This window comes from Niveispirillum fermenti (genome assembly GCF_052474395.1).
Map to the genome: position 1 here is coordinate 1,034,144 of NZ_CP156679.1, position 57,671 is coordinate 1,091,814.

50 protein-coding genes and 1 pseudogene (2 of these 51 running past the window's edge) are annotated in these 57,671 nt (G+C 63.2%); 16 read left to right on the forward strand and 35 right to left on the reverse strand.

Features of this window, described 5'->3' with window-relative positions:
- Both ABC728_RS08750 and ABC728_RS08755 read right to left on the reverse strand, forming a co-directional pair.
- Positions 1-278 carry the start of a TonB-dependent siderophore receptor gene (locus tag ABC728_RS08750; RefSeq protein ID WP_416621301.1) on the reverse strand. Its footprint begins 1,861 nt before the window's first position, so the window shows 278 of its 2,139 coding nt (coding positions 1-278); its start codon is at positions 276-278; the stop codon falls past the left edge of the window.
- Between the two features lie 127 nt (positions 279-405).
- Positions 406-1,209: an AraC family transcriptional regulator gene (locus ABC728_RS08755; RefSeq protein ID WP_416621300.1), complete on the reverse strand. Its 804-nt coding sequence runs from the start codon at positions 1,207-1,209 to the stop codon at positions 406-408.
- A 258-nt stretch (positions 1,210-1,467) separates the two neighbouring features.
- Here ABC728_RS08755 and ABC728_RS08760 point away from each other — a divergent pair, with 258 nt between their 5' ends.
- Entirely contained in the window at positions 1,468-1,923 is a 456-nt protein-coding gene (locus tag ABC728_RS08760; protein ID WP_416621299.1) for a hypothetical protein, read from the forward strand.
- A gap of 38 nt (positions 1,924-1,961) precedes the next feature.
- Positions 1,962-3,407 carry a PepSY-associated TM helix domain-containing protein gene (locus ABC728_RS08765; protein ID WP_445376350.1) on the forward strand — a complete coding sequence of 482 codons (1,446 nt, stop codon included), beginning with the start codon at positions 1,962-1,964 and terminating at the stop codon, positions 3,405-3,407.
- A gap of 42 nt (positions 3,408-3,449) precedes the next feature.
- Here ABC728_RS08765 and ABC728_RS08770 read toward each other — a convergent pair whose 3' ends face one another.
- The 12 genes from ABC728_RS08770 to ABC728_RS08825 form a co-directional block, all read right to left on the reverse strand.
- Entirely contained in the window at positions 3,450-4,436 is a 987-nt protein-coding gene (locus tag ABC728_RS08770; protein WP_416621297.1) for a bile acid:sodium symporter family protein, read from the reverse strand.
- A 51-nt stretch (positions 4,437-4,487) separates the two neighbouring features.
- On the reverse strand, positions 4,488-5,633 hold the full coding sequence (locus tag ABC728_RS08775; protein WP_416621296.1) for an acyl-CoA dehydrogenase family protein: 1,146 nt from the start codon (positions 5,631-5,633) through the stop codon (positions 4,488-4,490).
- Between the two features lie 48 nt (positions 5,634-5,681).
- Positions 5,682-7,241: a long-chain-fatty-acid--CoA ligase gene (locus tag ABC728_RS08780; protein ID WP_416621295.1), complete on the reverse strand. Its 1,560-nt coding sequence runs from the start codon at positions 7,239-7,241 to the stop codon at positions 5,682-5,684.
- A gap of 37 nt (positions 7,242-7,278) precedes the next feature.
- Positions 7,279-8,112, reverse strand: a complete 834-nt coding sequence (locus ABC728_RS08785) for an SDR family NAD(P)-dependent oxidoreductase (protein WP_416621294.1) — start codon at positions 8,110-8,112, stop codon at positions 7,279-7,281.
- Positions 8,113-8,144: 32 nt separating this feature from the next.
- A complete protein-coding gene (locus tag ABC728_RS08790) occupies positions 8,145-8,564 on the reverse strand; it encodes a MaoC/PaaZ C-terminal domain-containing protein (RefSeq protein ID WP_416621293.1) in 420 nt (139 codons plus the stop codon).
- A 19-nt stretch (positions 8,565-8,583) separates the two neighbouring features.
- Positions 8,584-9,024, reverse strand: a complete 441-nt coding sequence (locus ABC728_RS08795) for a MaoC family dehydratase N-terminal domain-containing protein (RefSeq protein WP_416621292.1) — start codon at positions 9,022-9,024, stop codon at positions 8,584-8,586.
- Positions 9,025-9,034: 10 nt separating this feature from the next.
- Positions 9,035-10,183 (reverse strand): lipid-transfer protein, encoded by a 1,149-nt coding sequence (locus tag ABC728_RS08800; protein ID WP_445376404.1) that lies wholly within the window; start codon positions 10,181-10,183, stop codon positions 9,035-9,037.
- A 102-nt stretch (positions 10,184-10,285) separates the two neighbouring features.
- Complete coding sequence (locus ABC728_RS08805; RefSeq protein WP_445376405.1) at positions 10,286-11,428, reverse strand: CaiB/BaiF CoA transferase family protein; 1,143 nt, start codon at positions 11,426-11,428, stop codon at positions 10,286-10,288.
- A 4-nt stretch (positions 11,429-11,432) separates the two neighbouring features.
- Positions 11,433-11,831, reverse strand: coding sequence for a nuclear transport factor 2 family protein (locus ABC728_RS08810; RefSeq protein ID WP_416621289.1), 399 nt, complete (start codon positions 11,829-11,831; stop codon positions 11,433-11,435).
- A 16-nt stretch (positions 11,832-11,847) separates the two neighbouring features.
- Positions 11,848-12,276, reverse strand: coding sequence for a VOC family protein (locus ABC728_RS08815; RefSeq protein WP_416621288.1), 429 nt, complete (start codon positions 12,274-12,276; stop codon positions 11,848-11,850).
- Positions 12,277-12,337: 61 nt separating this feature from the next.
- Positions 12,338-14,482, reverse strand: coding sequence for a TonB-dependent receptor (locus tag ABC728_RS08820; RefSeq protein WP_445376351.1), 2,145 nt, complete (start codon positions 14,480-14,482; stop codon positions 12,338-12,340).
- 370 nt (positions 14,483-14,852) lie between these two features.
- Positions 14,853-16,142, reverse strand: a complete 1,290-nt coding sequence (locus tag ABC728_RS08825; protein WP_416621286.1) for an MFS transporter — start codon at positions 16,140-16,142, stop codon at positions 14,853-14,855.
- Between the two features lie 247 nt (positions 16,143-16,389).
- On the opposite strand from ABC728_RS08825, the gene ABC728_RS08830 reads away from it, so the two are divergent.
- From ABC728_RS08830 to ABC728_RS08845, 4 genes are read left to right on the forward strand one after another with little or no spacing between them, the layout of a single operon-like run.
- A complete protein-coding gene (locus ABC728_RS08830) occupies positions 16,390-17,619 on the forward strand; it encodes an FAD-dependent monooxygenase (protein WP_416621285.1) in 1,230 nt (409 codons plus the stop codon).
- A gap of 3 nt (positions 17,620-17,622) precedes the next feature.
- Positions 17,623-18,570, forward strand: coding sequence for a pyridoxal-phosphate dependent enzyme (locus ABC728_RS08835; RefSeq protein ID WP_416621284.1), 948 nt, complete (start codon positions 17,623-17,625; stop codon positions 18,568-18,570).
- A complete protein-coding gene (locus ABC728_RS08840; RefSeq protein WP_416621283.1) occupies positions 18,567-19,565 on the forward strand; it encodes an ornithine cyclodeaminase family protein in 999 nt (332 codons plus the stop codon). Before ABC728_RS08835 ends, ABC728_RS08840 begins: the two co-directional genes overlap by 4 nt.
- 19 nt (positions 19,566-19,584) lie before the next feature.
- On the forward strand, positions 19,585-20,361 hold the full coding sequence (locus ABC728_RS08845; protein WP_416621282.1) for an enoyl-CoA hydratase-related protein: 777 nt from the start codon (positions 19,585-19,587) through the stop codon (positions 20,359-20,361).
- Positions 20,362-20,429: 68 nt separating this feature from the next.
- Here ABC728_RS08845 and ABC728_RS08850 read toward each other — a convergent pair whose 3' ends face one another.
- Positions 20,430-21,203: an alpha/beta fold hydrolase gene (locus ABC728_RS08850; protein WP_416621281.1), complete on the reverse strand. Its 774-nt coding sequence runs from the start codon at positions 21,201-21,203 to the stop codon at positions 20,430-20,432.
- A 130-nt stretch (positions 21,204-21,333) separates the two neighbouring features.
- On the reverse strand, positions 21,334-22,248 hold the full coding sequence (locus tag ABC728_RS08855) for a LysR family transcriptional regulator (protein WP_416621280.1): 915 nt from the start codon (positions 22,246-22,248) through the stop codon (positions 21,334-21,336).
- Positions 22,249-22,476: 228 nt separating this feature from the next.
- Here ABC728_RS08855 and ABC728_RS08860 point away from each other — a divergent pair, with 228 nt between their 5' ends.
- Positions 22,477-24,303: a gamma-glutamyltransferase family protein gene (locus ABC728_RS08860; protein WP_445376352.1), complete on the forward strand. Its 1,827-nt coding sequence runs from the start codon at positions 22,477-22,479 to the stop codon at positions 24,301-24,303.
- Positions 24,304-24,834: 531 nt separating this feature from the next.
- Here the strand turns inward: ABC728_RS08860 and ABC728_RS08865 are convergent.
- Positions 24,835-27,159 carry a TonB-dependent receptor gene (locus tag ABC728_RS08865; RefSeq protein WP_416621278.1) on the reverse strand — a complete coding sequence of 775 codons (2,325 nt, stop codon included), beginning with the start codon at positions 27,157-27,159 and terminating at the stop codon, positions 24,835-24,837.
- Positions 27,160-27,609: 450 nt separating this feature from the next.
- On the opposite strand from ABC728_RS08865, the gene ABC728_RS08870 reads away from it, so the two are divergent.
- The 3 genes from ABC728_RS08870 to ABC728_RS08880 are packed head-to-tail and all read left to right on the forward strand — an operon-like array spanning position 27,610 to position 31,769.
- Positions 27,610-29,355 (forward strand): acetolactate synthase catalytic subunit, encoded by a 1,746-nt coding sequence (locus ABC728_RS08870; protein ID WP_416621277.1) that lies wholly within the window; start codon positions 27,610-27,612, stop codon positions 29,353-29,355.
- Positions 29,356-29,360: 5 nt separating this feature from the next.
- Positions 29,361-30,824, forward strand: a complete 1,464-nt coding sequence (locus ABC728_RS08875; protein WP_416621276.1) for an NAD-dependent succinate-semialdehyde dehydrogenase — start codon at positions 29,361-29,363, stop codon at positions 30,822-30,824.
- Positions 30,825-30,839: 15 nt separating this feature from the next.
- Positions 30,840-31,769, forward strand: a complete 930-nt coding sequence (locus ABC728_RS08880) for an alpha/beta hydrolase (protein WP_416621275.1) — start codon at positions 30,840-30,842, stop codon at positions 31,767-31,769.
- Positions 31,770-31,803: 34 nt separating this feature from the next.
- On the opposite strand, the gene ABC728_RS08885 is transcribed toward ABC728_RS08880, so the two are convergent.
- From ABC728_RS08885 to ABC728_RS08910, 6 genes are all read right to left on the reverse strand, one after another.
- A complete protein-coding gene (locus ABC728_RS08885; RefSeq protein ID WP_416621274.1) occupies positions 31,804-32,568 on the reverse strand; it encodes an IclR family transcriptional regulator in 765 nt (254 codons plus the stop codon).
- A 71-nt stretch (positions 32,569-32,639) separates the two neighbouring features.
- On the reverse strand, positions 32,640-33,419 hold the full coding sequence (locus ABC728_RS08890; protein WP_416621273.1) for a 3-ketoacyl-ACP reductase: 780 nt from the start codon (positions 33,417-33,419) through the stop codon (positions 32,640-32,642).
- Between the two features lie 22 nt (positions 33,420-33,441).
- On the reverse strand, positions 33,442-34,404 hold the full coding sequence (locus ABC728_RS08895) for a cyclase family protein (RefSeq protein ID WP_416621272.1): 963 nt from the start codon (positions 34,402-34,404) through the stop codon (positions 33,442-33,444).
- A gap of 12 nt (positions 34,405-34,416) precedes the next feature.
- Complete coding sequence (locus ABC728_RS08900; protein ID WP_416621271.1) at positions 34,417-35,847, reverse strand: aldehyde dehydrogenase family protein; 1,431 nt, start codon at positions 35,845-35,847, stop codon at positions 34,417-34,419.
- Between the two features lie 11 nt (positions 35,848-35,858).
- On the reverse strand, positions 35,859-36,683 hold the full coding sequence (locus ABC728_RS08905) for an alpha/beta fold hydrolase (protein WP_416621270.1): 825 nt from the start codon (positions 36,681-36,683) through the stop codon (positions 35,859-35,861).
- A gap of 24 nt (positions 36,684-36,707) precedes the next feature.
- Positions 36,708-39,158, reverse strand: coding sequence for a TonB-dependent receptor (locus ABC728_RS08910; RefSeq protein WP_416621269.1), 2,451 nt, complete (start codon positions 39,156-39,158; stop codon positions 36,708-36,710).
- Between the two features lie 243 nt (positions 39,159-39,401).
- Between ABC728_RS08910 and ABC728_RS08915 the strand changes: the two genes are divergently transcribed.
- The 3 genes from ABC728_RS08915 to ABC728_RS08925 are packed head-to-tail and all read left to right on the forward strand — an operon-like array spanning position 39,402 to position 42,540.
- Complete coding sequence (locus ABC728_RS08915; RefSeq protein WP_416621268.1) at positions 39,402-41,012, forward strand: AMP-binding protein; 1,611 nt, start codon at positions 39,402-39,404, stop codon at positions 41,010-41,012.
- 3 nt (positions 41,013-41,015) lie between these two features.
- Positions 41,016-41,624, forward strand: a complete 609-nt coding sequence (locus ABC728_RS08920; protein WP_416621267.1) for a 2-hydroxychromene-2-carboxylate isomerase — start codon at positions 41,016-41,018, stop codon at positions 41,622-41,624.
- Positions 41,625-41,649: 25 nt separating this feature from the next.
- Entirely contained in the window at positions 41,650-42,540 is an 891-nt protein-coding gene (locus ABC728_RS08925) for an SDR family oxidoreductase (RefSeq protein WP_416621266.1), read from the forward strand.
- 3 nt (positions 42,541-42,543) lie between these two features.
- Here ABC728_RS08925 and ABC728_RS08930 read toward each other — a convergent pair whose 3' ends face one another.
- Both ABC728_RS08930 and ABC728_RS08935 read right to left on the reverse strand, forming a co-directional pair.
- Complete coding sequence (locus tag ABC728_RS08930) at positions 42,544-42,921, reverse strand: RidA family protein (RefSeq protein WP_416621265.1); 378 nt, start codon at positions 42,919-42,921, stop codon at positions 42,544-42,546.
- Positions 42,922-42,952: 31 nt separating this feature from the next.
- Positions 42,953-43,849 (reverse strand): LysR family transcriptional regulator, encoded by an 897-nt coding sequence (locus ABC728_RS08935; RefSeq protein WP_445376353.1) that lies wholly within the window; start codon positions 43,847-43,849, stop codon positions 42,953-42,955.
- A gap of 221 nt (positions 43,850-44,070) precedes the next feature.
- Between ABC728_RS08935 and ABC728_RS08940 the strand changes: the two genes are divergently transcribed.
- Positions 44,071-44,463, forward strand: a complete 393-nt coding sequence (locus tag ABC728_RS08940) for a RidA family protein (protein WP_416621263.1) — start codon at positions 44,071-44,073, stop codon at positions 44,461-44,463.
- A gap of 499 nt (positions 44,464-44,962) precedes the next feature.
- Here ABC728_RS08940 and ABC728_RS08945 read toward each other — a convergent pair whose 3' ends face one another.
- The 5 genes and pseudogenes from ABC728_RS08945 to ABC728_RS08965 all read right to left on the reverse strand — a co-directional run bounded on the left by ABC728_RS08945 (position 44,963) and on the right by ABC728_RS08965 (position 49,292).
- On the reverse strand, positions 44,963-45,595 hold the full coding sequence (locus tag ABC728_RS08945; RefSeq protein WP_416621262.1) for a tyrosine-type recombinase/integrase: 633 nt from the start codon (positions 45,593-45,595) through the stop codon (positions 44,963-44,965).
- A gap of 86 nt (positions 45,596-45,681) precedes the next feature.
- Positions 45,682-45,918, reverse strand: a complete 237-nt coding sequence (locus ABC728_RS08950) for a hypothetical protein (RefSeq protein ID WP_416621261.1) — start codon at positions 45,916-45,918, stop codon at positions 45,682-45,684.
- 256 nt (positions 45,919-46,174) lie between these two features.
- Positions 46,175-47,383, reverse strand: a complete 1,209-nt coding sequence (locus tag ABC728_RS08955) for an IS701 family transposase (protein ID WP_416621260.1) — start codon at positions 47,381-47,383, stop codon at positions 46,175-46,177.
- Positions 47,384-47,448: 65 nt separating this feature from the next.
- Positions 47,449-47,790: pseudogene (locus ABC728_RS08960) on the reverse strand (integrase core domain-containing protein); the annotation flags it as partial.
- An 89-nt stretch (positions 47,791-47,879) separates the two neighbouring features.
- On the reverse strand, positions 47,880-49,292 hold the full coding sequence (locus tag ABC728_RS08965; RefSeq protein ID WP_416621259.1) for an amidase: 1,413 nt from the start codon (positions 49,290-49,292) through the stop codon (positions 47,880-47,882).
- A gap of 496 nt (positions 49,293-49,788) precedes the next feature.
- On the opposite strand from ABC728_RS08965, the gene ABC728_RS08970 reads away from it, so the two are divergent.
- Together ABC728_RS08970 and ABC728_RS08975 are read left to right on the forward strand one after the other, a co-directional pair.
- Positions 49,789-50,517: a GntR family transcriptional regulator gene (locus ABC728_RS08970; RefSeq protein WP_416621258.1), complete on the forward strand. Its 729-nt coding sequence runs from the start codon at positions 49,789-49,791 to the stop codon at positions 50,515-50,517.
- A gap of 46 nt (positions 50,518-50,563) precedes the next feature.
- On the forward strand, positions 50,564-51,901 hold the full coding sequence (locus ABC728_RS08975) for an alpha/beta fold hydrolase (protein ID WP_416621257.1): 1,338 nt from the start codon (positions 50,564-50,566) through the stop codon (positions 51,899-51,901).
- 22 nt (positions 51,902-51,923) lie between these two features.
- Here the strand turns inward: ABC728_RS08975 and ABC728_RS08980 are convergent, their stop codons facing one another.
- The 5 genes from ABC728_RS08980 to ABC728_RS09000 form a co-directional block, all read right to left on the reverse strand.
- Positions 51,924-52,712: an HpcH/HpaI aldolase family protein gene (locus ABC728_RS08980; protein WP_416621256.1), complete on the reverse strand. Its 789-nt coding sequence runs from the start codon at positions 52,710-52,712 to the stop codon at positions 51,924-51,926.
- A 105-nt stretch (positions 52,713-52,817) separates the two neighbouring features.
- Positions 52,818-54,437 (reverse strand): long-chain-fatty-acid--CoA ligase, encoded by a 1,620-nt coding sequence (locus ABC728_RS08985; protein WP_445376406.1) that lies wholly within the window; start codon positions 54,435-54,437, stop codon positions 52,818-52,820.
- 130 nt (positions 54,438-54,567) lie between these two features.
- On the reverse strand, positions 54,568-55,578 hold the full coding sequence (locus tag ABC728_RS08990) for an NAD(P)H-dependent flavin oxidoreductase (RefSeq protein WP_416621254.1): 1,011 nt from the start codon (positions 55,576-55,578) through the stop codon (positions 54,568-54,570).
- A 65-nt stretch (positions 55,579-55,643) separates the two neighbouring features.
- Positions 55,644-56,117, reverse strand: a complete 474-nt coding sequence (locus ABC728_RS08995) for a nuclear transport factor 2 family protein (RefSeq protein WP_416621253.1) — start codon at positions 56,115-56,117, stop codon at positions 55,644-55,646.
- 17 nt (positions 56,118-56,134) lie between these two features.
- Positions 56,135-57,671: the 3' portion of a TonB-dependent receptor gene (locus ABC728_RS09000; protein WP_416621252.1), read on the reverse strand. 890 nt of this gene lie beyond the right edge of the window; the window shows 1,537 of its 2,427 coding nt (coding positions 891-2,427); the start codon falls outside the window, past its right edge — the gene reads right to left on this strand; its stop codon occupies positions 56,135-56,137.

The following is a 57,671-nucleotide window of genomic DNA, read 5'->3' on the forward strand; positions in this document are numbered from 1 at the left end:
TCGGTCAGGGATCGCGCCTGTATGTCCTTCAGCAACGCACCGTCATAGGTGCTGATCGAGAAGGGGCTGTCGAGGATGGGACGGTCGCCGAGCGCGCCCAGCGACGGCGTCGCCGCCCGCCTCCCGATGACGACGATGTCGGCCATTTCCGCTTGATCGCGGGCCGGGCCGATAGTTGCGGCGGTCTCGCCTTTTGCAGCCGAGATCGCCTCTTGTGCCAGTGCAGGCGTGGCGATCAGCAGGGCGGCGAGTGACGCGCCGCCGTAGAACTTCAACATGGAAACCCCCAATTTCCGATAATGATAGTCATTATCAATACACAAGGGTCGTATAGTGGATAGAGACCGGCGGCGATATCATAGAGCCGCCATTTAATAGCGCTGCCGCGCCAAAGCCCTGGGCCTGTCAGAGACTTCGGCGATAGGCGGCTGGCGTGATCCCGAACGCCTTACGAAACAAGCCGATGAAGGCGCTGGTGGTTGAATAGCCAAGGTCCATCGCCACGGTCGTGACCGGCTCACCCGCCGCCAGCATCTCAAGCGCGCGCAGCAGGCGGACACGCTGTCGCCACGCGGTGAAGGTGAAACCCGTTTCCTGCACGAAACGCCGGCTCAACGTCCGTGGGCTCACGGCCGCCCACGCCGCCCAGGCGTCCAGATCGCGCCCGTCCGAAGGGTCGGTGATGAAGGCGCGCGCTATCCGCATCAGTCGGGCTTCAGCCGGAAGGGGCAGGCCCAGTGCCTCGGCCGGCGCAAACCGCACCTCGTCCAGGATGACGGCGGCAATATGCTGCTGAGCGGTGTCGAGCATGTCGCCGCTCCAAGCTGCGGCACGAAGGACGGCTTCGCGGAGCAGCGCCGATGTCCGGAATGTGCGGGGTCGAGACGGCAGGGAGAGACAGGCGCACTCCGCCACAAAGACGCTCCAGCCCTGGAAGACACCATGAGAGGCAACGGTGTGGAGATGGCCCGGCGGCACCCAGACGGTGTGGCTGGCGGGGACGACCCAATGTTCGTTCCCGACATCGACCGCCAATAATCCGCGCATTGAGGCCATCAGTTGCCCGCGACCATGGCGATGCAACGGCACCGAAAAGCGCTCCGCCTCGACCGTCCCGGCGACCGCCATTATGATCGGGCCATCGACCCGATCGGCGGCTTCCGGCTGAAGCGTGATCTCCTGAAGCTGGCGGGGTTTTGCTATCTCCATCGGGATAGCTTATCCACGCCATGCCGTTATCGCCACCGCTACCGATCAGTGTGGCATCGATCTGCTATTTATTGGCACCGATAAAGACGCAGCCCCCAGCGACCACAGCTAGACTGGATGCGATCTATTCTCAACTGAGGTGCATCCTTGTTGGATTCCATATATCCGGCCCTCGTGAGTGGTTTGCTCACGATGGGTCTCGCCTTGGCACTCCTGCGATCAGGTTGGAGGAACAGTGAACGGCGCGGGCGCGCTCGCGTGGCGTCGGGCTGGACCGCGCTGCTGGTCTCACTCTATCTGCTCACAACGGTATTGGGCCCGCTGATCGGCCTGACGATCGCGACGCTGGCCTTTGGCCTGTGTGGCTACGGCTTGGTCGCGCTCAACACCGAACGGCGTCCACCTCGCAACACACGCGGGCGCATCGTCACACAGGACGCCAGCCCCCAAGCGTTCGGGAATGGTTGGGGTCGCGGCTTTGCGGCCTTTTTCCTCGCCATGATCACGACGATAGCAATCGGGGCCGCCGCCGCCGGTCTTCCCATCGGCCTGCCCGTCAACCGGGTCACGATCGGCGCCCTTGTCCTGCCTATAATATGGGCGGGACTCGTCATCTGGGTGCTGAGCGAAGCGCGCCTGCGCCGGCCTGTTCTGGGCCTGTGCGCGACCATCGGCGCCTCAGGCCTCCTGATCGCGGTAGAGATGCTCGTATGAACGCGCCTCTCCCTGCAAAGCAAGGCCGCAGGCGGCTGTTGCCCACCTCGCTCATTGGCGCCATTCTGTCAGGCCATTCCGTATTGGGCCTTGCGATCTCGGCGCTGATCTACCTGATCTGCCTGTCGGGCACGATCGTTGTGTTCGCGCAGGAGTTGGAGCGTTGGGAACAGCCTGCCGGGCCCGTGCTGACTACCGTTTCGCCAGATGCCATTGATCGCGGGCTGTCCGAAATCCACGCCAAGGCCGGGAGCGCCGTGCGGGCGATTTCCGTCCTGCTCCCCAGAAGCGCCACCCCCCGTCTTGTCTTTGTGGGCGGTTCGGTCGAAGGCGAGGGTAATCAATGGGTGGCGGACAGGGGCGGGCGACTGATCGCACCCGTATCCCATCCGATTACTGACTTTCTTGTGGCACTTCATGCCAATCTGCATCTCCCACGCCTCGCCGGCCTTGCCGTGGTCGGCCTGATCGGCGTCGCTCTCCTGGCCTTGCTCATGTCGGGGGTGCTCGCGCATCCTCACATCTTCAGGGAAGCGTTCACACTGCGCCGCGGCGGTTCGTTGCGCGTGCAGGAAGCCGACCTGCATAACCGGTTGGGCACATGGGGCATGCCCTTCTTCATCCTTGTGACGCTGACCGGCGCCGTACTCGGAGCCTTCCTCCTCATGTTCGGCGGTATGGCGGCAACCGCCTATAAGGGCGACTTCCGCCGGGCACTCACCGAGATCGTCGGGCCGCTGGAAAGCCGGGAAGACAAGACATCGGCCGCCATGCCATCGGTAGCGCCAATCATGGCGTTCATGCGCGCGCAGGAGCCGGCGGCACAGATCCAGTCGATCGAAATCCAGCACCCCGGCACGCGGGGACAGACCATCTCCGTGATCTTCGAGGAAGCGGGCCGGCTGACACACGACCAGCGCTATATATTCGATGCGGACAGCCAAGTGATATTCTCACCGAGGACAGAACCGAGGTCGATCGGATCGCGCGCGTTGCTGTCGCTGCCGCCGCTCCACTTTGGATGGTTCGGCGGCCTTGCTACCAAAATCGCCTATGGTGTGCTTGGACTGGCACTGTGTGTCGTCACGTCGAGCGGTATGACGATCTGGTTCGCACGTCGGCGCGACCAGGGGCGCCCCGTTCCCGCGTGGGAACGGTTCTGGGCGGCGACGGCTTGGGGCCAGCCGGCCATCTTCGCGTTCACAGCCGTCATATCGTTGGCCGGCGCCGGTGACCACGCTCTGTTTGCATGGATGGTCCTGACGGGGCTAGCTTACGGGACAGCGGGCACTGCCCTGCCTGTCGCTGTCTTCGAAGCTGCCTTCCGCTGGTCTGCGGCAGCACTGATGGCGGCACTTGCGATCATGCATGTGATAAACTGGCGCGGCGACGCACAGGATCCGGTCGCGTGGGCCGTTGATGCGGCAATTCTCGTCGGTGCCGCTTTGATTGCAGCGTCGGCCATGTCAGCGAAGCGATCCTGATGCGATCCGCATAGTCTTTGCCAGTACGCTTCCGGCACGCGTTCACAGATTGGCCCCGATATCGTCGCGGCGGGTCGCATAGTGTCGAGCAAGGATGGCGCAGACAATCAGTTGTAATTGATGGAACAGCATAAGCGGCAGAACGACAATGCCGACCTGGGGTCCGGCAAACAGAATACTGGCCATCGGCAAACCGCTGGCCAGTGATTTCTTGGAACCGCAAAATTGCAGGACGATTTCGTCCTGGACAGGAAACCGCAGGATCCGGCGTGCAGCAAAACTGGTGACGATAAGTACCGAGGCCAGAAGGCCAGATAGCATGACGACAAGAACAAGCAGGTCGGCTAATTCGAACTGGCTCCACATACCCGACATGACACCCTTGGAAAAGGCGACGTAGATGATCAGCAGGATGGAGCCGCGATCCGCATAGCCCAGAAGCTTCTTCCTCGTCTCCACCCATCTTCCAATCCAGGACCGCAGCACCTGTCCAGCCAGGAACGGCACCAGAAGCTGCAATGTGATGTCTCGGAAGATACCGAACGACAGTTCCAGGCCTTGTGTCTTCAACAGCCAGCCCGCAAGCAGCGGGCTGATGAAGACGCCCAGCATGTTCGATGCCGATGCCGCGCATATGGCGGCGGGCACATTGCCGCGCGCGATCGACGTGAAGGCGATGGACGATTGAACCGTCGACGGCAGCACACAGAGGAACATCAAGCCGGTCACGATCTCCGGCGGCATGCTGGCCGGCGACAGATATTCAAGCGCTTTGCCCAGCAGGGGAAACAAGATGAAGGTGCTGGTCAGGACGCAAAGATGCAGCGGCCATTGCATGAGCCCGCCCAAGGCCGCTTGGGGGGACAGGCGCGCGCCGTACAGGAAGAACAGAAAAACGATTCCACCGTCGGCCAACATTCCCGCGATGGCGGCCCCCTGCCCCCGTGCCGGCAGGATAGCGGCTATGACCACGACCAGCAGCATGAGGGCGATATAAGGATCGAACAACTGGCGCAGACGGTGGAACATCAATTCTCTCATCGAACGGGTACAGACAGCTTTCCGGTCGGCAGAAAACCGCTAAAGGCTGCGCGCAATCAGGTCCTTCATCACCTCATTGGCACCGCCATAGATTTTCTGTACGCGCGCATCGGCGAACAGCCGGGCGATTGGATATTCGACCATGTAGCCGTAGCCGCCGAACAACTGGAGACACTCGTCAGTCACGCGGCATTGCTGCTCCGTGCACCACCATTTCGCCATATAGGCGGCTTCATTATCGAGCGTGCCGTCAACCAACCGCTGCACGCAGTCATTGACGAAGCCGCGGACGATGTGGGCCGTGGTCGCCATCTCCGCCAGCTTGAAACGGGTATTCTGCATGTCGAACAGGCTGCCCCCGAACATGCGGCGTTCTTTGGTGTAGGCAATCGTATGGTCAAGGGCCCGTTCGATCTGGGCGGCAGCCGGCACGGCAATCAGCAGACGCTCGAACGGCAACTGGCTCATGATCTGTGCGAAGCCCTGCCCCTCCGCCTCGCTCAGGAGGTTCGACGCAGGCACACGCACATTGTCGAAATACAGCTCGGCCGTGTCGGAGGCGTGCTGGCCCAGCTTTTCCAGCCGCGAGCCGACCTTGAAGCCGGGCTGGTTTTCCGTCTCCATCAGGATCAGCGAGATGCCGCGCGCGCCCTCACCATCGGTCCGGCAGGCGACGGCCAGCATGCTGGCGGTGGAACCGTTGGTGATGAAAATCTTTGAACCGTTGACGACATAGTCGTCACCATCGCGCCGGGCTGCAGAGCGCAGCGCCTTCAGGTCCGACCCATGGCCCGGTTCGGTCAGGGCGATCCCGGCCAGATGCTCTCCGCTGGCCAGCTTGGGCAGCCAATGGGCCTTCTGCGCCGCCGTGCCATAGTCGAGGATATAGTGCGCCACGATGGCATGCACGGTGAGGGTGCCCGGCATCTCGGCCTTGGCCAGTTCATCCTGCAACACCAACTGATAGGCCGGGCTGGTGCCGGCCCCACCATATTCGACCGGCAATTCGGGCAGCAGGAAGCCCAGCGCGCCCATGCCCCGCCACACCGTGCGCGGGATGTAGCCCTGCTTGCGCCATTCGGGAAGCCCGGGGGCGAGTTCGGCCCTTATATAGCGACTGACCTGTTCCCGGAACGCCTCGATATCCGCATCCATCCAGGGAAATTGATAGAGCCTCGGGGGCATGGAATCCCTCCATTGTTTTGATTTTTGACTGGGGGAGCGCCGCTGCTCTCAGGAGACCTGTTGGTCGCGGCCGTTCCAGAACCGCTTGCGCAGTTCAGTCTTGAGGATTTTGCCGGGGCCGGACAGGGGCAGCGCGTCAACGAATTCGATGCTGCGCGGGCACTTGTAACCGGCGATCATCTGTCGGCAATGGGCGATCAACTCATCCTGAGTGGCGGTTTGTCCGGGCTTCAGGATGACGAAGCCATGAACGGCTTCCCCCCATTTGTCGCTGGGAATGCCGATGATGGCGCAGGTTTGAACAGCCGCGTGCCGGGCCAACGCATTCTCCACCTCGGCGGAATAGATATTCTCGCCGCCACTGATGATCATGTCCTTCAAGCGGTCGATGATGAACAGGAACCCATCCCCGTCGATATAGCCCACATCGCCGGTATGCATCCATCCGCCGCGCAGGGCGGCGGCCGTCAGCTCGGGCTTGTTCCAGTAGCCCTTCATCACATTGGGGCCACGGACCAGCACTTCACCTTTTACGCCTGCCGGCAGAGGATTGTTTGCGAGATCGGCCACGCGGATTTCCGTGCAATAGGCGGCCCGCCCGCCGGACCGCAGCTTGTCCCCCCCTCGGCCTTCAGGCAGATGATAGGCGGCGGCCAGGATGGTGGCCACAGGCGCCAGCTCGGTCATGCCATAGGCTTGGCAGAACGAGACATTGTTCAGCGTTGCCAACGCCCGGTCCAGGACGGCCTCGGAAATCGCGGAGCCACCATAGAGGATGGTGCGCAGGCTGCTGATGTCCCTGCCCTCTGCCATGACCGGGTGATCGACCAGCATCTGGACCATGGTAGGCACCAGCAGCGTATCGGTCACAAGGTCACGCTCTATGGCCTCCACCACTGCTGGCGGGGAGAAGCAGGGGATGAAACTGTGGGCATTCCCCAGGATCCAGGCCACGCTGGAACAGCCCAGATCCGCCAGATGGAACATGGGCGCGGCATGGAGGAAGACGCCCCCCGGGACAATGATGCCCTCGGCAGCCAGGGCCAGGGCCGAGGACATGAAGTTGGCATGGCTGAGCATCACACCCTTCGGCGCCCCGGTGGTGCCGCCGGTATAGAACAAGCCGAGAAGATCCTCGTCCCTTCTCAAGGCGTCGGCCATCGGATCGGAGCCGGCGATCAGCGCCTCATACGGCACCATACCGGGGGGCGTAGTGGCGTCGCCGATATGAATGACGACCTCCAGGCTCCCGCACAGGGCCCGGAGGTCGGGGACGAGCGCCTGGAACATGTCATCGACCAGCAATATCCGGGAGCCAGAATCATTGAGCGAATAGGCAAGTTCCGCCACGCTCCACCGCGTATTGCAGGGATTGATGACACCCCCGCCCCAGGGCACGCCGATCAGATATTCGAAATACCGATCCGAATTGAAGGCCAGGATGGCTACACGGTCGCCATCCTGCATGCCCAGCCCACGAAGCCCGCCCGCCAGCCGGGCGACGCGGTCGGCCAATTGGCGGAAGCTGGTCTGTCGGGAACCGCAGATTAGGGCGGTCCGGTCCGGATGCTGCTGCAGCGCACGGTGGAGGGGTTGGGTGATATACATGCCGATCCTCATCCTGTGATGCACGGGCGATGGCGGCTCATATTCCCGTCAGGCCGCCGGTGCACATCAGCACCTGGCCGGAGACGTAGTCGCTTTCCGGAATACAGAAGAGATAGACAGCACCCGCCGCTTCCTCCGCAGTGCCGGCGCGTCCCAGGGGGATCGATCGCGCCATCATCTCCATGACGTCCGGATTGACGCCGATCCTGATGTCGCGGCCGTCGATAGTCGCGGTGCTCCTTGTGTCGGCCGTGGCTTCGGTAAGGCGGGTCCGGATCAAGCCGTAGGCGACGCAATTGACCGTCGTATCCATCCGCCCCCATTCCTTGGCGAGCGTCCGGGTCATGCCGGTGATGCCGGCTTTGGCCACAGCGTAGTTCGTCTGGCCGGCATTGCCGAACAGCCCAGCGACGGAGGAGATGTTGACGATCTTGCGGACATTGCGCCGGCCCGCCTCGGCATCAGCCTTGGCCAGCGACCGGATGACGGGCTGTGCCGCGCGCAGGATGCGGAACGGTGCCGTCAGATGAACGTCGATAATGGCGTACCATTGCTCGTCGGTCATCTTCTGGACCACGCTGTCCCAGGTGTAGCCCGCATTGTTCACGATGATGTCCAGGCCCTTGAAGCCCTCGACGGCCGTCCCGACAAAACGCTCGGCGAAGTCGGGGGCACTGACGCTGCCGGCGCAAGCGATGGCCTCGCCGCCTGCCGCACGGATCGCCTCCACCGTCTCCATTGCGGGTTCGGCGTCGAGATCGTTGACAACCAAGCGAGCGCCTTCGCCGGCCAGCTTCAGCGCGATGGACCGTCCAATGCCGCGGCCTGATCCGGTCACCAGGGCGACCTTACCCTCCAGTTTCAAAGACATGTGCTGCTCCCTCCCAGGGATGTTTGTGATGGTCAGCCGACCGCAACCAGCACTTCGCCGGCGATACGGGTCTGGCCATGTTGGTTGGTGTTGCGCAGTTCGACCCGTGCGCAGGTCTCTCCATTAAAAGTCACCAGATCCTTCACCGTTGCGGTGACCGTGATCCGGTGGCCCAGATGGGTGATGCCCAGGAACCGGGCGTCGAACTTGCGCAGCCGGTCCTGCGGGACCCAGGCGGTGATCGCCCTGGCCATCCAGGCCATGCCCAGCATGCCCTGCGCGAAGACGTCAGGCATGCCTGCCTTGCGCGCGAAATCGATATCGAGATGGATAGGGTTCAGGTCGCCCGACGCGCAGCCGAACATCGCCAGCAGGGCGCGGTTGACAGGTTCAAGGGCAAGCGGTGGCAACTCCCGCCCCGGCGTCAAGCCGGAAGGGATTTCTGTGCTCATGACCGGACTCCAACAGGTATCAGTTGCGGACGACGATGACGGTCCGCATTTCGGCGACCAGCGCGCCATGCTGGTTACGGGCCTCGGACCGTTTCTCGATGAAGTCCAGGGCACCGTTCTTCTTGTCATAGATGTCCGCGATGCGGGACGTCACCGTAACCACATCCCCGGCACAGGCCGGCCGGTGGTAGGTGAAGCCCTGCTCGCCATGCAGGATGCGGGCGATGGGGATGCCCATATCCGCCAGCATGGCGTCCAGGGCACCGCTGTCCAGATCGGCGGCGAACAGGAAGGTGGGCGGAACCGGGAGGTCGGGGTATCCAGCGGCCCGCGCGACCTCGACATCCTGATAGACCGGATCGGTCTCCCCGATGGCCCTGGCAAAGGACCGCAGCCGTCCCCGTTCGATCTCCAGGACGGATGTCTTCAGCTCACGGCCGATCCACGATTTCTCGATCATCGCGCACCCGTCAGCATTGTTCGTAAAGGGTGACGACGCAGGCACCACCCAGGCCCAGATTATGGGCCAGCGCGTGGCGGACTCCTTCGACCTGGCGCCCGCCGGCACTGCCGCGCAATTGGTGCGTCAGCTCAAAACATTGCGCCAGACCGGTGGCGCCCAGCGGATGCCCCTTGGAAAGCAGACCACCGGACGGGTTGGTGACAACACGCCCGCCATAGGTGTTGTCGCCGTCGGCGATGAACCGGGCGGCGCCGCCTTCCGGACACAGGCCCAGTCCCTCATAGGTGACAACCTCGTTATGGGCGAAGCAATCATGCAACTCCACGACGCGGATATCCTCTGGCCCGACACCCGTCTGCTCATAGACTTGGGCGGAGGCGCGCTCCGTCATGTCCCTGCCGACCAACTGAATCATGTCCTGTGACTGCAGCGTGACCGGGTGGTCGGTGGTCATCACCTGTGCCGCGATGCGGACCTTGGGATCAAGCCCGTGCTTCCTGGCGAAGTCGCGGGAGACGACCAGAGCGGCAGCGGCTCCGCAGGTCGGCGGGCAGGCCATGGGCTTGGTCATCACCCCCGGCCAGATGAGCGGAGCGTCCAGAACATCCTGCGCGGTCATCACGTTGCGGAAGACCGACAGCGGGTTCCGGGCCGCATGGCGGCTGGCCTTGGCGCGGACCTCGGCGAAATCCCGCAGGGTCGTGCCGTATCTTTCCATATGCGCCTTGCCGGCGCCGCCGAAATAGCGTAACGCCAGAGGCAGATCGACATCGACCAGCGTGTCGCACGCCGTGTCGAAATCGGCAAAGGGGCTGATGCGCTGCGGGAACGCGTCGGGGATCGGGCCAGGGTCCATCTCCTCAAACCCGACGGCCAGGGCGCATTCGACCATGCCACTGGCGACCGCCTGCCGAGCCAGGAACAGGGCCGAGGAGCCGGTGGAGCAGTTATTGTTGACATTGATGATCGGAATGCCCGACATGCCGGCCTTGTAGATCGTACGCTGGCCAGCGCAACTGCCGGCGAAGACAAAACCTGCATAGGCCTGTTCCACCGCGCCGTAATCTATGCCGGCATCGGCCAGGGCCATCCTGATCGCAGCCGCGCCCATTTCATCATAGGGTGGGCTTTTCCCCGGCTTGGCGAATGGCACCATGCCCACGCCAGCGACAAGCACTTCTCTTGTTGCAGACAAGGTCGTTCTCCCTGGTATTTTGTGGCGACACGTTCTGTAACGGCGCCACGTGGTTTCCCGTGGCTACGCCACGATGTTTTCCCGGCGCAGGCGGTCTATCTCGGGACCGCCAAGGCCGATTTCCTCAAGAAGCGCAGCAGTGGCGCACGGGCCGCTTTCCATCGGCCGGGGCATGTCCGTGTGTGTGTGCGAATAACGGGGGCTGGGTGCGGGCTGCACCATGCCATCCACGGTCAGGAAGGCGCTGCGCGCCACGTTGTGCTTGTGATGCGGCGCCTCGGCGAGCGACAGGACCGGCGTGGCGCAGGCGTCAGCACCGTCCAGAAGCGCGCACCATTCGTCGCGTGTCCGGGTCAGGAAGGCAGCAGCAAGCTTGGCCTTCTGCCGGGGCCAAAGGGCGGGGTCGTGCTGCTCCAACATGTCAGCATCATCGCCCAATCCGACCAGCTGAAGCATTTCCCGATAGAAGGCGGGTTCGACCGACCCGACGGCGATGAACCCGCCATCGGCCGTCCGGTAGCTGTCATAGAAGGGGGCGCCACCGTCGAGCAGGTTGGCACCCCGCGCGTCGTGCCAGAGATTGTCGGCGCGCAGCGAGTAGATCATCGCCATCAGCACCGCACTGCCCTCGGTCATGGCGCAATCGACGACCTGCCCCTTGCCCGTGGTACGGGCGTGGAGCAGGGCCGCCAGCATGCCGAAGGCTAGCATCATGCCGCCACCGCCAAAATCGCCGACAAGGTTCAAGGGCGGCGTCGGGTTCTCATCCGCCCGGCCGCACGCATGAAGCACACCGGACAGCGCGATATAGTTGATGTCGTGCCCGGCCATGGACGCACAAGGGCCGTCCTGGCCGAAACCGGTCATGCGGCCATAGACCAGTTTCGGATTGTCGGCAAGCAGCTTGTCCGGTCCTAGCCCCAGTCGCTCCATCACTCCCGGACGGAATCCTTCGAATATACCGTCCGCAGAACGGCACAAGACGCGGGCGAGTGCGACGCCCTCCTCCGTTTTCAGGTTGATCGCGACGGTGCGGCGCGACCGGTTCAGGACGTCTCGCTCGGACTTCTGGATCAAGCCCCCGGCCCCGATCTGGTCAATACGGATGACATCCGCGCCATGGTCGGCCAGCATCATGCCGCAAAACGGAGCCGGACCCAGTCCGGCGAATTCCACAATCCGTATGCCTGTCAGCGGACCGCGCATCATTTCACGCTTCCGGCAAAGGAGATGTGATGGCGGTGGCATGGTGCGATACGTTACGCCAGATGCCGTCGCGACGGATATAGACGCGGGTATGGCGCCCCCGCCTAACACGCCCCGGGGCCGTCCCGCTGATGAAACAGTTCTCAAACAGACCGGTCACGACGGCGGTATCACCGAACAGGCGGATTATTGTTTCGATCAATTCATACCGGTCGAAACGGCCGCCATCAGGGGCGACACCGGCCAGGAAGGCTTGCTTGTCCCGGGTCCTGCCCGACGCCTCGACATGCACGTAATCGTCATCGGTGATCCGTGCCAGCATGGCGTGGTCGGCCACGACGATAGCGTGCGCACGCGCCTTCTCCAGCCGGGCGATTTCCGCCCGGTCATCTCCGGTTGCCATGTCCTCGACCTCCTTGTCAGGCCAATATTCCACGGCCCGGCACGATATCCGGGTCGGAGGTCACCCGGTCGGCCCCCAACGGCTCCTCGAAGATGACTTCGATGCGGACGGCGCTGGGGTCGAAATGGTGAACCTGGGTATAAGGCGTCTGATCGACCGGCCGCGCCTCGAACCAGCAGCGGGCCTCACGCAGCTTGGCGATATAGGCCGGCAGGTCTTCTCCCCGGAAGGCCACATGGTTGAACATGCTGACCCCCTGGTTTCGCGGCGTTTCCAGCAGGTGCAGGATCGGATAGTCGCCGTCGGCGGCGTACAGCCAAGCTCCACCGACGCCCCAGTCGGGTCGCCATCCCGGCTTCAACCCCAGGAAATGACCGTAGAAGGCCACGCTGGCCGCCACATCGTCGGTGTTGATGGTCGCGTGGTCCAGTCGGACGCCCTTCATTTCCCACTTCCTTCCTGTATGCGCGGACTGCCGCCGAGGCTGCGACAGTCCGCAAACGGCGTCAGAGACGCAGCGTTAGGTCCACGCCGATGGTCCGCGGTTCGTTGAGGCCCTTGAACAGATAGCCCGCCGCCACCGGCGATGCACCGTCGGCATGCCGCTCGTCGGTCAGGTTGCGGACCCACAGCGCCAGTTCCAGGCCTTCGTCGCGGCGCTCCAGCGCCAGCCGCATGCCGACGCTGGTATAGCCATCCTGAAGATAGCGCCCGTCATTGAACGGCGCGACGGTGGATCCCGGCTGGGAATAGACCTTGCTGCGGTTGGTTGCCGTCAGCGAGATGCGGCCATCGAAATCCTCCGTCACCTGGTGACGGTAGTCCAGCGCCAGAGACCCCTGGAAGCGCGGCGCCTCGACCAGCGGGCTGCCGGTATAGTCAACGCCCGGCCCACCACCATCGGGGAAGGACTTGAAATAGGCATGGTTGAACCCGACACCGCCGGACAGCCGCAGGCCGGGCAGCAAGGACGCATCAAAATCAGCCTCGATGCCCTGGCTGCGTACGCGGGCGGCGTTGGTGATGACGTTGATGACGGTGGGCAGCGTACCGGCCGGCGGGTTGGGGTCGATAATGTTCTGGGCCTGCTGGAAATCCTTGAACCTCTGCCGGTAGGCAGCAAGATTCAGGCGCAGCCGGCGGCCAAACAACTCGGTCTTCACGCCGGCTTCGTAATTGACCACAAATTCAGCGTCGAAGGTGGCACCGCTCAGCGTCTTGACCACGTCCATGTTGAAACCGCCGGCCCGGTCGCCTGTGCTGTAGAGCGCATAGATGCTGATATCGGATGTCGGCTTGACGGTAACGCTGGCCATCGGGTTCAGCGTGGGGTCGGACAGGCCGAAATGCGCCTTCAACGGTGGATAGCCCAGCAGGATCGCGGTATTGTCCTGCACCTTGTCGGCCGACTTGGTGGTCCGCTGATAGCGAAGCCCAGCGTCAAGTGCCAACCATTCGGTTGGGCGCAGCGTTCCATGGGCGAACAAGGCCGCCTGGTCGGTGGCGACAACGCCGGTACCGCCGATGATGGAGCCTCGCACCGGGACCACGGGATAGTCCGGCCCGAACCGGACCGTCTGCACCTCGCTCGGGTTCTGATGATAATAGAAGGCCCCGACCACATAATCGTAGAGAGGGTTCTTGGGCGAGGCGATGCGCAGTTCCTGGCTCAGCGCCCAGTCGGCATAACGGAAGCCGACATTGATCATCGCTGCTGGCGAGCCGTCGCCATCATAGTTGAAGCTGTCGCGCGACCGGCGATAGGAACTGATCGAAGTCAGCACAAAATCCTCGGGCAGGGTCTGCTCGACATTCAGGCCAAGGCCCCAGATTGTACGGTCGCGGAACGGCTTTGTGTTGGCATTGAACGTATAATCCGCCATTCCCGCCATGGGCCCGGTAGAGAACTTGCCAACGCCCAGCAGTATCTCGTCCTTGGCGCGCACACCGTCAGCCGAGAAATCGATGGTGGTGTCGGGGGTAGGCACATAGCGAACCTGCACGCGGCCCGCATAGTTGGTGCCGCCGCCGGCCGTCGACCCGTCATAGGCGTTCTTGTAGTAGCCGTCCTGGCTTCTGCCGGCTGCGGTCAGGCGCACGGCCAGATCATCCGTCACCGCCTTGTTCACATAGCCGGAGCCGGCGAAAAGGTTGCGCTCGCCCGTCGAGACCGTCGTGCGGCTGCTGTCCTGGAAACTGGGCTTCTGCGACTGGATGGCGATGACGCCCGTCAGGGAATTATTGCCGAACAGCGTGCCCTGAGGGCCACGCAGCACTTCGACGCTTTCGATGTCGAAGATCGGATAGTTGATGGAGGAGGACCGGCCCAGCGGTGCGCCGTCCAGATACATGCCCGTTCGGTTGTCGATGCCGGGGTTGCGCGAGATGTCTCCCACGCCGCGAATGCCGATGAACGGTTGCGGGCGGGTATTGTCGGCGCGCAGCACCAAGCCCGGCACCTTGTTGTCCAGGTCCATGGTGCTGACCACATTTTGCGCCTGCAATTTGTCACCGGTCACTGCCACCATGGAAAACGGCGTGTCCTGCAGGTTTTCCGACCGCTGGCGCGCGGTGACCACGATCTCCTCTAGCATATCGCTTTCGCCAGCGGCCTGCTGTGCCCTGGCGTTGGAGGAGGCAAGGATTGCCAACACCGATGCCGATATGAACATGGGCCGCCACGATCGCCGCGATGGTGCCGATTTGAAACTTGAAACCTTCATTCCCGTGTCCCCCTGAGAGACGTCGCCGGATGCTTGGATGCTTCCTGGTCGATCATGTGCTGCCAAATAGGCGGTAAAGCGCGCCGGTATGCCAACACCGTGTGTTCATCCAATCCATTCACGTGAGGTATAGGGAATGGGAGGGCATCGGGATCATCTGTCATGTTTTGCGCGGAAGTTGTAGGTCCACTCTGTCTCTCCCATACCGGAGCGGCATTAGCCGGAATAAAAACACCACGCGCCGATGGCTCGGCGCGTGGTGTTTGGACGCGGCACTTGAAGAGTTGAATGCCACCCGTCAGGGGGTGGCGGCTGCATGGGCCGGCCGGCGCGCCTGGAGGCGCAGGAAGATCGTCAGGCAGGCCCAGGCCCAAACCATCGTCACGACCGCGCATAAGGCCAACGGCATCCCGATCTTCTCCGGCGCGCCCAGCAGCCGCGCCAGCAACGGCACCGAGGATGGGCCCAGCACCGTGCCGATGGTGCCCGGCACCAGGAAATAGAGGGCCACCGCACGGGCGCTGAACTGTCGGGGGAACAGCGCCTGGAACCCGTAGGGGCCCGCGGCGATCACCGCCCCCACCGCCAGCATTCCCGCACCGACCGCAGCCAGGGCCGCCAGTGGATAGGGAACCAAACAGGAGGCGATGGTCGCCACGCCCAGCAGCAGGATCGATGCCCTGACTATCCGGATGAGCGCATCGCGATGCCCGCGCGCGGCCAAATCACTGATCAGCTTGCCGCCGCCCAGCGCGCCGATGGCCCCGCACACCAGATAGACTGCGCCATAGGCGACCCCGGTCTGTCTTGCGCTCCATTCGTGGTCGCGGATGAACAGGGTGGGTGTCCAGGATGTGGCCGCGGTGACCAGTGCCGCGATGGCGGTGAAGGCCAGGAGATAGGCCATGATCGCGGCGCGCTCGTCCCTGATCACGGTCAGGAAGGCGGCCAGTGACGTACTTTCCTTGGGCACCGGCTGGCGCTCCGGTTCGCGAACGAACGCCATCAGGACCACGCCCAGGATACCCAGGACCGCACAGGCGACGAAAAGCCAGCGCCACGGTGCCAGTTCCGACAACCAGGACAGGCCGGGGGCTGGATCCGACGCTTGAGTCGTCAGCCAATCCAGCACGGGGCCGCCGATGGCCAGCGACGCCCCGCCACCGACATAGACGCTGAGCGTCAGGGCTCCCATGGCAAAGGCCTGCCGGTCCACGGGATAGCTCTGGCGTAAGATGGAGATAGCGGCCGGCGACAGGCCAGCCTCACCCAGCGCCACGGCCATGCGCGCGGCAAGTAGCAGCCCCAGGCCGCTGGCCAGGCCGAACAGCAGCGTGGCGATGCTCCAGACGGCGACGCTGACCATGATCACCGTCTTCCGGCTGACCCGGTCGGACAGCCAGGCGATGGGAAACGCGGCCAGACAGTAGGTCAGGGCGAAGGCGGCACCTTGCAACAGGCTGAACTGGGCATCGCTGATCTGCAGGTCAGCACGCATGGGTGCCACCAGGATGTTCAGTAGTTGCCTGTCAAGGAAGGCCAGTACCGACACGACGAACAGCGCAAAAAGCGTGAAACGTGTTCCCACGGATATTTTCCTTCCAGGATGATGCATGGTGCCGAGTTCAGCCTGATCCTGTCCATCACCCACCGCCACGGCAAAGACCATCTCTTCATCGTCCCTATTCATTCCCGACATAGGGGGGCGATGCCGCGGGGGAATAGTCCGCATGAGCAGGTAGGATTGGACGGCGCCGGCGGCCGGCGGATAGCGTCGGATAAAAGGGGGCCCGGCCTCCTTATCGAACCATCCCACCAGAACGAGGAACGGTGCTTTGAACGGGATCAGACGACGTGTTCTCATTTCCGGGGCCAGCATCGCGGGTCCGGCGCTGGGCTATTGGCTGCATCGGCATGGGTTCGACGTCACGCTGGTGGAGCGGGCGCCGACCATCCGTCTGGGCGGCTACGCCATCGATGTCCGTGGCACGGCGATCGACGTGATCGAGCGCATGGGCATCTTGCCGGCACTGAAGGCCGCGCATGTCCACACCCGCAAATTCACCTTCATCCGGCAGGATGGCCGTAAGGTTGGCTCCATTGACCCGGACTCGCTGATGGGGGCCGAGGCGCACAAGGATGTGGAACTGCCGCGTGGCAGCCTGACCTCGATCCTCCACGACCTCACGCGCGACAAGTTCGAATATATATTCTCCGACCATGTCACGGCGCTGGAGGACGGTCCCGACGAGGTCGCCGTCACCTTCCAGAGCGGGCAACAACGCAGCTTCGATCTGGTGATCGGCGCCGATGGCCTGCATTCGCGTACCCGCGCCATGGTTTTCGGACCGGAGGAGCGGTTCAGCCGTTACCTCGGCTATTGTTTCGGCGTCTTCACCATGCCGAACGAGTTCGGCATGGTGCGTGAAGGCTGCATTTTCAACGCGCACCAGAAGATGGCTGGCCTGTACGCGATCGGCGACCAAGCCTGTATCCATGGCATCATGGTGATGAAGATGCCAGAACCGTCGCGTGATGTGCTGGGCGATGCCCGCTGGCAGCGCCAGACGTTGCGGGATGGATTTGCGGCCGAAGGCTGGATGGTGCCAAGCCTGCTGAAGGGGCTGGATCGCAGCGACGATCTCTATTTCGACACGATGATGCAGATCCGCATGCCCAGTTGGTCGCGGGGTCGGGTGGCCTTGGTCGGCGATGCAGCCTTCGCGCCGTCCTTCTTTTCCGGGCAGGGCACCAGCATCGCGCTGGTCGGGGCCTATGTGCTGGCCAGTGCCCTGGCCAGCCACACCAGCCACGAGGCGGCCTTCAAGGAATATGAGCGTCTGGCACGCCCCTTCATTGAGGCTAACCAGGCGACGGCCGCAGATGGCAGTTCGATCATGGTGCCGGACAATCCGACGAAGCTGTGGCTGCGCAACAGCATGATCCGCCTATCACCGATCCTGTCCCGGCTGGGCCTGGTCAGCCGCAATTCCCGCAAGGTGCACAGCCTGCTGGACGTGGCCGCCGTGCCGCAGCCGGCGCCCATCGCCAGCGGATCGGCGTGAGACATGCGTGCGTCTATTGATCTTCGCCCGGAGATCTTCGCAACGGCCCGCGAACGCATCCGGGAGTTGGCCTTCCATACGCCGCTTCTGCGCTTGCACGTCGCGGACCGGGCCGACATTTATATCAAATGTGAGAATTTGCAGGCCATCGGGTCCTTCAAGATCCGCTGCGGTGCCAATGCCCTGCTGCAGCGGCGCGACATGGCACGGTCGGGGATATTTACCGCCAGTGCCGGCAATTTCGCGCAAGGACTGGCCTATGCCGGTAGGGCGCTGGGCTGCCCCATCACCAGCTATGTCCCCGAAACGGCGGCGTCAAGCAAGGTGGAGGCGCTGACGCGGCTGGGTGCCCGCGTCATTGCGGTACCCTATGGCGATTGGTGGGCCATGCTGGCGCAGCCCAACGACGATCCTTCCTTCATCCATCCCGTGACCGATCCCGACGTGCTGGCCGGCAACGGCACCATCGGCCTGGAGATCCTGGAGGACCTGCCCGGTGTCACCACCATCCTGGCACCCTATGGCGGTGGCGGCCTGTCCGTCGGCATCGCGGCCGCCCTGCGGGCCGCAGGTTCGGACGCCAGGGTCATCGCCTGCGAGACGGAAGCCGGGGCGCCGCTGACGGCAGCCATGAAGGCGGGCGGTCCCGTGACCATCGATTTCAATCCAAGGACCTTCATCACTGGCATGGGCGGGCCGGCCGTCCTGCCTTCCATGTGGCCGCTGGCCAAGGCGCTGGTGGCGGGCACGGCTGTGGTATCGCTTTCCGAGGTGGCAAGCGCCATCCGGCTGATGTTGGAACGCCATCATCTGGTCGCGGAAGGCGCAGGTGCCGCGACGGTAGCCGCCGCCCTGGATCGGGATTTTCCCGGCCCCGTGGTCTGCATCCTGTCCGGCGGGCATCTCGACAACGGCCATCTGGTCAGTATCCTGCAAGGGAATGTGCCATGAGAACACCGCCGGCCCCTTTTCGTATACTGGGGCGGGAGGCCATCCGGACGGCACTGCCGCTGGCCGCCTGCATCGACCTGATGCGCGACACGATGATGTCGGTCTCGAAGGGGGAGGCAAGGCTTCCCCTGCGCACGGTCATGCCACTGCCGGGGGAGACAGGTGCCTTTGCCCTGATGCCCGGTTTCATGGAACATCCGGCGGTGCTGGGCGCCAAGCTGCTGTGCCTGATGCCCGGCAACGCCGTGCGGGGCCTGTCCTCCCACACCGGCGTCGTGCTGCTGTTCAGCAGTGTGACAGGGCAGTTGGAGGCGCTGCTGGACGCGGCCGAGATCACTGCGCTGCGCACGCCGGCGGCGACAGCGGCGGCCAGCCGCGTGCTGGCCGGGCCGGATGCGGGCGACCTGGCCCTGCTGGGAACCGGTGAGCAGGCATTCGCCCATCTGGAGGCGCTGGCCCTGGTCCATGCATTGCGCCGCGTCCGGCTATGGGGCCGCGACCTGGAAAAGACACGGGCTTTCGCCGTCCGGGCGCAACCTTCAATCGCCGCGCCCATCACCGTCTGCGGGTCGGTGGAGGCAGCGGTCGAAGGGGCCGACCTGATCTGCACGGCCACCGCCTCTGCGGAGCCCATCCTGCAGGGTCGATGGATCAGCGCCGGCGCGCATGTCAATCTGGTTGGGGCAAGCGTCCAATCCGCCGCCGAAATCGATGTAGAAGGTGTTCGCAAAGCCCGCTATTTCGTGGACTACCGCCCGTCGGCTCTGGCCCAGGCTGGGGAACTGGCCCGCGCCGTGCATACCGGACAGGTCGGCTGGGACCATATCGCTGCCGAGATCGGCGAAGTCCATCTCGGCCGTCATCCGGGCAGGACCGACGGCGGCGACATCACCATCTACAAGTCGCTGGGCATCGCTGCCCAGGATCTGGCCGCCTGCACCGCCGTGCTCGCCGCCGCCGAGGCAAGGAATCTGGGCCTTAACGCCGAACTATAACGATATCCGGAGCCCATCCATGTGCCTCGACCTGAAACGGACGGACGCGATCGCCACGATCACGCTGTCCCGGCCCGACAGGGGTAATGCGATCAACATCGAACTGGCGGATGCGCTGCTGGCCGCCGTAACGGCGTGCGAAACTGATGCTGCCGTCCGCGCCGTCGTGCTGACCGGTGCCGGGGCGCTATTCTGCGCAGGCGGCGATATCGACGCCTTTGCCCAGGCCGGGTCGGAGGCATCCGGGCTGATGCAACGGCTGACCGGGCCGGTCCATGCCGCAGAGGTGCGACTGGCCCGGATGCGCAAGCCGCTGGTCACGGCGATCAATGGGGCCGCCGCCGGGGCGGGCCTGGGCCTGGCCGTCATGGGGGACGTGGCCATCGCCGCTGCGTCGGCGACCTTCGTGGGTGCCTATAGCGCCATTGGGCTGTCTCCGGACGTGGGGGTCAGTTGGTGGTTGCCCCGGCTGATCGGTCTGCGCCAAGCGCAACGCCTCCTCCTGCTGGGCGACAGGATCGATGCAGTGGAGGCCGAACGGATCGGCTTGGTGACGCGGGTCGTCCCAGACGATCTGTTGATGGCCACTGCCATGGCCGCGGCCGGGCGTCTTGCGCATTTATCCTTGCCAGCCTTTCAGCGGACGCGGGCCTTGCTGCTGGAGGCGCCGATGACTGGCCTTGAACCCCATCTGGAACTGGAAGTGCAGGCGCTGACTGCTTGCGCCGAAGGGCCGGATGCGGCCGAGGGAATCGCCGCGTTCCAGGAGAAGCGGCAGGCTTGCTTTCAGGCCTAGCCCTGCTTTCAGCCAGCTGGAAACAGGGCCGGCTTTGATGTTCCTCAAGCATGCGGGAACGGCTGTGGTCAGGCCGGAGCCAGGACGTGAGTTCGGACCAGATGGGCGATATGAACAACGCGTTCCATCGAAATGCCGTGCCGCACCCCTGGCAGGATGGATAGACGCGCGCCAGGGATCGCCTGGGCCAGAGACCGGCTGACCTCCAGCGAGATGATCGGGTCGAATTCACCCTGCAGTACCAGGGTCGGCGCGCGGATATGCGACAACCGGTCCCGCACGTCATGTCCCTTCAGCGCCGCCATGCGCCGGGTTCCCGCCTCCGGTGACCGTTCGCAGAAACTGTCGGCCACCGCCTGCATCAGCGCCCGATCATGATCGATGGCGTCGGGCGTAAAGAAATGTTCCAACACGAAGAGCCGGACCGCATCCGGGCCCCGATCCGCGACCGACGCCACGTCTGGCGCCTTGAACTGGTCGAAACAGGGTGCGGTGGCGCCAAGCGTCAGGGTCTTCACCCGGTTCGGATGCCGGATGGCCAGCGTCATGGCGACGGCGCCGCCATAGGATGTACCGAAGACATGGGCAGCACCACCACAGAGCTGTGCAATCAGGTCGGCCGCGTCGTCGGCATGGTCGACCATCGCATAGGGGGCATCGAACGGGCTGTCCGGCCCATCCCGCTGATCAGAGGCGATGGCACGGACGCCGTCGCCCAGATGCGGCCGGAAACAGTCGAACTGCCGGCGATCGGCATTGAATCCGTGCAGCAGCACCAAGGGTTCACCCTCGCCGCTTTCATCATAGCGCAGCGACACACCATTGACCTCGACCTGCGCCATCGCACCAGCCCCTTTCAATCCTTCCCGCGATGCGCGACCCTATCGCGGCGGGCGGCGGAGCGTCCAAAAGCTTTGGGCAATGCATGCCATGAGCGTCCGGCATTGCTGGCGGCGTCCGAGTCCCAGGTGCCTATAGCGGTGGCTGTGCCGTCGGCCAGCTACCCTGGGCCAATTGCGCTTTCACGCTCTCGATCAGCATGGCCTCCACCTGCTGGACGGCCCGCAACCCCCGGCGCTGCCAGTTGGTCGCAATCACCCAGGCGACCCCTAGATTTTCAACGGGCACGAAGGAGAGGCCGGCGGGGGACTGTGCCACCACGCAGCAGGGGGCAACACCGAACCCGACCCCCCTCAGGACCAGATCGACCAGGGATGTGGAACTGTTGACCTCGCTCCTGAATTTCAACCGGTCGGCCAGGTGCGGTGCCTGGCGCTCCAGGAACAGCCGCAAACTGTCGGGATAGCCGGTCAAGATCAAGGGAAGGGTCAGCAATTCCTCCACCGCGACCACAGGCCCGAAGGCGGACCGGTCCTCTACCCGGCAGATCAGGCAGATCTTCTCGCGCACCAGGGGCGTCAGGTGCATTCCCGCATCGATGCTGTGGGGCAGGACAGCCAGATCCAGAGTACCTTCAAGCACCTGCTCCTTCAGGCGCGCACCGGAATTCTCCACTAAGTCTAACTGGCAACCGGCATGCGCCCGCAGGAAATCAGCAGCGACGGGCATGACCAACTGGGCAAGGATGGAACGCGGCGCGCCCAACTTCACCATGCCGCTCAGTTCCGTCTCCTCGGCGGCGACACCGTCCATGAGGTCGCGCACGCTGGCCAGCACACGTTCCGCATGCTCATAAACCCGTCTTCCGACATCGGTCAGCGTCACGCCCGCGCTGTGACGGATGAACAGGCTGCGCTTCACCTCATCCTCCAGCTTGGCAATGGAACGGCTCAGCGCGGGCTGCGCCACCCGGAGCTGTTGCGCGCCGGCCGCGAAGCTGCCCGCATCGGCGATCACCTTGAAATAACGAAGCTGGCGGAGCTCCAACGCATCTTCTCCCGATCATCGCTTTCCAGCATCCCAGGCCGCGCGGCGGCCGGCAATCATGGCCATGATGCTCGCGGAGCGCTGTATCACGCAACAGGTCTTGGGCAATTCCTTCGCTATTACAATGCTGAATGAGGTCGATGAGGAAGAGGTCTTGGCGCTACTGAAACCTCTTGAGGATACTCGCCCCTATTCATGCAAACAAATCCAAACAGGGGTTTAGACTAGATGAAGCGGTTCACGGCCCGGCCTGAGCTCAGTGGAACTTTCGGCGCGGTCGCTTCGACCCACTGGATCGCATCGGCGGTCGGAATGCGCCTCCTGGAAGCGGGCGGCAATGCCTTCGATGCCGCAGCAGCAGCCGGCTTCACCCTGCAGGTGGTAGAACCGCACCTAAACGGCCCCGGCGGCGACGCCCCCATCATCGTGGCCCGCACGGATGACGAAGCACCCACGGTGATCTGCGGGCAAGGCGTAGCGCCTGCCGCTGCAACGATCGAGCATTTCCAATCCCTGGGCCTCGACCTCATCCCGGCAACCGGTCTGCTGGCGGCCTGCGTCCCTGGTGCCTTCGGGGCCTGGCTGACGATGCTGCGCGACTGGGGCACGGTTCCGCTCCGCCAGGTTCTGGAACCGGCCATCCATTATGCACGGCACGGGCACCCACTTCTGTCCAACACCGCCAACACCATCGCCTCAGTGCGGGATCTGTTCGTCGATGAATGGCGCAGTTCCGCAGCCATTTTCCTGCACAACGACGAGACGCCCCAGGCCGGCAGCCTGTTCGCCAATTCGGCGCTGGCCGATTTCTACCAGCGCCTGCTGCGGCAAGCGGAAAGCGCCTCCTCCTCGCGTGAGGGGCAGATCGATGCCGCGCTGCGCTACTGGTACGAAGGCGAGGTGGCAGAAATCATGGACGATTTTTGCCGCACCACGGAGGCCATGGATGTCAGCGGCCGCCGCCATGGCGGATTGCTGCGCGCCACGGATATGGCTGGCTGGCGGCCCCCGATCGAACAGGCATGCGGCGTCGATCAGGGCGATTACACCGTCTACAAATGCGGGGCCTGGAGCCAGGGGCCATCGCTTCTACAGGCGCTGCGCATCCTGGACGGGTTCGATATCGGGCAATATGCGCCAACCAGCCCAGACTTCGTCCATCTTGTCACCGAAACCCTGAAGCTGGTCATGGCGGACCGCGATGCATATTATGGCGACGACCCGGATGTGCCGCTGGAGACCCTGCTGAGCCGCGGCTATGCCGATGAACGCCGGGCCCTGATTTCCGACCAGGCCAGCATGGCATTACGACCTGGGGCGATCGCCGGCCGCCAAACTCCCTTCCCTCCCGTCGTGTCGCCGGGTGGTCGCCAACCGTCGGCCGCCGCCGGCGGCGGGGAACCGACCATGGCCCGCACCGCCAACATGGACAGGCTCCCAGCCGAGGACGGCCCCCGACTAACGGGCGATACATGCCATGTGGATGTGGTCGATCGCTGGGGTAACATGGTTTCGGCCACACCGTCGGGTGGCTGGCTTCAGTCCAGCCCCGTGGTTCCGGCGCTGGGATTTCCGCTTGGCACCCGCATGCAGATGTTCTGGTTGCAACCGGGTCTGGCCAGCAGCCTGCGCCCGGGGCGGCGCCCGCGTACCACACTTACCCCCTCAATGGCGTTTCGGCACGGACGGCCCTATCTCGCGTTCGGAACACCCGGCGGCGACCAGCAGGACCAATGGTCGCTGCTGCTATGGCTCTATCATCGGCATTGCGGCTTGCCTCTGCAGGCGGCGATCGAGACCCCGGCCTTCCACACCGACCATATGCTGGCCAGCTTCTGGCCGCGCGAAGCGGCATTGGGGACCTTGATCGTCGAAGGACGCTATCCGCAGCATACGCTTCAGGAACTACGACGCCGGGGGCATGCGGTGACGGTCGGCGGCGACTGGTCGGAAGGCCGGCTTTCCGCTTGCGCCTTTGATCGCGACGGCGACGATCAGATCATCCGCGCGGCCGCCAACCCGCGCGGCATGCAGGGCTATGCCGTCGCCCGCTGACGGTTGGCCGGTACCTTCTGAACCACCCTTTCAATGGGCCGGGACACGTTCGTCCGTTTTCGGTCACGACCTCGACGATCTGAACCGCGCCGTGTTTGCCGGAGGCTCCAACTCTTGAGTAGGATGGAGCATCATGAGCAAGACGACGAACAAGTTTTCTCTGAGGTGCGCGAACGCGCGGTGCGGCTGGTTCTGGATAACGAGGGCCAGCACGGCTCACGTTGGCAGGCCATCTGACCGAACCGGGGACAAAAGCTCCTGGCGCTAATACGTCTGGAAGTGCGGGATCGCCGTTCCCTACGCCCAAATTCACTCTCTGTTGTTACCTATATGTTACCTGCGGGGTTTTGGCGGATGTTTGGGCCAGACAGCAAAAACCCCTGAAAGACGTTGTCCTTCAGGGGTTTGGCCTTGGATGCGGGGGCTCGCCTCGACCGATGGTATGACAACTTTTCGGTGATTATCTGATTAATTATTTCATCACCGGATCGGGAAGCTTGCCTCCACTCAAATCAGTCACCGTCCGGCCAATCACAGCTTGTAGCGAACCGTCAGACCATAGGTGCGGGGCTCGTTGTAGACGGGGAAGTAGAAACCCAGGCTCGACAAGTCGTTCATGTCGGTCAGATAGCGTTTGTCCGCCACATTCCGCACGAACAGCGTGAAATCGATGCCCGAACTGTGGGCCATGCCGACATGTAGATTGACCTCGCCATGCCGGTCGCCAACCATCGGCGCCTGATTGGTCGCGCTGAAATTGACCTTGGACTGGTAGGAGAAGTCGGCCCCTAGCCGGCCTGTCCAGTCCGGGCCCAGATCAGCGCTGTAAGTGGCGCTGCCGTTCATCTGCAGGCGCGGCGCCTTATCCAGGGTGTTGCCCTTGAAGTTGCCCCGGATCGGATCGATAAAATTCGTGTAGGTGGCATGGACATAGGCGGCGCCGAACGCAAGGTCGAGCCCCTGTACCGGCCGGGCCTGGATTTCGATCTCGGCACCATAGATGTCGGCGTCGGCATTCTGTAAACGTTGCAAGGGCACGCCGCCTGCCGGGTTCGGCTCCAGGCTGAAGACCTGCAAGTTACGATAATCATAATAGAAGCCGGCCATGTTGAGGCGGACGCGGCGATCCATCAGGTCGGTCTTCAGCCCGGCCTCGTATGCATCGATGCTTTCGGAATCCACGGCGTTGAACTCGATCCCGCTAAACAGGGCGCCGGTATTATAGCCACCGGCCCGCACCCCGCGTGAATAGCTGGAGTAGAGATTGGTTTCATCGTTCAGTTCATAAGCCAGCGCCAAACGCCAGGTGGGCTTCTTCAGGTCGGTGACGGTGCGGCTGGGCAGGTCGATGGTCAGGTTGGACGGATTGGCATCGACAAAGCCGACCAGCCGATCCCGCAACCGGGCCCGTGAACTGGTATCCGGGTTTACGGGGCCGCCATAGGTGATGAAGCTCAGTTTCTTGCGGTCATCCGTGTAACGCAGGCCGGCGGTCGCCGTCAGCTTGTCCGTCAGTTCATAATCGGCCTGCGCGAAAATTGCCTTGCTGCTGGTTCGCTGCGTAAAGACGCGTTCCACCGTCAGGACCGAATTGGCGGGATTGAAATAAGGTTTGGTGCGGTCGGGGTTCAGTTCCCGCAATGCACTGAGATTGGTCAGGCTGGACAGTTCTTCCTGCAGGTAATAAAGCCCGGCGACCCATTTGAACGGACCTTCACCATTGGAGGTGAAGCGCAGTTCCTGGCTGACCTGACGCGAGCTCTCCTTCCATAGCGGCAGTTCGGCCACGGCATAGGGGGAATAATCGATGTCCTGATTCAAATCACGCTTATTATAGACATAGGCAGTGATGGAGGTGACGTTCACATCATCACCATCATGGATCACCGACAGCCGGTCGGCGAAATTGTCCAGCTTCTCGTAATTGTCCAGGACGTTGGTGTTCAGCGCATCGATATCCTGGTTGGCGATGTAGCGGGTGATGGGGTTCGCGCAAGTCGTGCGCGCCAGGATTTCCTCACCGGTGCAAGGCTTGCCTGTGCGGGCATTGACAGTGCCCATGGATTGGTGTCCCAACGCCGAGGACTTGCTTTTGCCCCCTTCGATCTTGTTATGGATTTCCAGATCGGCGGAAGGCGTCAGCATGAATTGCAGGCGGCCCGCATAGGTCTCGATACCGTTGATGTCGCGGCTGTCCTGCAGGTTCGTGGCCCAGCCATCGCGCCGCTTCACCGTCAGCGATGCCCGTGCCGCCAGCGTATCGTCAATCAGGGCGCCACCGCCGGCCGCATCGAAGAAGATCTGGTTGAACCGGCCCGCCGTGACGGACGCGGAAAAATCCGGGGCGAAGGTCGGCCGCCGAGTCGTGTAATTGATGACACCGCCCGTGGTGTTGCGTCCATAAAGCGTGCCCTGTGGTCCCTTCAGCACTTCGACCCTGTCCACATCGAACACGGCGAACAACTGGCCGACACCGGAATTCAGGAAAACATCGTCCACCGTCACGCCGACCGCGCCGGAAGAGGCGGCATTATAATCGTTCACACCGACGCCACGCAGGAAGATGGTCGGGTTGGAAGACTGGAACAGATTGTTGATCTGCAGACCAGGCACCGACCGGGTCAGGTCCAGGCCGTTGCGCACGCCCTGCATCTCCAGCGCCTCACCCCCCAGGGCCGTGATGGAGATCGGCACTTCCTGGATATTCTCGCCGCGCTTCTGCGCCGTCACGATGATTTCGTCCAACTGAAGCGCCTGCTCCTCAGCCGCCATCGCAACGCCCGACATGGCGCCGGACAGGCCCAGCACCGCCAGCAAGGCGGTGCGGCTGGCAACATTACAATGCCGCATAGACATGTTCCCTCCCGAGACATCATTTGCTTGTGATTTTTGCGGTGGGCAGAGCCGCCCGCCGTTCCGTCAGATAATTTCATTATTTGTTAGTATGTAAAATATCGAAATGCGATTTTTCCGCTTCCCAGCACCTGGACCCGCAATCAGCAGCCGACGATGAATCTTTCAATTCATTGATATTATTAAGTGATTTTGACACGACGCTCATGGTTCGCCACTGTGTCGATCCCGTTTCGTGAATGAGGAAAGAGCGGTCACCCGTCTGAAAATCTTGACCGCAGCGGCTTTACAAGCATTCGAAAACATGTCAAATAACGAAACTGTTTTGATATTTGAAATCGCAACGGCCTCGATCCCTGACCTCCCCTTTCCTGACCAGTCCGTCGTCAGGCTGCCGTGGACACTCACGACGGGGCGAAGTCACCAAATGGCCGATGAAACGGAGACATCCCAATGCCAGTTACTGTCGCGGAAGCCGTCGCTTCCGCCCTTGTGCGCCACGGCGTCGAGTTCATTTTCGGGCAGAGCAATCCGACTGCGCTGATGCTGGCAGCCGAGGATGCCGGCATCCGCCAGCTTCTGTACCGGACGGAGAATGCCGCCGGCGCCATGGCCGACGCCTATGCGCGCGTTTCAAACCGGATTGGCGTGGTCGCGGCGCAAAACGGCCCCGCCGCCGCCCTGATGGTGGCGCCGATGGCAGAGGCGCTGAAAGCATCCATCCCGATGCTGGTGCTGGTGCAGGAGGTTCCGGCCTCCCAACGCGACCGCAACGCCTTTCAGGAACTGGACCATTTCGCGCTGTTCGCCGGGGTTGCGAAATGGGTTCGCCGGCTGGACGATCCCGACCGGGCCGCCGACTATATCGATCTGGCCATGATCGCCGCCAATAGCGGGCGCCCCGGTCCCGTCGTCCTGCTGCTGGCCAAGGACATGCTTCAGCAGCCGTCACGGGCGCCGGATGTCGCACGCAGGCAGGACTTGGGCCTCTTCCCCTTGGACCGTCCGCGCCCCGATATGGAAAGCATTGAACGGGCAGCCGAACTGCTGGCCAATGCCAGGTCGCCGCTGGTGATCGTCGGTGGCGGCGTCCATACGGCACAGGCGGTGGACGCGCTGGACCGCCTGATCAGCACAGGCTGCCTGCCCGTGGCGACCACCAACATGGGCAAGGGTGCGGTGGATGAAACCGGCCCGCTGTCGCTGGGCGTCGCTGCCAACCTGCTGGGGCGCAACGGCCCGGCATCCGCGCACCGGGATCTGATCGCCAAGGCGGATGTGGTGCTGCTGATCGGCACCCGGACCAACGAGAATGGTACAGATGCCTGGAGCCTGACAGCGCCCGGCGCTTCCTATATCCATATCGATATCGACGGGACCGAGGTGGGGCGCAATTATGAGGCGCTGCGTCTGGTGGGCGACGCCCGCGCCGCCATCCTGGACCTGACAGCAGCCCTGCAGCGGCAGGACCTGACCAAGCGGCGGGACGGGGCGGGTGCGCTGATGGCGGAAATCGCGGCGGCACGGCACCGGCGCAGCGACGCCATCGCACCGCAATTGCAGGCTGATACCCAACCGATCCTGCCACAGCGCCTGATGGGGGACCTGGACAGCCTGATCGGGCCGGACGATATCGTCGTGGCCGATGCCAGCTACTCCTCCGTCTGGGTCACGGGATACCTGACGGCACGCCGCGCGGGGCAGCGTTTCCTGACGCCGCGCGGTCTGGCCGGGCTTGGCTGGGGACTGCCCTTCGCCATGGGGGCAAAACTGGCCCGGCCCGGCGCGCGGGTTGTGGGTCTGGTCGGCGATGGCGGCTTTGCCCATGTCTGGGGCGAATTGGAAATGGCGGTGCGTGAAGGCATCGCGCTGACCCTGATCGTCCTGAACAACTCGCAACTGGCCATGCAGCGGCATGGAGAGAATCTGGGCTTCGGGCGCAGCACGACGGGCATCCGTTTCGTGGAGGTCGATCACGCCGCGGTGGCGCGGTCGGTCGGCGCGCAGGGGCACCGGATCGATGATCCCAACGCCTTCGGTCCCGCCCTGGAACTGGCGCTGGCATCCGATGAGGTAACGGTGCTGGAGGTGATCAGCGATGCCGACGCCTTCGCGCCCTTGCGCATTTTCGATGGACAGGACGCATGTCTGGGCATCCCCGCCGGACCGCACGCGGCCGCCCGCCGACAGGGTGCGTGATCGCCATGCCGGGACATCGACATTCCCATGATGATCTGTCTTGTCTGCCCCTGCGCTTGCTGATTGATGGGGACTGGCGCGATGCGGCGGACAATCGCCGCATCACAGTAGAGAACCCGGCAACGGGGAAGGAGATCGCGCAGGTGGCCGATGCCCATGCGGCGGATGCGACCGCCGCCCTGGATGCCGCCTGCCGCGCACAGGCCCCATGGGCGGCACTGCCGCCCCGGCAGCGCGCGGACCTGTTGCACCGGGCCTATGAAGGGCTGTGTGCCGACCGGGACCGGTTCACACGGGTCATCAGCCTGGAAACGGGAAAGCCACAGGCAGAAGCGCAGGCGGAGGTCGATTATGCCGCCGGCTTCCTGCGCTGGTTTGCCGAGGAGGCCGTGCGCATCCATGGCCGGGAGCAGCAGGCACCGGGTGGCGGGTCGCGGCAGATCATCAGCCGCTGGCCGGTCGGCCCCTGCCTGCTGATCACGCCCTGGAATTTTCCGCTGGCGATGATCACCCGCAAGGTCGGGCCGGCGCTGGCCGCCGGCTGCACAATGGTCCTGAAACCGGCGGAACAGACACCGCTGACCGCAATCCTATTCTGCCGTTTGATGCAGGAGATCGCCCTGCCCCAAGGCGTGCTGAACCTGATCACCACGACCCGCGCGGATATCGTCGTGGGCACCCTGCTGGCCGACAAGCGGTTGCGCAAACTGTCCTTCACCGGGTCCACGCGCGTCGGCCGCCTGCTCCTGGCAGGGGCGGCGGCAAGCATCCTGCGCACCTCCATGGAACTGGGCGGCAACAATCCGTTCATCGTCTTCGACGATGCCGACCTGGACCGGGCCGTGGACAGCGCCGTGCAGGCGAAACTGCGTAATCTGGGTCAGGCCTGCACGGCGGCGAACCGCTTCCTGGTCCAGGACGGTATCGCCGCCCCCTTCACCGAGCGGCTGGTCCAGCGCTTTGCCGCGCTGTCCGCAGACAATCTCGGGCCGATGATCGGGGCGGCAGCCAGAGCCAATACGCACGGGCTGGTCCAGGATGCGGCCGCGCGGGGGGCCAGGCTTGTGCTGGGTGGAAAGATGCCGGCGGGCCACGGCTATTATTATCCCCCGACGATCCTGACGCAGGTTCCGGCCGATGCGCCCCTCCTGCATCAGGAAATCTTCGGCCCCGTGGCGCCCATTCAGATATTCACCACGGAGGCAGATGCCCTCGCCATGGCCAATGACAGCGGCTATGGCCTTGCCGCCTATGCCTGCACCCGCGACCTGGACCGGGTGATACGCCTTCAGGGCGGGGTGGAAACGGGTATGCTGGGCATCAATACCGGCATCCTCTCCGATCCGGCCGCCCCGTTCGGCGGGATCAAACAATCGGGCCTGGGCCGCGAAGGCGGGACGGAAGGCATCGATGAATATCTGACCACCCGTTACACCGCCATCGCCACGCCGGCAACGTCCGGCACCTGAACAGGAGGAAACGACATGCCGCTCAGCGAGATCATGCTGCAACGACTGGAAGACTGGAAACAGGCGGCCATGCAACTCGCCCCCCTGCTGCTGGGGGAGACGCCGGAACGGCCGCTGGTGGACATCCGCGCCGACTACAATCGTGAACTGGCCCGCAACCGGCCGCCCGCCGGGATTGTCAGCACCGCGGTGGATATGGGCGGCGTGCCGGGCATGCTGGTCACGCCGGACAAGGCGCGCGGCGGTCGCGTGCTATTCTATATCCATGGTGGCGGCTATATCAGTGGCGGGCCGTCCGGCTATCTGGGCATTGCCGGCCATTATGCGCAGCGGCTGGGCGCACGGGTTTTCCTGCCCGATTACCGGCTGGCCCCCGACCATCCCTTTCCGGCCAGCCTGGACGATGTCGTCGCGGCCTGGCGCTGGCTGGTAGCGCAGGAAGGGGGTGCTGACAATATCGTCATCTCCGGCGATTCTGCCGGCGGTGCCATGGTCGTGTCCAGCATGGTGCGGGCGCGCGGCCTGGGTCTGGCCCTGCCCGCCGGCGGCGTGGCCATCTCCCCCTGGGCGAACCTGGAAATGACGGGCGTGTCCTACACCACTCGTGACGGCATCGATCCGCTGTGCAACCGGGAGATCTTGCTGCTGATGGCCCGCTGCGCCCTGGGCACCACGCCCGCCGATGATCCGGATGCTTCCCCCGTCTTCGCCGATGTTCGGGGCCTGCCGCCCGTCATGATCCAGGTCGGCGAAAGCGAGGTGATGTTGAGCGACGCGTTCCAACTGGCCGCCCATCTGGCGGAAAACCAGGTGCGCATCGCGCTGGAGGTCTGGCCGGAAATGTTCCATGTCTGGCCGATGTTCACGGACATCCTGCCGCAAGCGGGTCAGGCGCTGGACAGTGCCACCCGGTTCCTGGACAGCCTGCTGCCATCGCCGCGATGAAAGGGCGTCCGGCCGGCGCCGTGCCGGCCGGGCGTCAGGTCTTTTCGACCAGAAGCCGGGTTGCCTCCGCCGCCGCCGACATCACGGCATCGGTGAAAGCCTCGCGCGACTTGTCCATGCGGAAGGTGGGAGTGACAATGCCCACCGCGCCCAGCACGGTACCGGCCGCATCAAAGACCGGGGCGCCCACGGCGACGATCCCATCCTCCGTCTGCCCGTCATCGGCGGACCAGCCCCGCACCCGGATCTGCGGCAGTTCCTTTTCCAGCGCCTTCACAACGCTCTTGCGTTGACGTTCCGGCAGCGGGGTCAGGGCTTCTGCCAGCATGGCTTCCCGCGCTGCGTCGTCCAGGTGCGCCAACACCGCCTTTCCCGACGCGCGACGATATTCAAACCCCTTCAGGCCCACATAAAGGCCCGATACGCGCAACTTCTGCGTGCCTTCAACCAGTACCTTCAGGACGACATTGTTGCCATCGCGCAAGGACAGGAACGAGGTCTCCAGGGTCTGCGCCGACAGGCGGCGGACGATATCAGACAGGGATTGCTCCGTGCTCTGCGACCGACGGTAACCGCGGGCCAGCATGCCGATCCCGTCACCCAGTTCCAGTCCGCCATCGTCATTGCGCTCGATATAGCCACGGGCCATCAGGGTGCGCAGAAGGTGGTAGCAGGTGGTGATGTTCAGCTTCAGCGCCTTGGACACGTCGCGGATGCTGGGCGGTTGCGGCGCGGCGGCGACGAACTCCAGAAAGGAGAGCGCGCGTTCGACAGTCTGAAGGGTGTAGCCGTTTTCCATGCGACCTACATAAATCAAAACATATTCGCTTGGAATGGCGTATCGGAAGCAGGCTGTCGAACGCAAGCCGCTTAGAGAAGACGGGGAACATTCAGGCCACCCGCCACCCAGATGGGCTGTCCCGTCATATAGGGAAGCGCGCCGGACGCCAGCGACAGGACCGTGCGTCCCACATCCTCTACCTCTCCCCAGCGGGGAATCGGCACGCGCCCGCTGGCCAGCAGCCGTTCGATGGTGTCGCTGCCGACCTTGGCTGTCATCGGCGTGCGCATCAGGCCCGGCCGCACCTCATGCACATGGATGCCGTCCGCCGCCAACCGGGCCGCGAACAGGCCGGTCATCATCGAAAGGGCCGATTTCGTCACGCAATATTGCGAGCGGTCGGTGAACACGATCTCCGACGCGATGGAGGTGATGGTGATGATGGAGCGGTAGCTGCCGGCATCGGCCGGACCGGATGCCAGCAGCCGGTTGGCGAAGGCCTGGGTCAGGAAGAAGGTGCCCCGCAGGTTCACCTCCACCGACCGGTCGAAAGCGGCGGCATCCAGGTCCAGAATGTCGGTCAGGGGCCGCGCCGCAATCCCGGCATTATTGACCAGACAGTCCAGCCGGCCGAAATCCGCCGCGACGGCATCCAGGACGGGCTGGTGCCGATCGATCTGCGCGATATCCATCGGGTAATAGCGGCAGGCCGCTGATGCCAGCGCATCGGGCAGCACCGGATTGTCCGGCAGGTCGATGATAGCGACATGGAAGCCGCCGCCGATCAGCGCCTGGGCGATCCCCAGGCCAAGCCCCTGCAACCCGCCCGTCACGATGGCGACGGGCCGCTCCATATCCTTATCGGGCATGATGCTTCCTTTTGGGAAAATTCTACTTGATGGCGACAGGATTGACGGGCGCGCCCGTGCCCTGGACGATTTTCAGCGGCGCCGCCACATAGAGGAAATCATACTGCCCATCCTCGGCGCAGTCGGCGGCCAGCTTTGACAGGTTGCACAGCTCGGTGAAGGCCACGCCCAGGTTCCGCATCAACGCGCCGTGCAGCGGCAGCATCACGCCGCTGACCGGGTCCAGGGTCACCTCGTTCGCCATGGTGTCGGTGACCAGATTAGGGATTTCCATCTCGTGAAACCAATGTACCAGTTCCGGGGAATAGGTCAGGCCCGGTTCCACAAAATCGGCAAAGAAGGCGCTGGCCCCGGCGCTGTAATAGGATTCAATGAAGCCGGTGCGGATGACGATGATATCGCGCTTGCGGATTTCCACCTTCTGCGCGGCCGCCGCCGCCAGCACATCCAGGTGGCTGAAGGTCTCGCCCTTGTCCAGATAGGGTTTGCCGCGCAGCCGCGCGATGTCCAGCAGCACGGCGCGCCCCACCACGCCCCGTTCGGCGATGGCCTGAACGCTGGCCTTCTGCAAGCCGCCGATGGTGGTTTTGGCGTCATAGCCGTTATAAAGCTGCCCGTCGTACCAGACATGGCCCAGTGCGTCATATTGCGTGGACCCTTGCAGATAGGCGGAGATGGCGTCATCGGCATAATGCTGGCCGCCGGGGAATTGCGGGCCCTTGCCGCCGATCCAATGCCCCTCGTCGATGATCTGATACCGTTCGGCCCCCCGCCGGCCGGGCCAGACGGGGTCGCCCTTGGGGTCGGCCATGGGCACCTGCAAGGTGAACAGCTTGCCCGACCGCACCGATGCCATGGCCGCCAGAACCTGGGGCGCGCCTAAGTAATTCAGGGACCCGACCTCATCCTCCGGCCCCCATTTGCCCCAGTTCTTGGGTGCGTCTTTCAAAAGCTCGCCGATTTCGGGCGTACAGATGTTGCACATCTCAATGTCTCCTCAGCCGGCAGCAGCAGCCAGCGGCCGGCTGGTGATGGTCTGGATATTGGTGAATTCCAGCAGGCCGGCCATGCCATGTTCCACGCCCACGCCCGATTGCTTATGCCCGCCGAAGGGCGCATGTGGGGAAAAGGCGAACATCTCGTTGATCCAGACGGTCCCTGTCTGCAACCGCTCGCCGATGCGGCGGGCCTGATCGATATCGTTGGACCAGACGGACCCGCCCAGGCCGCTCTCGCTGTCATTGGCGCGGCGGATCACATCCTCGATATCATCATATTTCAGCAGCGGCAGGATGGGGCCGAACGCCTCTTCCGTCACCACCCGCGCATCCTCCGGCGGATTGTCCACGATGGTGACGGGTATGAAATAGCCCGGCCCCTCCGGCACCTCGCCACCGATCAGGAAACGGTGGCCTTCCGCCTTGGTCTGTTCGATCAGGCTGCTCACCTTGTCGAACTGCATGCGGTTCTGCACGGGCCCCAGGTCGCTGCCCTGCATCGACCCGTCGCCGATGCGGATGGTCCGGGCATAGTCCACCAGCTCTCGCGCCACATCATCATAGATATCGGCATGGATATAAAGACGCTTGATGGCGACACAGACCTGGGCGCTGTTGAAAAAGGCGCCCCAGAACAGGGCGGGCGCCACGGCCTTGGGATCGACATCCGGCAGGACGATGCCGGCATCATTGCCACCCATTTCCAGGGTCACGCGCTTCAGGGTGCGAGCGGCACTTTCCATCACGCGCTTGCCCGTCGCCGTCGATCCGGTGAAGGAGACCTTGGCGATGCCCGGATGGTCGGTGATCCACTGGCCCAGATCGTTGCCGCCGGTGACGATATTGACGACACCGGGCGGCAGCACATCACGCAACAGTTCCCCCAGACGCAGCGTCGTCAGCGGTGTATAGGGTGACGGCTTCAGGACCAGCGTATTGCCCGCCAGCAGGGCCGGCGCCATTTTCCAGATGGCCATCAGGATGGGCGCATTCCAGGGCGTGATGGCGCCCACGACACCCAGCGGCGTATGGCGGATTTCCACCCGCCTTCCCGCTTCCTCCCGCACCTCCACCGGCAGGGTGAAGGTGGAAACGGCGTGGCACCAATCGGCACAGGTCGCAACTTCCCAGTCGCAGCCCGCCCGTGGACGGCCCTGCTCCGCCGTCAGCAGGGCCGAGAAAGCGTCCTTGCTGGCCAACAGACAGTCGCCGATGGCCGCCACCAATGCCTGCCGCTCCGCCATGGGGCGGGCGGACCAGGCGGGAAACGCCGCGCGCGCAGCCTCCACGGCTGCATCCAGTTGGGCCCGGCTGGCATCGGGGACATGGGCGATCACCTGCTCAGTCGCGGGATTGACCACGGGCAGGGTCTTGTCACTGACCACCGGCCTGCCGGCGATGGTCATCGTATAGTTGCCATCGAAGATCATCGAACCCACTCCTATCGGGCGGTCGCATCCGCAAAAAAGCGGAGGGCCAGGGGAATGACGGTGTCAGGGGCTTCCAGGATGGGGGTGTGGCCCACCCCCTCCAGCACGATCTGTTCACCGCCGGGAATGCCGTCAGCCACCTCCCGCCCCCAATCCGGCGGACGGGCAATATCCTCCGCGCCTGAAATGACCAAGGTCGGCAAGCGGATATCCGGCAGCAGGCTGACAGCACTGGAACGGTTCAGCACCCCCATCAGCGCCGGCCAGCGCGATGCCGGCGTCAGTTCCAGCTTGTTGCGCCAGGGTGTCAGCATCGGCTGCGCCTCCGCCCGCCCCCGCGTCGTGGCGCCGAACATGATGGACATCAGCACTTCCAGGCTCTCACCGATAAAGCCGGTCCGCCGCGCCCCTTCCAGAAAGGTGGTGAAATGTGCCAGCTGGTCCGGCGGTTCGTCGCGGACCGACGATCCCAGCATGGCCAGCGACGCGAACAGGTCCGGCCGCCGGGCGATCATGCGTACCGCCACATCACCGCCCATCGACGCGGCTGCCAGATGAACCGCCCGCAGACCCAGCATGTCGATCAGGGCGTTCATATCGTCGGCACAGCAATCCATGTCGACCACATCGCCTGTGTGCGGGGCGCTGCTGCCCTGCCCCCGGAAATCCGGGCGGACAACACGGAACCGTCCCGCCGCCGCCGTGACCAGCGCGTCGAACATCGACCCGTCCAGCCACAGCGAATGCAGGCAGAAGATCACGGGCAGGTCCGCTTCCGCCGTATCCTCGACCCACAGGATGGTGTCCCGCACCGGAATGCCACGTGCGCTCGCCATGTCGTCTTCTCCCTCGCCGGTTTTTTAGAAATTGTAGCCCAGTGTGACACCATATTCGGCCGGGCGCCCGGTGTAGCGCACGATGGTGTCGAAGGCCCGCAGGCTGTTGGTCCAGTAGAAGGTGTTGGTGACGTTGCGGCCCCAGACGGAGACTGTCCAACTGTCGTCCGCCGCCTTCAGACCGGCGCGCAGGTCCAGCGTCGCATAACCGTCAATGCGCGCGTCCGCCCGATCCTGCGCCGACAATTGCGGGGAGCCGTAGCTTTTGCTCTGTGCCCGCAGGCTGGCACCCAGAAAGGCGTCACGCTGGTCATCCAGGGGGAATTCATAATCCGCGCTGACTGCCAGGGCCAGTTCCGGGGCGAAAGGCAGGGTCGTGCCCGCGAACGACGCCCGCGTGGGGAACAGCAATCCGCCGACATTATTGGCCCCGACGATCCCGTCATAGGTCTTGATCTTGGCATCCAGCCAGGTGACGGCGGTGCGCAACGTCAGCCCCCGGGTGGGCACGGTGGTCAGTTCCAGTTCAGCACCATAGGTCCGTGACTTGGGAATGCTGACCAGTTGTTCCAGGGCGCCGAACAACGGATCGACGGTCTTGCCGCGCGTCTGCTTGTTGGCATAATCGTAATAGAAGGCGGCACCGTTCAGCATGATACGACGGTCCACCACGGTCGACTTGAAGCCCATTTCATAGGCTGTCAGCTTTTCCTGCGGCACCGGATAATATTGTTCCTGCGATGCGCCATTGGCGATGGGGAAGGCCCCGCCCTTGAACCCGCGCGAGGCGTTGGCATAAAGCAGCAGGCCATCCGTCGGCTTGAAATCCAGACCCAGGCTCCAGGGCAGATTGTCTTCCTTCAAGGTGCCGTGATAGTCGCCCGACACACAGGTATCCGGGTTGATGGAGATGGACTGGCCCGGCACCACGGGAGTGAACGTCACGCCCGGACAGAAGATCGGGACGTAGACGGCCGGCATCACGATGTTGAAGAACCGCGTCAGGCCGGGACTGTTCGGGTTGGGCTCCACATAGCCCGGCGTGTCATAGGCGCGGTTGACGGCCGTGCGCTTGCTGTCGGAATAACGGATGCCGGCCTTCAGCGTCAGGTCGTCCGCGACATCATATTCCAGATTGCCGAAGGCCGCCCATTGCTTGAAAACCTGCCGGCTGTCGAAGCTGTTGGCGGAGAAGCCGTCGCGCGTACCGGTCGATGCCTGCGGGTAGATGGCGTCGATATTCTCGTAACTGCCCGTCCGCTGGTAATTGGCGCCGACCATCCAGCGCAGGGTCGCGCCCGCATCGGTACTGGCCAGGCGCAATTCCTGGCTGACGTCATCGGCATCGGCATTATTCGACGCCTGATCAAAGGCCGGCAGATCGGTCCCGGAATAGGATGACGCCTTGCGCTGCCGCAGGTCGCTGTACCCGGTCAGGGCGGTCAGGCTGATATCTTCGGTCAGGTCGTAACTGATATTCAGCGCGGCCTGATAGAAACGATCATCGCGATAGGGGCGATAGTCGGGTGACCAGTTGGCGGCACGGGCGTCACGCGGGGCGGCCGGCAACGCCAGCAGTGGCAGCGCCGCCGTCACCGTCCCGCCGAAGCCGGAAGACCCGATGGGTGCTTGCAGATCGGACGGCAGGGTCTTGCGTGCCAGTTGCGGTGCCTGCGGGTCGGACCGGTTCAACCAGCCATTCAGGTTCAGTTCAACCCGCAGCGCATCCGACGCCTGCCAATCCAGCAGCATCCGCCCCGCCGCATCATCCAGTTCACCCATCGTATCGTCGCGGGTGTAGCTGCGCTGCCAGGCATCGCCGCGGTTCAGCTTCACCGCCACGCGGCCGTTCAGATCATCCGTGATCGGCCCGCTGACAAAACTGTCCAGGCGGACGGTGTTGAAGCGGCCATATTCGGCCTTGATGCCGCCCTGGGCCTGTCGCGTGGGCTTGGCGGCGATCAGGTTGATGGCCCCGCCGGTGGCGTTGGTGCCGAACAGCGTGCCCTGCGGTCCCTTCAGCACCTCCACCCGCTCCAGATCGAACGCGGTCAGGGCGGAAAAGGCCGGAATGGCCAGCGGCACCTGATCCAGATAGATCGCCACATCGGGGGCCGAACTCAGCGAGCTTTCGAAAAAGCCGACGCCGCGCAGCGTATAGACCGGGGAACCGCTGGGGCTGGGCGTCACGTCCAGGCCAGGCACCATCTTGGCCAGATCGGTGACCGCGTTCACCCCCTGGCTGGCCAGCAGGTCCCCATCGAAGGCGGTGACGGTCAGGCCGACATCCTGCAGCCGCTGTTCACGCTTCTGGGCGGTAACCACGATTTCCAGCAGTTCGGGTTCATTGCCGGTCTGTTCGGCCGGCTGCTGCGCCTGCGCCAACATGGGCAGCACCAGACCCAGCATCGTGCCGACAGCAACCGGGCTCACCCGCCGGCGATCGCCGGCAGCCAACTGCTTCCCCTTGTTCATTACGTCCTCCGATCGCGGGCGGTCATCGCCGCCGCTTGTTGTTGTGGCCACTATCCGGCCCCACGGCCGTCGCGTCAATATCTGTATCATGTGCAGATAATGAAATATCTGGATTCCAGAATCAGGCAACGGCCATCCATCAAAATTTCATTATTTGCACAAAATTTCATATTTGACACGTTGGCACTTTCCCCGCATAGGAGGGGCAGCGACCAGGAACCCTGAGATAAAGGGAGATCCACCATGCCTGACCGGCCCGATGGCAGCCGATTGCTGACCAGTTCCTATTGCCCCGCCGACCCCTCCGTGCCCCTGATCGAAGAACCTGTCGGACAAGCCCTGCTGCGTGCCGCCCATCTTTATGGCGATGCCCTGGCATTGATCGACGGACAGGTCGACCGGGGCGCGCGGCGGCGCTGGACCTTCAATGAACTGGCCGCCGGTGCGCAACGGGTGGCGCGCGCCCTGCTCCGGCATTTCGAACCGGGGCAGCATGTGGCGGTCTGGGCCGGCAACCGGCCGGAATGGGCCCTGATCGAATATGGCGCCGCTCTGGCGGGACTGGTGTTGGTCACTGTCAACCCAGCCTATCTGGCCCAGGAACTGGCTTATGTGCTGGAACAGTCGCAGGCCAGCGGCATCATCGTTCAGGACCATTATCGTGGCCGCGACCTGTGCGATCTGATCGACAGCGTGCGCCCCGCTCTGCCCCGCCTGCGCCATGTGATCCCGCTATCGACCTGGGATGCGTTCCTGGCGGCGGCACCCGACGGAACCCTGCCCCCCGTGTCACCGGATGCCGTGGCCCAGATCCAATACACCTCGGGCACGACCGGCTTCCCCAAGGGCGCCTGCCTGACCCATCGCGGGCTTGCCAATAACGGAAGGCTTTATGCACAGACGATCGGGGCCGGGCCGGGCGACATCTGGATCAACGCAATGCCGATGTTTCACACGGCCGGTTGCGGGCTGGCCACGCTAGGTGCGCTGCAGACGGGTGGAACCCAGGTGATGGCCCCCGGTTTCGATGCCGGCCTGATGCTGGACCTGTTCGAACAGGAGCGCGGCACCACCATGATCTGCGTGCCCACCATGCTGATCCGGATGTTGGAGGAACAGGCCCGAAACCCCCGCGACCTGTCAAGCTGGCGACTGGTCACGCTGGGTGGGGCGCCGGTGCCGCCGGAACTGGCCCGCGACGCCGAAACAATCCTGGGCGTGAAGGTCGCCATCGGTTTCGGCCAGACGGAGGCATCACCCTATCTGACACATACGGCGGTCGATGATGGCCACCCCGCCTGGGTTGAAACCGTGGGCCGGCCTCTGCCGCAGACGGAGGTGAAGATCATCGACCCAGAGACGGGCGATATTGTGCCCCTTGGCGCGACTGGCGAGATCTGCGGACGGGGTTACGGCATCATGACCGGATACCATAACGCACCGGACGCAACGGCGGCGGCCATCGACGCCGATGGCTGGCTGCATACCGGTGATATCGGCAGCATGGATGGACAGGGCTATTGCCGGGTTCTGGGCCGCCTGCGCGACATGATCATCCGGGGTGGCGAGAACATCTATCCGCGCGAGGTGGAAGATGTGCTGATGACCCATCCTGCCATCCGCGACGTGGCCGTGGTCGGCCTGCCGGACAGGGATATGGGGGAAAGCGTGGCGGCCTGCGTGCTGCTGACGGCACCCGGTGCCGCCGACCCCACGGGGCTGGAGGCGTTCTGCCGCGAACGGCTGGCCGGCTATAAGGTCCCGCGCCGCTGGCACTTCATGGATGCCTTCCCGCAGACGGCTTCCGGCAAGGTGCAGAAATATGTCCTGCGCGACCTGCTGTCGAACGGGTGATGCGTGCCTTCCCCGACGCTGGAATTCTATTTCGACTTCATCTCCCCCTATGGCTGGATCGGGGCTGAGCAGGTCGGCGCCCTGGCCCGCCGCTTTGGCCGTGAGGTCCGTTGGCATCCGATCCTGCTGAAAATGACCGTGATCGAGGCCATGGGCCTGCCGCCGCCTCTGCAAACCCCGCTCAAGGGGGCATATATGCGGCACGATATCGGGCGGTCATTGCGTTACCACGGCCTGACCCTGGCCCCGAACGCCCGCTTCAGCTTTCCGCCCCTGAACGCGGCCCGTGCCGTCCTGTGGGCCAGGGCATGGGCGCCCGACCGGGTGGAAGCACTGGTCCTGTCACTCTATCGCGCCCACTGGGCGCAAGCGCGGGACATCTCCGTCGCCGAAACGGTGCTGGATATCGTGGCCTCGACAGGCCTGCCCCGCGCTGCGGCCGTGGATGCTCTTCAAAGCGATGGGTTTCGCGATGCCCCCAAGGCCGTCACGGCCGATGCCATGGCCGCCGGCATCTTCGGTTCTCCCACCCTGGTCATCGACGGGGAGGCGTTCTGGGGATCGGACCGGTTCGCCATGGCGCAGGCCTGGCTGGAAACCGGCGGCTGGTGATCGTTTGCAACTTCAAGAGGCTTTCATGACCCGTTCCCTGAAGGACAAGACGCTTTTCATCAGCGGTGGATCGCGCGGCATCGGCCTGGCCATCGCGTTACGGGCCGCACGCGACGGCGCCAACATCGCCATCGCCGCCAAGACGGCGGACCCCCATCCCACCCTGCCCGGCACCATCCACACCGCCGCCGATGCCATCCGCGCCGCCGGCGGCCAGCCCCTGCCCCTGCTGTGCGACATCCGCGAGGAGACGCAGGTGGAACAGGCCGTGGCGCAGACCGTGGACCGGTTTGGCGGCATCGATATCTGCATCAACAATGCCAGCGCCATCAGACTGACCGGCATCCTGGACACGCCCATGAAGCGGTTTGACCTGATGCATGGCGTGAATGGCCGCGGCACCTTCCTGGTGACGCAGAAATGCCTGCCGCATCTGTTGCGGGCGCCGAACCCGCATGTCCTGTCGATCTCCCCACCCCTGCACATGGAGGAACGCTGGTTCGGTCCCCATGTTGCCTACAGCATGGCCAAATATGCCATGAGCCTGGTGGTTCTGGGCGTGGCGGGGGAATATCGGGGACGGGTCGGCGTCAACGCGCTGTGGCCGCGCACGGCCATCGACACCGCCGCCATGACCGAATTCAAACCCGCACAGGATAGCCGCCCCCTGCGTTCGCCGGAGATCATGGCCGACGCCGCGCACCTGATCCTCACCGCACCGGCGACGGAAACGACGGGGAACTTCTTCATTGATGATGAGGTCCTGCGCGCCCACGGCCGCACCGATCTGTCGGGCTACGCCCTGCCGGGCACGGACGATATCGACCTGCTGCCCGACTTCTTCGTACCCAGCCTTCGGGAATTGCGGGGCCTGTCCGACCCCGGCAATCACGATCGCCCGCAGAAAGCCGGTTGATCCTCACCGCACGGCAATGGCCTCGATCTCCACCAGATACTGGGGCGAGGCCAGGGCCTTGACGAAAACCAGCGTGCCAGCGGGTGGCGGGGATGGCAGGCAGGGGGTGAAGGCGCGCACGAAGCCCGCCATATCCTCCTCCTGCGTCAGATAGACGGTCAGCTTGGCGACATCCGCCATGCCCATGCCGCCGGCCGTCAGCACGGATTCCACATTGACCAGTGCTGCCCTGGTCTGCGCCTCGATCCCGTCGGCGGCGCCCCCGTCCCCGTCGATGCCGACCTGCCCCGCCACATAGAGCGTGCGGGTGCCAGTGGCGACCATGCCCTGACTATGGGCGGGATTGGGGCGGGCACCGGGCCGGTTGACGGCTTGCAGCATGATCGTCTCCGTAGTTTTGAAAGGATGGGTGTCAGCCGCCCAGTTCAGCGACCATCAGGTCGATGAAACGCCGGACGCGCGGTTCCAGGAAGCGTTTGGTTGGATAGAGGGTCACAATGGACACTTCATCCATCTCCAGATCGGGCAGCACCGGACACAGGCTGCCGGCGGCCAGATGGCCGGCCACCAGGAAATCCGGCAGGAAGCCGATGCCCAACCCGGCCAGGGCCGCATCGCGGATCGCCTCCCCGCTGTCCAGTCGCAGCCGGCTTCGCCCTTGCGCACGCACCCAGACACCGTCCGCGTCACGAAACCGCCAGGCCTGACGACGCGATCCGCTGCTGAAATAAAGGCAGTCATGCGCCGCCAGATCGTCCAGGCATTCAGGCCGTCCCCGGGCAGCCAGATAGGCCGGGCTGGCGCACAGGATGGCCTTGTATTTGGCGATGACGCGGGAGACCAGCCGGTTATCGGTGCTGTTGAGACCGATGCGGACGGCCAGATCGAAGCCATCCTCCAGCAGGTCGGCGACCCTGTCGCTGAAACTCACCTCCACCTGGATATCGGGCCAGGTGCGCAGGAACTTCGCCAACAAGGGCAGCACGATCAAACGGCCGAAAGCGTCCGGAACCGTCATGCGCAGCACGCCGCGCGGCGTGCCGGCGGGACTGGCAACGCTGGCTTCGGCATCGTCGATGGCGGACAGGATCTGCTGCCCCCGGTCATAGAGGACGCGGCCTTCATCGGTCAGGGCCAGGCTGCGCGTGGTCCGGTTGAGCAACCGGATGCCCAGACGCCCTTCCAACCGGCCAACGGCCTTACCGGCCGCCGACCGCGTCAGCCCCATGGAACGGCCACCGGCCACAAAGCTGCCCGCGTCAACAACCGCCATGAAGACCAGGATGTCGTTCATGTTTGCCCGTAGCATGCCGCACCCCAGCTTTCCAACTTCATGAGTTTTCATATAATGAAATTATTCAGTATGTTGCAACACAAGACATCAATGGAAGGACAGAGACGTTGTGCCCGATGTGGCGTCAATTCTAATCAGTAGGGAAATCCGTTCGCCAAATATTCCCTTACTGTCCGGGAAGCCGCCACCCATCCCTGGGCGTTGTCGCGGCCTGTCAAGCCAACGGAAACAACACAATGACCAACATCGTCCGCACCTTCGATCACGGCGTCTCCTGGGAAAAGGAATTCGGCGTTACCCAGGCCTATGCCGTGAACGGCACGATTCATATTTCCGGCCAGTTCTCCCACGACATGCAGGGAGAATTCGTCGGTCCCGACGACATCCAGGCGCAGACCCGGCAGACCTTGTCGAATCTGGATCGCGTGCTGACCGGCTATGGCGTGTCCAGATCGAACATCGCCTATATGGAAATCTATCTGACGAACCCGCAGCGGGATTTCGGTGAGTGCATTGCGCAGTTCAAGGAGTATCTGGGCACGCACCGGGTCGCCGGAACCTGTCTCGGCGTGCCCAGCCTGGTCTTCCCAAACCAACTGATCGAAATCAGCGCCGTGGCCTACACCTGACCAACGACCATGCCCCGCGGGGGCATAATCAGAGGTGACCCCGTCACGACGCTGGGAGTTCTGTGCTTAGACCTGTATTGCGCGCGGGGCTTGAACCGCGCTGGGCTTGCCGGAGGCTCCAACTCGTGACCACAGGGTGCCGGCAGTGTCAGGTTGGATGCGGGTGTCGGCACCCTCGATTTGAACCTGCGTAGCTAACTTGTTGATTTTGATAGATTCCGGGCGATAGCCAGGAACCGGATCCAAAAACAAAAGCCCCATAACCTATTGAGGTTACGGGGCTTTTGCTGTGTCATGTTGGATGCGGGGGCGCGCCTCAACCGATGGCATGACAATTTATCCGTGAATATCTAATCGGGTAACTCCCCCTCAAAATCCGATGGCTTTTTTTCGCCTTCCGGCTGGAATGGGGCCGGAAGCGGACGAGCGGGTTTTCGCACCCACACCGGGATTCCGGACATTCCCGCCCGCCCCGAAGCCCTTACCTTGAACACCCCCTCTATATCTCCGTTGTCTCCGCCAGTTGCAGGGCGTCTTCGACATCGACGCCCAGATAGCGCACCGTTGTCTCGATTTTGGTGTGGCCCAGCAGGATCTGTACAGCGCGCAGGTTGCCTGTCTGCTTATAGATGAGGGCAGCCTTGGTTCGCCGCAGGGAATGGGTTCCATAATCCTCGCGGCGCAGGCCGATCCCGATCACCCATTCTTCAACGAGGCGCGCATATTGGCGGGTGCTGATGGGTTTTGTATGGTCGACCCGGCTGGGGAAGACATAATCGGCAATCGTCCCGCCCCGACGTTCCAGCCAGGCCTGAAGGCTTTTACGGGCTGTCTCCAACAGTTCGAACTGGACCGGCCGACCTGTCTTCTTCTGAACAACCAGCGCACGTGACCGGATTTCTCCACCGCGCACGATGTCGCCGATCTTCATCTTGACGAGATCGCATCCGCGCAGCTTGCTGTCGATAGCCAGATCAAATAGAGCGCGATCACGCACCCGCTGCTGGTGGTCCAACCAGAAACGGATGGCCCAGACCTGCTGTGGCTTCAAGGCGCGCTTGGCACCGATCCGCCGACCAGCATTCCAGGGCAGGCGACCTTTGGCCCCCGGGTCGAATTGCGAGCGTCCCATGGCATCCTCCCTTTGAGCCGGAATTGGCTCAATAGGAGAATGGGCACCGGTTCCGGTCCGACACCGCCGAAACCGTGATCAAGGCATCACACAACGCCCATATCTTGGCATGATAGGCTGACGCCGGCCGAGAGCTTGCGCCCGGCTGTATCATAGACATGGATGCGAACCGTCGCCGCCCCCGCCTTCTCCGCCACCACCCGGTCCAGGATATCCAGCCCGTGGCTGGTAATGGGGAGGCCGGGACGGGTGATGCTGACCGGGCGGTTCAGCGCGTCATAGGCGGTCGCGCTGAGTGTCCCGTCGCGTTGGGTAAAGCCCATGCGGTTGTCGTTGGCGTCCCCGGATTGTCCGTCGTCGAAACAAATGGGACAGTGGATTGATTTTGTGAACGGAGGCTCTGGCTCGTTGCGGGATGATGTTAGCATTACAGTTGCGTATTTCTTCTGATATGGGCGTCCCTTGCGTGTGCTTGGTGGGCGCGTCGCCAGATTGACCATGCGATGATGGTGGCAGGCTGGATCTAGCGCTGTGCCATCCTGGTGGCGATGCGCCTGATCTCCTGCATGGACCATCGGATCAGGGGTGGGGCGGCGGTGTCCACCGCCGCGCCCATTGGAGCGTTTTTTGGGGTGTCTGGCGGTTCAGGTGATGTCGGATGGTTGCCAGCATGGCAAAGGCGAGCATGACCAACGAGACATGCCGGTGCCATCCATGCCAGGAGCGGGTTTCGTTATGGTCGAGGCCGAGTTCGTTCTTGGCGGTCTCGAAACTATCCTCGATGGCCCAGCGGTGGCCTTCGACCCGGACCAGGGTTTCGATGCCAGTGCCCGCCGGGCACCAGGTGGTAAAAAAGGCCAGTTCGCCATCGGCGATGTGCCGCCGGACCAGCAGGCCGCGGGTCCACGGGCCGGTGCGATTGTCGCTATACTCGGCGGCATCCAGGTCGGCCAGTTCCAGATAGGCCCAGTCATGCAGGCGGGGTCCCTTTGTGCCCTCCCCGCAGGAGAGGCGCTGCCAGTCGCTGGGTTCCAGCCCCCCGGCGATGCTCTGGGCCGTGCCGCCGACTGGCCTGGGCTTGCCCCAGGAATTGAACCGGTGATCGGCCTTGACGCCCAGCACATAGCCCTTGCCCCGCCGGCGCAGGAGCATCTCCAGGCTGCCGACGCCATAGACGCTGGCGGCCGCGACCCAGCCGAACGGTGTCTGCGCCGCCACCGCGCGCTCGATCATCGCCATGGCCAGCGCCGGCTTGGTGGCAAAGCCCGTGCCCTCCGGGACATGCGCGGACGCCAGCCGGAAAGCATCGTCGGTCCAGGCCTTGGGCAGGTACAGCGCCCGGTCGATGAAGGCATGGCTGTGCCGGGACACATAACAGGCGAACACACCGATCTGGCAGTTGGTGATCTTGCCCGCCGAACCCGTATATTGCCGCGCCACCCCGCACGACGCCTTGCCCTGTTTCAGGAAACCCGTCTCGTCGATCACCAGCACCGCGTCATCATCGGCCAGCGCCTCCAGCGCATAGTCACGCACGATATCCCGCAGCGCATCGGCATCCCACCGGCCACGACCCAGGATCGCCTGCTGCCGCCAGGGACCAGGGTCACCCGCAGCCTCCGCCCGCATCCATCCTGTCTTGCGCTGTTCTGCTCCCAACAGCCCGTCCAGGAACAAGCCCGCCGAGTCCGCAACCCGATCCTGCGTGAATAATGGCCGGATGCGGTCCTTCACAGACCGCAACGAAACCGACCAAAAACCAAGCGTGTCCTCAAGCGAACCTGACATTCCATGATCCTTCGAATCATGGTCGCCCATTGATTTAGAACTTCAAAAAATACGCAACTGTAATGCTAGGCGGCTTGGCTTTGGTGGCACAAGCGCCTGTGCTGGATGGTTTGCTTCTTGATTTTGGCCCGCCGTTCCAGGATGGCGGAGCCACGGCCGTAATAGACGTCGGCAGGCGTCAGGCTGCCGATGCTTTCATGATATCGGCGGTGGTTGTAATGGTCGACGAAACCCTGGATTCTGGCTTCCAGGTCACCGGGCAGGAAATAGTTTTCCAGCAGGATGCGGTTCTTCAGGGTCTGGTGCCAGCGTTCGATTTTTCCCTGGGTCTGGGGGTGGTTTGGCGCACCGCGAACATGGTCCATGCCCTTGTCTTCCAGCCATTCGGCCAGATCGCCAGCAAATATGTCGCCCCCATCATGACCTCCAGTGTGACGCCAGTCGGAAACCATAACCTGGAAACCAACCATCCCCAGGTGAAGGGGCATCCACACCATCAGTTCAGGCATCGCGGACGGGGCAAGCTAGGAGCGCTCAGCTCTGCTGCATAAGAGACCCGGAGAAGACCCGCTTCGTCGAATGGCCGAGCAACAAGTTGCAAACCGTAGGGTAGTCCTTCCGGGTCGAGCCCGTTGGGCAGAGACAGGGTCGGATGACCGCTGAAGTTGAATGGCGCGGAGAAAGCGATGGCAGCCGCAACCGCTTCTGCAGGAACCTCCGGCTCCACCGCCAACATGGCCAGAGGCGGAACACGCGATCCGATACCCGGGAGCAGCAGATAGTCAGCCTGTTCAAACGCGACGTCCAATAAGGTGTTCGTCCGACGACGCGCGGCCGCGGCACGCAGTAGGTCGTCCACGGTTGTCTGATCACCAACGGTCATGAGTTCGCGCACGTTTCTGCCAAACAGTCCGATATTTTGTCGAAACCGCTCGCGCCCATATGCCTGCAAGGCCTCGGACCCCGCCACCCCGAGCCAATGGTGACAAACCTCTGGTATCTTCAAGAGGTCGACGGGCACCACCACCATGCCCGCCTCCTCAAGCCGTGTGACGGCAGCCAGCGTCGCCTGCACGATCTCGGGCTCGGCATAAGTCTCAAGGTAACGGACATCAATGCCGAGGCGCAGGCCGCGAACGTTCCCTGAAATCGTCGCCAACGGATCGCCAATCTCGGCTGCCGCGCTGAAGGGATCACCATTGTCGTGGCCGGCGACGGCCTGATAAAGCAGGCCGACATCCGTCACCGATCGCGCGAACGGACCAACATGATCAAGGGTGGTGGCGAATGGGTGCACGCCGCGCCGACTGATCCGGCCGAAGGTCGGCTTCAGTCCAACGATACCATTCACGGCACTTGGAAATCGGATCGAGCCGCCTGTGTCGGAACCGAAGGCCCCGAAGCAGAGCGAGGCCGCTACAGCCACCGCCGATCCCCCCGATGACATGCCAGGCGTCCTGTCTGCAGCCCACGGATTAACAGGTGCGGGCGCGACCTGGGGCGGGTAGCCAATAAAGGCAAACTCCGCCGTCGCCTGCTTGCCCAACATGACGGCCCCGGCCGCGTTCAAGCGATCAACGACATGGGCGTCATGTTCCGGCATGCGCCCGCGTAACTGGGCGGAGCCGCACGCGGTCACCATCGTCGCCGTGTCGAAAATGTCTTTGATGCCAAGCGGAATGCCATGAAGCGGACCGAGATAATCGCCGGCAAGAATCCGGGCTTGGGCCAGTTCGGCCGCCCGCAAGGCCCCAGCGGCATCAACATGCACATAGGCATGAAGATCAGGATTGATCCGCTCGATACGCTCAAGCATTGCGGCGGTCAGCTCGACGGGCGAGACCGACTTGTCTTCGATCAGCGGCGCGATTTGCGAAATCGATCCGCAGCAGAGATCATCAAGATCCATGGTCGTTCCTTTACTCGAATTCCGGTGGTGTTTCTGGTCTGTTGCTCCGGTCGGGAGATGGCACCATGAGGGTCGGTGAAGGCGTTCCCCGTGCCCTTCACCCGGCAATGAAAACCCGCATTTCCACCAATGTCTGATGTGACCCGCCATTGATCTGTCGAGCCGCCACGGAGTGGACAGGCGCGACATCAGGCGCGCGATCCCGGCTGCACAAATTGGCGCACCTGCGACCGAGCATTTCGATCGTCGCCTTGTGAAACGGCTTCTGCGGATCATTCGCCACAGATTATGGCATCAGAGCCTTCTATAAAATCGATGCTCCCCCATTACGCATGACAGGTGGATTGGTGCCATGCGTCATGGTTATTTATAAATTTTTTGTTGTCCAGGGAATTTTTCGGCGCATATCGACATATTCATCGCAGGTATATATAAATTCCCAAAGACGGACGACCTCCTATGACGGCATCTGAGGCAAACGTGGAAAGGGAAATCGTTGGCGGACCAAGAACAGGACACGATGATCTCATTCCTTGCGCGACCGACCGGTCGCGCGGGCGTGGATCGCGCACTTCGAGAGATCGTGCTGGGCCTGGTAAATGGCCGCTATCAGCCGGGTCAAAAGCTGAACGCCAACAAGATCGTCAAGGAGATCGATGTCGGTCTGGTGCCGGTGCGCGAGGCCCTTCACCTGCTTGCCGGCCAAGGCGTGATCGAGCTTCTTCCGCAGAAAGGTGCCCGGGTCAAAGGTATGTCGCGTGGCGAGACGGAGGAATGGCATGAGGTATTCCGCGTGCTCACGCTCATCGGGATACGTAAGGCCGCGCGGCTGCTCCGCGAACAGCCCGCGTTGCAGTCGGCGTTGGCCCATGCGCGTGCTGCGCTGGAGCCGTTGCCATCGGCGGATTCAAATGCACGAATTGTGACGGCCTTGCTGGAGTTTCATCGTCGCATCAACGCCTTCTGCGGATCCGAGTTGCTGGATGAGGCATCACGCCGGCTGCAGGTCGTCCACTGGATCAGTTTCGTTGCCCAATATGCCTCGCTCGTTCCCCACCGGATCGTCATCATGGAAAACTATTTCCGGTTGGCCGATGCGTTGAAACGCGGCGATATTGAGTCCGCTGTCGCCGCCTATAATTATGAATGCGCCTTTCTCAATGCGCTGATCCGTGGCGAACACCCTGACGCCGGGATGAACTGGCTCCAGAACATATCGTTCTAAATTTCCTGGCACGCCGCCGGTTGCTGTCGAACTCTTTGTAACAAAGATGACAGAACGCGGCCTTCTGTCCGCCTATTCAGAAGATCGAGAAGGCGCGGTGACGGTCGGGCATATGCCGGGGCAGGTTCTGCTTTGGCTGTGGATAGGCTGCATCGGCTTGCCGGCTTCTGGATTGGTCACCGACAAAGCTGCCGACATCAAGGGCAGAAGACGAGAACGGATAACCATGGCGATGCATGCGATCGGTCCCTTGTCACCAGCTGTTCTGCCCTCCGGTATAAGATCTCGGATCGTCGAGAATGTGAACGGTCTCCACATGCACCTATTGGAGGCCGGGCACGCATCGGCCCCCAGGGGCACCATCCTGCTGCTCCACGGGTTCCCTGAGTTGGCCTTTTGTTGGCGACGGGTCATGCCGCTGCTGGCGGAGCACGGCTATCATGTGATCGCACCCGATCAGCGCGGCTATGGTCGGACCACGCCGGATCCGGTCTCTTACGACGATGCCATCGAGCCCTATTCCCTTCTCAACCTTGCTGGTGACATGGTCGCGCTATTGGGGGCGCTTGGCTTGAACGGTGTGGACGCCGTCATCGGCCATGATTTCGGCTCGCTCGTCGCGGGCACCTGCGCATTGGTGCGCCCCGACCTCTTCCGGCGACTGGCGCTGCTGGGCACCCCATTTGCTGGAGCGCCCGCGCTGGGCACGCGCCTCGGACCGCCGCCGGAAGACGACATGATCCATGCAGCGCTTCTGGCACTTGCCGTTCCACGGCGGCACTATCTGCTCTATTACGCCGGTCCCCAGGCCAACCACGAGATGTGGAAATGCCCGCAGGGTGTGTCGGACATGCTGCGCGGCTATTATCATCACAAGAGCGCCGACTGGTCAGGCAATCACCCTCGCCCACTCGGTGGGTGGAGCGCAGAACAGCTTGCCCTCATGCCCGATTACTACATCATGCCGACGAACCGGACGATGGCGGAGATCGCCGCCGCGAACATGCCCGCTGATGAGGTGGTCAGAAAATGTTCATGGCTGGACGCGGCCGATCTGGCGGTTGTCGCGGATGAATTTGCACGGACCGGCTTCCAGGGTGGCATGCAGTGGTATCGAAGTGCGATGCGCGGCGACATGGCCCGCGGCCTTGGATTGTTCGCTGGTCGCCAGATCGAATGTCCAACGCTGTTTGCCGCCGGTGAGGGAGACTGGGCGGCCTATCAGGCACCCGGCGCCATCGAAGCGATGTGCGCGCGCCTGACCCCAAGGCCGCTCACGCCGCATTTCATCGCCGGCGCCGGTCATTGGCTGCAGCAGGAGCAACCCGTGCTCCTGGCCGACATGCTGGCGGGCTTCCTGGCCGGAGTGCCCACAGGCAGTTAGGCCGGGACGGTCCTTTCCCGCATCAATAGGCAGACGAGGCCGTCCCGCCCGGGGCCTCCGCAAACCGGCGGACATCACTCAGGCCATTCATCAACATATGACCGAGATCGCTGCCAACCGTGACGAAATCAAAGCCAAGCCGCACCATCCGCCGGGCATAATCCGCGCTGTGATTGTGGATACCGGCGATCTGGCCCCTCACCTTGGCGGCGGCCGCCAGCGTTTCGTATATCCCGAGCAGCTCGGGTTCCGGCCGGTCAAGCATCGCGGGAAGGCCCATCGAGAGGCCCAGATCACCGGGACCGACATAGATGCCGCCGATACCCGGTGTGTCCATGATCGCCTGGGCATTGTCCACCGCCTCGCGGGTCTCGATCTGCGGCAGAAGAATCAGGTGCCGATTGGCGTCGCGGTGCCGGTCATTGTCCGGCGGCGGGAATGGCGCACCACGCACCGGGCCGGATGACCGCTCCCCAAGAGGCGGATAGAGCGCATGGCGAACCAGGCGCCGGGCATCCTCGGCCGAGTTGATCATCGGGCAAATGATGCCGATGGCACCCGCGTCGAGCATTCGCCCGATTACACCGGGCTCATTTATCGGAACGCGGACAAAGGGAAAAACCGCAGCCCCCTGCAGAACGGCCAGTGCGGTGACAGCACCGGCATAGTCCCACCAGCCATGTTGCATGTCGATCGTAACGCTGTTCCAGCCCAGTTTGGCATAGGCTTCGATCGCGACCGGCGACGGCATCACCGACCAGCCGTTAAGACATGGCTTTTGATCAGGAAGCCTGCTTCTCACGGAATCCATTTGTCAGCTCCGATTTACCCCGGACAAGGCGGCGCATATGGCGGGGCCTTGGTCTTGGACCAGTACCAGCGTCGACGCGTCTTTGAGAAATCACGAAGAATCCGCTCATCCCAACTGCGACCATTCCCGGATCGCCTTCTTATCGATCTTGCCAACGCTGGTAAGCGGCAGATCCTCGACGATCTCGACGTGATCGAGCCTGGCGTAACGACTGATCTCGCCCCGCTCCACGGCCGCATCGACGGTCAGCAGAATGCGCGTGATGTCGGGCCGGGCGCCCGCTCGCGGGACGATGAATGCCACGGGGCGTTCCTGCCATTGCGGATGGGGAACGCCGACGACGGCGACCTGCGCGACGTCGGGTTCTGCCAGGATGAGCGTCTCCAGTGTCTGCGAACAGATCCATTCACCGCCGCTCTTGATCACATCCTTGATGCGGTCCCTTATTTGAAGCGCGCCATCTTCGTGCAACGTCGCGACGTCCTGGGTGTGCAGCCAGCCGCCATGCCATAGCTGCGCGGAGGCCGTCGCATCGCCGACATAGCCCGGCGTCAGCCATGGCGACCGCACGACCAGTTCGCCATGGCTGCGATCATCGCGGGGAACCGGCTGCATCGCATCATCGACAACGGAGACCGTTACAAGCGGGATCGGATATCCGCTGCGCGCGGCACTATGGCCGCTCTCCGGCGGCACCGACGCCCGCATCAGGCTCACAACCGGACCGGTCTCGGACATGCCATAGCCGGCAAGAACCCGCAGCCCGGCAGCCTGCGCCGCCGCCAGCAGATCGGGTGAAAGCACAGAGCCCCCGATCAGCATCTTCCAGCCGTCAAACTTGATCCCTTGGCTGTCGGCAGTGTCCATCACCATGCGCAGCACTGTCGGCACGCAGTGTGAGAGCGTAACGCCGTGTCGTTGGTGCAGATCGACGATCAAAGACGGCTCGTAGCGTCCCGGGTAAATTTGGGTCAGGCCCAGCATCGTCGCGACATAAGGAAACCCCCATGCATGAACATGGAACATGGGCGTGAGCGGCATATAGACATCGCGATAGCCGATCTGGCCATCGGCGCCGAGTGCCGCCGCCACCGACAGGCTGTGCAGAACGAGCTGGCGATGCGTGAAACACACGCCCTTCGGGAGCCCCGTCGTGCCGGTCGTGTAGAAGGTCGTCGCGACATTGTTCTCGTCGAGCGTCTCATCGAACGGAAAATCAGCCCGCGAACGCGCCAGCAGATCCTCATAAGAGCCGCCCGCCCAGCCCGGCAAGGCATCGCGGGCTCCCTCCGTGATCACAACATGGTCGCGCACATCGGGAAGGTCATGCCGGATGGCCTCGACAAGCGGCGCGAAGTCGCGATGGATAATCAGGATGCGGGCGCGGCTTTGCTGAAGCGTGTATCGGATCTGATCCGGGGACAGGCGGACATTCACCGTCTGCAGCACCGCCCCCATCATTGGAACGGCGAAATAGCTGGCGAGATAGCGATCACTGTCCCAGTCCAGCATCGCAACCGTATCGCCGGGCCCGACACCACGATCACGCAAGAGGGAAGCCAGCCGTCCGACACGCTCCCGCAGGTCGTGGTAGGAAATCGGCGGTTGATCCCGATAGACGATTTTCCGTTCGGCACTGCCCACCAGGGCGGCGTTGAGCAGTGACCCTATGGTCAGCGACGACATAGGGTCCGCCGTCGGGGCGGTTGGTCGCGAACCGATCATATCCACAGCTTCCTTCATGTCAAACTTGCTCCTGCGCACGGCCAGGGTGGCGCCTGCCGGCGATCGACGGAAGAGAAGCAGGGCCGCAGGCCGCTGCCGCTCCCTCTGTCCGACGGGCGCTCTGCCCCGCTCAAGCCACCTCTTCGAGCCGTCGTTCGCTCGGCTCGGCCCCAATGAACCCGGCGAGCCTTTGCTGAATGATCCACGAGGCTTGTTCCATGATCCGATCAAGCAAATCCTGAACGGATGGGATATCAGTGATCAGGCCAGCGACCATGCCGCAACTCCAGGCACCGGACTCGACATCCCCGTCACGCATGACGCGGGGGTAAACGCCAGCCACCTGATCATGAATATCGTCAATGGTCAGCGTGTCGCCGCGCTGGCGCTCGATTTCGAGCAGCGAGGTGACAGCAGCATTGTTGAGCACACGCTCCGTATTGCGCAGCGAGCGCATGACCAACCGGGTATCAAGCTCCGTCGCCTTGAGCAGGGCCTGCTTCACATTCTCGTGAACCGGCGCTTCGCGCGTGGCGAGGAACCGCGTTCCCATCGCCATCCCGTCGGCGCCCAGTGCCAGGGCAGCGACCAGGCTCCGCCCGTCGGCCATGCCGCCAGACGCGAGGAATGGTACCTTGAGCGCGGCGGCAGCAGCAGGAAGCAGGATCATGTTGGGGATGTCATCTTCGCCAGGATGTCCACCGCATTCAAAGCCGTCGACGCTGACTGCATCGCAGCCGATCCGTTCGGCCTTCAGCGCGTGTCGCACCGAAGTACATTTATGGATGACTTTCACCCCGGCCTTCCGAAGCGCAGGCAGGTGGGCTTCCGGACTCCGTCCGGCAGTCTCCACGACGCCCACCCCGCCCTCGATGATCGCCTGGACATATTCCGCATAGGGCGGCGTCGCGAAGGTGGGCAAGAAGGTGAGGTTGACGCCGAACGGTTGGTCCGTCATGGCCCGACAGCGGCTGATCTCCTGCGCCAGCAATTCCGGCGTGCGTTGGGTCAGCGCGGTCAGGATGCCCAGCCCGCCGGCATTCGAGACGGCGGACGCGAGTTCCGCCAGCCCGACATAATGCATGCCGCCTTGAACGATGGGCCGGCGGATGCCGAGCAGGTCCGTTATGCGAGTGCGCATTTTTCATCTCCAGGAGCGCTACAGTCGAAAGATGCGATGCCCTTGCGTCACCGCGTTCGGCCGTCTCAGCCGAAATCGCTTGCGATCAGAACCTTGCCGGGCCCCTGTTCGTAGGGCGTGAAGGATTTGACAAACAGCGTCATGTTCGCAAATTTCCAGCCGCCGGCGTCGCGGCGATACTGATCGGAATAGCCGGCCATCAGCCAATAGGCCTGGGTGGTCCGGCGGGCGACCGCCGGCTCCCACAGGTACCAAGTCCCGGTCGCGGTATCCCCGGTCACCTCGATGACGGGATTGGTCAAATAGTGGGCAGCAAAAAGCAATGCCTCCGGTGCGGCGGCGAAGAACGTGCGAATCGCCTCGCGTCCTTCATATCTGCCGAAAGGATCGCCATGCCAAATGGCATCTTCTGTAAACAGCGCCGCCAATTCATCCGCCGGGTAGCCTGCGTCGCACAGCCGGGCATAGTGATGTTTCAGCGTTCGTATCGCCTCGATGTCCAACAGCCGCTTGATGCTGTCCTCAATTGTCTCAACCATCGTCGTCCCCCAAGGCATCAAAAGTTGCTGCGGACCTGCACAACGAAACTGCGCGGCGGAAGCGGGACATGCAGATAGCTTGGCGCACCAAAAATCGCGGCTGCCAGCGGCGTATTGGAGGCGAAGGCGACAACATGCTGGTTCGTCAGGTTGCGCGCACTGAAGCTGACATCCCAGTCCTTCGTATTCGACCCAATGGCCACGCGCGCATCCACCATCGCGTAGCTTTTCTGCCGCTGAAGCGGATTCAGATCACCCTGAGTATAGTAGGGTCCGGAGAATCTGGTATCGGCATTCAATGACAAGAGCAGGTCATTGAAGATGTCCTGCTCCCAGGTCAGGCCGATATTGCCATTCCACTTGGCAACATACTGGTTATTTTTTCCCTTATAATTACAGTGCATACCGTCCGGCGCGTCGGGGATCTGGCCGACATAGCATAGACCATAGAAGGTCCCGAATTCGAAGTCGGTATAGGCGAAGGCACCGTGGGCCGTCAGGTTGGGCGTGATGCTCCAGCGCGAATCAACCTCCAGCCCCTTGATCCTGGCGCTGGCCGCATTGCCGACATTGTAACCGAGACCGCCATCATAGAGGCTGATCTGCAGGCTTTTGAAATCCTGATAATAGGCAGCCAGATTGATTTCGGCCTTCCGGCCGATCGAAATCTTGGTGCCTGCCTCGAACGCGTCGTTGGTCTCGTTCTTGAATTCAAAGGCACCGATTGCGTTCGCCGGCAAACCGGGCGCGGCGTAGGGAAGATTGTTCGACCGGGCATCGAAGCCACCCGACTTCGCTCCCCGTTTCCAGGACACATACGCCATGACATCGGCAGCCGGATTTCCCTCCAGCGTCACGGATGGCAGCAACGCCTTGTCGATCCGCTTGCCGCCGATCGTATGCCTATTGGCATTGAAGATGTTCGAGTAGGCGGCGAGCGTGCCCGGGCCGGCGGGCAAACCGTTCTGCGTGAAGCCGACATCGCGCGTCGCACGCTTTTCACCCCAGGAATAGCGCAGGCCGCCAATCAGACGGAGATTGCTGCTGAAATGATAGGTGGCCTGGGTGAAGGCACTCGCCGTATTGTTTGACTGGTGGACATGGCGGACGATGGCCGCGTTGTCGAGCAGGCTGCCCAGTCCCGGCGATACACCGTTGAAGATCGGGACGATGATGCTGCCCGTCGGAAACGGTGCCGCTTCGTCATAGGTATATTCGTTGTTTTCGAAATATACGCCACCAATATAGTCAATATCGCCACCATCATTCGATTCCAGACGAATTTCCTGACTAAATTGGTCATATTCTTCCTGGCCCTGCGCATAGAAGACGTTGGCCGCCGTGAAGTCCGCGTCGAACAGATCGCGATATTTGTAGCCTGAATATCCCGATATTGCGGTGAGTGTGAAGGGATCGAACGTCCGGGTGGCCGTCAGGACAAATTCCTTGGCGCGGTTGATCGAATGGGTTCCAATTGCGGAACCCTGCCAATTGCTGACATTGTCCAGCACACTCGTCGGCTGCCCGAACTGCGTCAGGATTTGCGCATAGGTC

Excerpts from the sequence above, each read along its gene's own strand:
- ABC728_RS08800 (WP_445376404.1), bottom strand. The coding sequence starts at position 10,183 with ATGGTGCCATTCGCCAAGCCGGGGAAAAGCCCACCCTATGATGAAATG.
- ABC728_RS08975 (WP_416621257.1), top strand. The coding sequence starts at position 50,564 with ATGACAGAACGCGGCCTTCTGTCCGCCTATTCAGAAGATCGAGAAGGC.
- ABC728_RS08905 (WP_416621270.1), bottom strand. The coding sequence starts at position 36,683 with ATGGCGAGCGCACGTGGCATTCCGGTGCGGGACACCATCCTGTGGGTC.
- ABC728_RS08900 (WP_416621271.1), bottom strand. The coding sequence starts at position 35,847 with ATGATCTTCGATGGCAACTATACGATGACCATCGCCGGCAGGCCGGTG.
- ABC728_RS08945 (WP_416621262.1), bottom strand. The coding sequence starts at position 45,595 with ATGGGACGCTCGCAATTCGACCCGGGGGCCAAAGGTCGCCTGCCCTGG.
- ABC728_RS08955 (WP_416621260.1), bottom strand. The coding sequence starts at position 47,383 with ATGTCAGGTTCGCTTGAGGACACGCTTGGTTTTTGGTCGGTTTCGTTG.
- ABC728_RS08755 (WP_416621300.1), bottom strand. The coding sequence starts at position 1,209 with ATGGAGATAGCAAAACCCCGCCAGCTTCAGGAGATCACGCTTCAGCCG.
- ABC728_RS08865 (WP_416621278.1), bottom strand. The coding sequence starts at position 27,159 with ATGTCTATGCGGCATTGTAATGTTGCCAGCCGCACCGCCTTGCTGGCG.
- ABC728_RS08965 (WP_416621259.1), bottom strand. The coding sequence starts at position 49,292 with ATGGATCTTGATGATCTCTGCTGCGGATCGATTTCGCAAATCGCGCCG.
- ABC728_RS08780 (WP_416621295.1), bottom strand. The coding sequence starts at position 7,241 with ATGTATATCACCCAACCCCTCCACCGTGCGCTGCAGCAGCATCCGGAC.
- ABC728_RS08770 (WP_416621297.1), bottom strand. The coding sequence starts at position 4,436 with ATGTTCCACCGTCTGCGCCAGTTGTTCGATCCTTATATCGCCCTCATG.
- ABC728_RS08980 (WP_416621256.1), bottom strand. The coding sequence starts at position 52,712 with ATGGATTCCGTGAGAAGCAGGCTTCCTGATCAAAAGCCATGTCTTAAC.
- ABC728_RS08775 (WP_416621296.1), bottom strand. The coding sequence starts at position 5,633 with ATGCCCCCGAGGCTCTATCAATTTCCCTGGATGGATGCGGATATCGAG.
- ABC728_RS08950 (WP_416621261.1), bottom strand. The coding sequence starts at position 45,918 with ATGGGCTTTACCCAACGCGACGGGACACTCAGCGCGACCGCCTATGAC.
- ABC728_RS08940 (WP_416621263.1), top strand. The coding sequence starts at position 44,071 with ATGACCAACATCGTCCGCACCTTCGATCACGGCGTCTCCTGGGAAAAG.
- ABC728_RS08925 (WP_416621266.1), top strand. The coding sequence starts at position 41,650 with ATGACCCGTTCCCTGAAGGACAAGACGCTTTTCATCAGCGGTGGATCG.
- ABC728_RS08885 (WP_416621274.1), bottom strand. The coding sequence starts at position 32,568 with ATGGAAAACGGCTACACCCTTCAGACTGTCGAACGCGCGCTCTCCTTT.
- ABC728_RS08785 (WP_416621294.1), bottom strand. The coding sequence starts at position 8,112 with ATGTCTTTGAAACTGGAGGGTAAGGTCGCCCTGGTGACCGGATCAGGC.
- ABC728_RS08880 (WP_416621275.1), top strand. The coding sequence starts at position 30,840 with ATGCCGCTCAGCGAGATCATGCTGCAACGACTGGAAGACTGGAAACAG.
- ABC728_RS08875 (WP_416621276.1), top strand. The coding sequence starts at position 29,361 with ATGCCGGGACATCGACATTCCCATGATGATCTGTCTTGTCTGCCCCTG.
- ABC728_RS08990 (WP_416621254.1), bottom strand. The coding sequence starts at position 55,578 with ATGCGCACTCGCATAACGGACCTGCTCGGCATCCGCCGGCCCATCGTT.
- ABC728_RS08795 (WP_416621292.1), bottom strand. The coding sequence starts at position 9,024 with ATGATCGAGAAATCGTGGATCGGCCGTGAGCTGAAGACATCCGTCCTG.
- ABC728_RS08895 (WP_416621272.1), bottom strand. The coding sequence starts at position 34,404 with ATGTGCAACATCTGTACGCCCGAAATCGGCGAGCTTTTGAAAGACGCA.
- ABC728_RS08790 (WP_416621293.1), bottom strand. The coding sequence starts at position 8,564 with ATGAGCACAGAAATCCCTTCCGGCTTGACGCCGGGGCGGGAGTTGCCA.
- ABC728_RS08930 (WP_416621265.1), bottom strand. The coding sequence starts at position 42,921 with ATGCTGCAAGCCGTCAACCGGCCCGGTGCCCGCCCCAATCCCGCCCAT.
- ABC728_RS08845 (WP_416621282.1), top strand. The coding sequence starts at position 19,585 with ATGTGCCTCGACCTGAAACGGACGGACGCGATCGCCACGATCACGCTG.
- ABC728_RS08835 (WP_416621284.1), top strand. The coding sequence starts at position 17,623 with ATGCGTGCGTCTATTGATCTTCGCCCGGAGATCTTCGCAACGGCCCGC.
- ABC728_RS08840 (WP_416621283.1), top strand. The coding sequence starts at position 18,567 with ATGAGAACACCGCCGGCCCCTTTTCGTATACTGGGGCGGGAGGCCATC.
- ABC728_RS08995 (WP_416621253.1), bottom strand. The coding sequence starts at position 56,117 with ATGGTTGAGACAATTGAGGACAGCATCAAGCGGCTGTTGGACATCGAG.
- ABC728_RS08985 (WP_445376406.1), bottom strand. The coding sequence starts at position 54,437 with ATGATCGGTTCGCGACCAACCGCCCCGACGGCGGACCCTATGTCGTCG.
- ABC728_RS08890 (WP_416621273.1), bottom strand. The coding sequence starts at position 33,419 with ATGCCCGATAAGGATATGGAGCGGCCCGTCGCCATCGTGACGGGCGGG.
- ABC728_RS08915 (WP_416621268.1), top strand. The coding sequence starts at position 39,402 with ATGCCTGACCGGCCCGATGGCAGCCGATTGCTGACCAGTTCCTATTGC.
- ABC728_RS08815 (WP_416621288.1), bottom strand. The coding sequence starts at position 12,276 with ATGAAGGGCGTCCGACTGGACCACGCGACCATCAACACCGACGATGTG.
- ABC728_RS08860 (WP_445376352.1), top strand. The coding sequence starts at position 22,477 with ATGAAGCGGTTCACGGCCCGGCCTGAGCTCAGTGGAACTTTCGGCGCG.
- ABC728_RS08805 (WP_445376405.1), bottom strand. The coding sequence starts at position 11,428 with ATGCGCGGTCCGCTGACAGGCATACGGATTGTGGAATTCGCCGGACTG.
- ABC728_RS08910 (WP_416621269.1), bottom strand. The coding sequence starts at position 39,158 with ATGAACAAGGGGAAGCAGTTGGCTGCCGGCGATCGCCGGCGGGTGAGC.
- ABC728_RS08850 (WP_416621281.1), bottom strand. The coding sequence starts at position 21,203 with ATGGCGCAGGTCGAGGTCAATGGTGTGTCGCTGCGCTATGATGAAAGC.
- ABC728_RS08810 (WP_416621289.1), bottom strand. The coding sequence starts at position 11,831 with ATGGCAACCGGAGATGACCGGGCGGAAATCGCCCGGCTGGAGAAGGCG.
- ABC728_RS08870 (WP_416621277.1), top strand. The coding sequence starts at position 27,610 with ATGCCAGTTACTGTCGCGGAAGCCGTCGCTTCCGCCCTTGTGCGCCAC.
- ABC728_RS08935 (WP_445376353.1), bottom strand. The coding sequence starts at position 43,849 with ATGCTACGGGCAAACATGAACGACATCCTGGTCTTCATGGCGGTTGTT.